Consider the following 57,671-nt stretch of genomic DNA (forward strand, 5'->3'; position numbering starts at 1 on the left):
AGATTCAAGCCAATAGGTGAAAGGAGAATTTGGTTTAAATTCTAACTTATAAAACAAAGAATCAGAAGAATTCGGCTTGGTATTGCGGTTATCGTTTTCAATCATTCGAAAATAAACCAGCTTTCCTCTGAGTCTTGTCTTATTGATAAAATTATTCACTTCCATATAGTGTTTATCTGGCACAAGTAGGCTTCTTCCAAAATTGTTTAGAAGTTTTTCGATAGCACCTTTCCAATCAGACTCCTTTGCTTTTACTTGCATGAGTTCACTGGCATATGGCAATTCGTCGATGGGAATATTTAAAGCTTCGCAGATTTCTCTACGCATTTCAATTTGAAGACCCGGAAGAGAATCTTTTCTTGTTTTCAAAGAATTCAATTCTAATTCAAGCTCTTGTTTATTTGTGTGTAAATTGTTTCGAATAATAACCCATTCATCTCTTTTCTTCTCGATTTCTTTTTGGTGATCAAGATTTTTTGTGATCTTAGATTCTGCTAACTTTTTATTTTCATAAAAACTTTCTTGCGAAATTTTAGTTTGCAAAAGTAAATTAACAGCCAGATTTCTATACTTATCAAATGCAGTCTGGCGGGTAACGAGAACTTTGCGTTCATCTATTAATTGCTTCTGGAGTTCAGTGATTCTTCTTCCAACAGAATCATTTTCTAGCGTCGCATAAAGACTTCTTTCTTCTTCTCTCTTGCGAGTTAATTCAGAGACCGACTCTCCTGTCATGTCTGTCATTTTAGAAAGATTAAACTTTGTAGTTTCTAGATTTTCTCGAAAGAGTGCAATTTTCTCTTTTGAAAAGAATGCGGGTAATACGAATATACTTCCCTGGATGTTTTGAATTTCTTGTAAAATTTCCTCATATTTTATAGCATCTTCTTCAATGGGAACAAGTTCTTGCATTTGCTTACGAGCTTGCAAAATCGCGTTATAACTATCGTTTAAATTTTTGTAATTCTTATCTAAATCTTCCACTAGTTGATTCATATCATGTTTTTCTAGCATATGCTCACGAATGAATTCTTTTAAATTGCCGATAGATTTGATGGCAACGATTTGATTAAATAAATCGAGTGCTTTTTCAGAACGAAGCCCTACATTTTTTATAAACTCGTGAACATATTCTTTAAAGGAGTCAAAGATCTTTACTCCTTCCTGTGAGCGTAGAGTTTTTTTGAATTGTTTTATATCACCCTTGTGGTTAAAATCTTCTTTTATGGTTAATTCTTTTTCGCCCACTAGATAAAATTTATCCAAAGCTCCATTGTTAAACCACATGACCTGTGCAATTGTCGCATAACGTTTAATTTCTTCACTGTAAAAGACTGCGAGTAAAATCGAAATATGCCCCTCGCCAGGCTCGCGCATTTTTAAGATTTTGCTTCCGAGCGCCTCGTCTGTGGTCTTACCGTAATTACCTTGAATATAAGTTTTTTCATCTCTGTCTCTTTTGCGCTCTGTTCCACTTGCCAGGTTATAATTTCTTTTTTGGGATGGGACAAGTAGTGTGAGCAGTGCATCGACTAATGTAGATTTACCAGAACCGTTTGCACCTGTGATTAATGCAGTTTTACCGCTTGTGTCTACTGAATATATTTTTCCATTGCTAAACGTTCCCCAATTTAAAAATTCTAAACGGAGGAGACGATAGCCCATTTCGGTATTGATTTCAGTCATCTTGAAGAGTCTTTCTGTCATTGTTTTCTAAAAGCCTTGCCTTAATGGAATTTAATTCTTCTGCGCGAATTCTAACCTTAATGATCTTTTCTATCTGGTAAAATTCTGTCTTTTCTTTCTCGATGCGACGAAGAAAACCAAGCTCTACCACTTTTGCGATTAATCTTTCGTATTCTCTATATTGAGCTGCTTCGTTTTGTGTCTTTGGATAAAAGGGATTTAAAAGTTCAAATAGATCTTCTTTTTTTAATAGATTCGCCATGTTTGTATCTTCAATGACTTGCTCTGCTAATTTCTCTCGAAGCAACACACATAAAAGGGTTATATCAAAGGGTAGGGGGACACGTCTTGTTATCCGTGGAAGACCTAGATCATCATCACCCGAAGGTTGATATAGATAAGCAAAGCCATCATCCGTATCAATAACTAAATGAAGTCCAATCTTATCGAAGTATTTTTTTAAATCTGTCTGATAGGTAGAGAGTTGATCCCATTCTTTTGGATCCAGATCGTAATTGACCGGTCCTTTTAGTAATTTTAAAACGGCACCTGCGTAGGGTAAAGTATGTTCCATTAGATATTATAAACCACCTTTGGAAATTTGATTGAAACGGTTTCGTCATCGTCTTCCGAAATTGTAAATTCTACTTTTTGCGAATTATCAACAGTATGATGTTCTCGATTGGAAGCAATCCAGAGATATGTAACGAGCTCTTCTACGCCTTTCTTTAGCGGATACTTCTCAATTACTTCTCTGAGCTCTACTTTCGGCTTGTATTTTAGAAGCGAATCAATATTAGCCAATAGCTCGTCGATATTAATAGAGCTATTTCGCATAAGTAGCTCCATAATCTCGGGACTCATTTCATTATTTGCATTTTCTAGCGCATAATCAATCTTAAGCCCTTTGTCTTTTTTCTCCCAGAGTGGTCGCTCGATTGGGAGATAAATTTCAGGAAAGCTTTCTACGGAATAAAAATCCTTTTTCGAACCAAGCGCCGCTTGATTTTTAAGGGCAAGACTTTTTATATCGTTGATTATATCTTTAATGCGTCGATTTTCTTGTAGACTCTTATCCGATAAAGCCTTTCGAATTTGATCTGCCATTTTATCCGTTGCCCGATTTACTTTTCGACCTGAATCAAGAAGTTGCTTTTTTAATTTTCGCAAAAACTGACTTTCATCGATGGCGCGAATATCTTCCCTTTTATAAAGAGTATTTATAATTCTCTCAAATTCGTCTTGCCTCGCAGGAGAAAGTATAAATTGCCAGAATGCTTTAAAGCTTTTGCCTTGCTCTGAATTCATAAGCTCTTCATCAGCATTTAGCACATACTCAAGAACCGCCCCTTTTGTAGAAATCTGGTTCATGTATTTGTTTTGCGTTTGCTTGGTTATATCAGAGAAGTTACGCTCGATTTGCCGGAAGTCTGCGACTAATTCTTTAGCTTCTTTTAAGGCTAATTTGAATTGTTCTACAATTTCTCTTTTGTCTAATTTTTTAATTTCCCCGCCGGACTTTAATCGTTCAATTTCTTGTTCGATGCTTTTCTTTTGAGCTTCTAGAATTCGAATCCGGTCTTGCGAAGTCGCAACGTTATCTTCTACAAGTTCTTTTAAAAGGTGAAATATATTTAAAAACCGAGAACGAGTCGATACAACTTCTCCCAGTTCAATTTTTTCAATTTCGGAAACCCATTTGAATACAGATTCTATTTCAGGAGTGATTTCAATGTAAAATTCTGATTTTGTTTCTTCATAAAATTTTCGCACAAAACCGTCATTAGCCCATTCATTGATATAATGATCAGAGGATAATAATAATTCGTTCTCTAATAAGTTTTCTTCCTTGAAGGATTCAATCGTATCCTTTAGAGTTCGAGCAAATGCTTCCGCTTCAATGGTTAATTGGTCGTAAACCTTAAACTCTGTATAAAGAAAGCTTATGATAAAAGCGGCGTAATCTTTTTTAAATAATCGAAAAGCTGCCGAATTCTTGACTAGATTTTTAATTCGTGGGTAATTCATTTTTTTAGGAAGGCATTATAAAAAGCAAGGGAAGCACCTAAACGTGAGAGCACATACTCTCGATTTGTCGCACTTACGCGACTCTGGTATTTCTCTTCAGAATAAATTCGAATTGCTTCTAAAAACTCCTTACTAGAATTTACTGTTCTTAAACTTTCTTTCTCCTTTAATGTCAATGCGTCAAAGGAATTAAAAATTCTGCTCCCCGTAATTAAGGGTAGTCCGAAATAGGCGGGCTCGAGGACATTGTGCACTTTATTGTGCGAAGCCCCACCTACATAGGCAATTTTTCCATAAAAATATGCAAAAGCCAGTATACCTAAAGCATCAAAAAGAATAATTCTATCTTTACAAGGATTTTTTACTTCACTATAAAGGGAAACAGTAAGTTTACGTTCTCGCAAATATGCCTGAATTTCTTGGATTCTCCCTACATCAACCTTATGCGGAAAAATCCAAATAGAATACCCCAAGTCTAAAACCTTCTCAATCTCGGCTAGAACGACTTCATCGCATTCTTTGTAGGTCGAGGCTAGAATTAGAACCGGATTTTTGAGGTAAGACTCCGCAAATTCCGTGAATTTAGAGTCTGGCTTCTTACTTTTAATCTTATCTACGACAGAGTCAAACCTTGAATCACCCAAAGACTTCACCGAAACCGAATTATCTGTCAATTCCTGAAAGGGTAAAATCATAGACTCGTTAACCGAACCAATCCCAGAAAACCTTGCGAAAATCGCTCTCGTGAGGCTACGCGCAAAAAACGATGTGCGCTTTGATTTTGGATCGAGGACAGCGGAGGCAAGGAAAACTTTGCAGTTGTGTCGCTTTGCAGCAAGAATCAAATTAGGCCAGGAGTCCCAAGCCATTAGAACAAGGGAATCCGGCTGAAATTTTTCAAAAATAAAATCATAGGCAAAATAAAAATCTAGAGGAAGGCGAAAGCTAAGATAGGTATTTTCCAAATCATAATTTTTTTCCTGAACGCTCTCTGAAAAAACCGACTGAATTATCAAACTATTCGGCTCGTTTTCTTTTATAGATTTTGCTAAGGCCTTGCACTGGTCTAATTCTCCTACCGACGCCGCATGAAGCCATAAAACGCGATTGATTCCTAATTCATAAGGAATCTTCCTTATTTTTTCTTTATCCGCCTTACGCTTGCCAAGAAAAACTTTTGCCTTTTCACTGAAAAGTGAAGCAATCAAAGTGATTGGATAGATTAGAAATGTAAATAGAATATAGAGACCGACCATTTTGTTCTAGTTTGTTTTTAGGTATAAGTTTGTCATCTTGTAATTTACCAACTTAAAGACTAACAATCAAGAATTGGTTTTGCTTTTCCATACAAAATATTTCTACTAGCCGACTTAGGTAAATCCATCAGCTAACATTGAATAAAAAGAACTTTATAGAAGAGGCTATCCTAAATTAATGGAAATAGAGATTAGAGTAAATGTAAAATGAATACAAAGTTGAGTCTCATGCTTAAAAAATTCTGGACAGCATTGTCTTTTGGAATGTTCTTTGGCTGGCTATTTCTTTGGGCATACAGTGCTTATACTCATATTGCGCCTAATTCCAATAAGCCGTCGATTAAATTATTAGAAACCAAAGAAGAGTGCAATTTACAAACAAGAGACTGTAACTTCAAACTTCCCTCAGGAAGTGAATTCAAAATTAATTTTTCCCAAAGACCGGTCTCTCCTAACAGGCAAACAGACATTATCCTTAATGGAGAAGATTCAGTCCTTCAACCATTCGCTATAGATTTTAACGGTGCTGAAATGGAAATGGGTTATAATCGATCCGATTTTTCAAAGGTAAAGCCAAATACGTATAAAGGAAAATTTATTTTACCAACTTGTTCGACTAAGACTTTTAAATGGAGAGCGATTCTTTTATTTAAAGACAGGGAAGAAAAAATAGTAGGTGTTCCTTTTTACTTTGATGTAAATCAGAATTAAAAGATTTGAAAAACAATTAAGTGAAAGAGTGAAAATAAAATACAAGGATATTAAAATGAGAAACCTATTTATACTAACATTGTTCGTAATTGCATTTCAGTTTAGCATAGCTGATTCTAAAAAAGAGATCACAGTAGAAAATGCAAGAATCAAAGCTGTTCCAGGTGCAAGCCAAAACACCGGCGGGTTTATGGTATTAAAAAATTCTTCCACAAAGGATGTCAGTTTGGTTAAAGCTGAATCCGATATTTCCAACTCCGTCGAATTACATACTATGATGATGGTAGATGGTGTAATGAAAATGCGTCCTGTCGAAAAAATTGAAATCAAAGCAAATAGCTCTGTAGAATTAAAGCCAGGCAGTTTTCATGTAATGTTTATCGGGCTAAAAGCACCATTGAAAGTAGAAGAAAAGAAAAATCTAACTTTGACTTTTAGCAACGGGCAGAAAGAAATTCTGTCTATTCCCGTAAAAGAAATAACTATGAAATAACGTCAACTAAAGGTATATTTCTAAATACCGAAATATACCTTATGAAATTAAAAAGAATATCTAAATTCATTGTTATCTTCTCTTTGTGTTTTCAGTTCGTTATACTCGATTCACAGGAATCGGAAGACTCGACTAAAAAAATCGAAAAGAAATGGGGCTGGGAAGAAGGCGAAGCAAAGTCAACGATCAAGAAAGAAATAAATCTTGAAAATCCGGTTCCTACTTTTTTAACTCAGTTTCAACCTGTAAAACAGGAATTCCCAATCAACCCCGCAATGGAAAATATAATCAAAGGAAAAGCGGGAACCAAAATCACGATACCGGCTAATTCCATTTCGCTCCCATCGGGTTATAAACGGGGAGATATTCTTACATTTGAATTGATCGAGATTTATAATGACCTTGATTTTATTACTTCTAGCATAGGCTTATTTTATTTTGACCCAAATCCGAATATATTTGAGTCTGCCGGAATGTTTAAGCTATCAGCGACTTATTACGATAGACCGCTTCATTTAAAAAGAGGAGTCAAGTTAAAAGTGGAGATTCCGCATATAATTCAAACAAATAGAAAAATGAAAATGTATAAATTCGATGAAAGAGAAGGCTGGACAGATAAAGGAAATCTCTCCTCTTTCGAAAGAACAAAGTCTATCGAAGAATCATCAGACGGACCAAAAAGTTTTCAAGACGAAGGTCGCTCTTTCTTATTTAACGCAATGGATGATTTTAAATGGTGGAATTCTGATTATCCCAATCCAGACACAACTTGCATTGAAGGTAAAGTTTTAATTACAGAGGCTAATCCTCCTTATTCGGTAACTTCTGTAGGAATAGATTATAAAAATGCTTCCACACGTTACGCAGACGGCACCAAATTTCAAATGAATGTCATTAAAGGCAAAAAAGTGAAATTAATCGCAATGGATGCAAGAGGAAATATTGGATTATTAAAAGAAATAAATACAGGTAGTCTAGCCACATTCCTAAAAGAAGGGGATAATGGCAAATGCACCGACGTAGGTGCAATCGAAATAAAAACTATATCTAGAGATATTCTACGTGATAGAAAAAAACTATTAAACCATTTGGGATTAGTTGATATAACCCAGCCTTAGCTTTTAAAATGAGAATACAGACTAGAAAACTTCTTACTCAAAAAATAAGCACAGAATCCGCCTGGCAGCTTACCGCCAGTATCCTCCTTTATGAATAACTCTTTTGAAAAATAAGATCCTTCTGATTTTATATACCCTTGTAAAATCCGTGTAAGTGTAAGCGGAGAAAATCCAGTAGAATGACAGGACAAAAGCACAAACTCTGGCTTATTCTCACAAAGCTTCATCATCTCCTCAATCAGTGGAATTAAGTCATCTTCGATCTTCCAAATTTCGCCCTTAGCTCCTCGACCATAAGTAGGCGGATCCAGGATAAATCCTTTGTAAGGATGATTTCGTTTTACTTCTCTTTTTAAAAATTTTAAAACATCATCTTCAATCCAGCGCACTTTTTTATCAGCAAGACCGGAAAGTTGTGCATTTTCTCTAGCCCAAGCAATCATTCCTTTTGAAGAATCCACATGACATACCGGATAATCTCCATTTAACGCGGCTAATGTGGACATGCCGGAGTAAGCAAAGAGATTTAGAACTTCAAAATTATTTTGAATCTCTCCCATTTTTTGGATTAATTCCCAGTTCGATTCCTGTTCGGGGAAAATGCCTATATGCCCGAAGGGAGTGAGTTTTATTTTAGCAGAAAGACTTCCGATTTCAATCGAAAAACTTTCAGGAATCTTGCGGTAAAACTTCCATTGTCCACTACCCGTATCATTTTTCGTGTAGTGTGCATCCGGCTTTTCCCAAAGTTTAGGATTGGTTTTTTTATAGGGAGAGCCTAGGGCTGGGCGTATCAATTTATATCCACCGATGATTTCTAATTTTTCATAATCACCAGAATCGATTAATTTGTAAGAACTACTCATGCTGTCATTTTTTGAATTCAAATCAGTCGTGCAATCCTAAAAAAGCGTATTGCCACAGAGTCACTGAGACACAGAGGACTATGGAATGGTGTCAGTTTTATTCATGTGCATCACTTGAAAGAGAACTAATAAAAAAGAAAATATAACCATGCAACTGAATTCTAGCATGAATTATGAAAATAAGCAATATTTTTTTAAGCAGACTCTCTCGAATTCCCTCCGTGTCTCTGTGCCTCTGTGGCAAAACTTTTTTCTTCTTTTCATTTTTTACATTTAAAAAATATTCGAATCATGAATTTATATGATTTATCTAAGTATTTAAACCAATCCATTTCTCTTTCCGGCTGGGTTCATGCCAAACGAGGAAACAATAAAATCCAATTTTTACAAATTCGAAACTCCGGCAAGATTATTCAAGTAGTTTGCGAAAAGGAAAAACTGGGCGAAGTCGCTTTTGAAAAAATCAAAGCCCTTCCTCAAGAGACATCTATTGACCTAAAAGGCACCTTAGTGGTCTCCGAAAAATCGGAATTAGGGTATGAAATTATATTAGGTTCTTATAATATAGTTGGGGATTCGCACGATTATCCAATCACACCCAAAGAGCATGGACCGGATTTTTTACACAACAACCGACATCTATGGCTTAGATCCAAGCGCCAACTATCAATTCTCCAGATACGAAATGAATTGTCTTTTCAAATCAGAAAATACTTTCACGAAAACCATTATGTATTAATCGATACTCCGATTCTGACTGGTTCTGTTGGCGAGAGTGCAGGCACACTTTTTGAAACCGAATACTTCGATGAAGGCAAAGCATACTTAGCTCAAACAGGTCAATTGTATTTGGAAACAGCAATTTTTGCGCATACGCAGGTCTATTGCTTTGGTCCGACTTTTCGTGCAGAAAAAAGTAAAACAAGAAGACACCTCACCGAGTTCTGGATGCTCGAAGCAGAGACGGCAAATTATCACAATGAGGAAAATATCAATCTACAAGAAGATTTTATTCGCAAAATTGTAACGGATACTGTCAATTCGTCGCTAGGACATTTAAAAATTCTAGAGCGTGAGCCAGAAACAATATTAGGATATGTGAATAGACCTTTCAAGAGAATTTTATATAACGAAGCAATAGAAATTCTAAAATCAAAAGGGGAAGGTATAGAATGGGGAGAAGACATCAATGCAGAGAGAGAATATATTTTAACGACTTATTTTGATGGTCCCGTATTCGTAATGAATTATCCAAGATCAATCAAAGCATTTTATATGAAGCAAAACCCACAAGATGAGCGAACTGTTTTATGTGCTGATTTAATTGCTCCGGAGGGAGTTGGAGAAATCATCGGCGGATCAGAGCGGGAAGAAAATTACGATAAAATTGTAGAGCGGCTAAGAGAAGAAAACCTCCCAGTAGAAAGCTATTCCTGGTATTTAGACTTGAGAAAATACGGCTCCGTTCCTCACGCGGGCTTTGGTTTAGGCTTAGAACGATTAGTCGCCTGGATCTGTGGACTTCCTCACGTTAGAGAATGCATTCCATTTCCAAGACTTATGGGTAGACTTTATCCTTAACTGATTTCTGTCGAGTATGGAATTGGTTTAGAGCCTTTCGTATCAAGATTAAAATCAATCTCTAAATCAATTTCATTCGAAAAAAGAGATTCAATTTCTTTTCGAAATTGTTTCTCTGCGGCAAAAGAAAATGGGTGTAGTCTGCGAATAGATAATTGAAGGCTTAAATCCTTTCTTTGCCTGTATTCATATTGGAGAATAGGGTAACGCTTCATTATCCGCGTAAGATCAACTGGATTGACTAACTGATTTTTCTTATTGTAAAATAAAACCTGTCTTCGCATTTCCATTTCATAGAGTCTGGGAGTAGGGTCACCGCAGGAACAGGTTTCAAATTTCAATTTGGCTCTATCTCCTGTTTTGTAGCGGAGTAGAGGTATAAAGGGATTACGCCCTCCTGTTATTGTGATTTCACCCAGCTTATGCTCTTCAAGAGAATCTCCCGATTCATCAGTAATCTCCAAAAAAATATCCGTTGGCAGAATATGAAATTCTTCTGGATGAAGAGGACAACTGTAAGCTAAAGGTCCTGTATCGTTGAGCGAATAATAATCAATTACCTTTGTATCAAAAGTATTTACTAATTTCTCTCTTAAAGCAAAACTCATTTCCATCGAAGTAGAAACAAGGGCAGCAGGTTTATATTTTAAATCTATTTGTAGCATTTTGGAAAAAGCAAATGGATCTCCGGTTAGAAATTCGGGCGTGAAATCATCTAGATAAATCTTTGGGCTTTCTTCTTTTCGCCACGAGCTTTTATCTAAATTAATCTTTGCAAAACCAGTTCCGTTTAACATTGGCACCACTGTAGAGTATACAGCAGTTTCTTTCTGAGCGCAGACCAGCATACATCCAACATTATCCTTTGTGAATTTTGGATTCACTTTATGTCTTTCCAATGCAAAGAGTAAGAGTGGAGTATAACAACCAATAGCCATTGGATGATTGGGAGTTATAATAGGATGTCCCGTTGTGCCAGAAGTGGAATTCACGATTAGCCGCTCTAGGGAAATAGTTAGAGGAACTATTTTTTCAAGAGAAACAGCCAGATCTTCTCTAGACATACATTTGATTTTTGAAAAATCTTTTCGAATGTCAATTCCTTTGGTATTTTCTTTAAATAGAATTACATTCTCTTTTAATCTTTCAATCCAGATTAAAAATTCTTCTGAAATTTTATTTCCTGACTTCCTATCGGTATGAAGTCTTTCTTTAAAATCATTGATTTGAATTACATCTTCTTCGTTTAATCTGTCTCCACAGGTGTAATTCCAAATAGGCGAATGCTCATGCTCTTTTAGTTTTTGGTAAAGCCCCATATATTCCTGTTTCATGAGCGGCAAACGGCTCTTAACTTCTTCTGGTATATTCATTCTCTGTTCCATTTTGAAGCAGCTTCTTCTGCTTCCTGTCTAGCAATCGCTTCTCTAAGTTCCTGTGCTCTTTTTTGAGCAGCCTTACTTTCTTCGATTAATTTTTGTCGCTCGATTGAATTAACCGTTGTTAGCCTGTCTTGCGCATGATTGTCAGTTTCGCCTTTTGGTTTTAAATTTAATTCTTTCAAGCAAAATCGAACTAGCTCTTCCCTTCGTTCTGAATCTAAGACAAACTCTTTTGCTTCCACAACGTTTGCTAAATCTTTTAACTTCACACCCAATAGTTCTTTTGTTTGATTCCCAAATTTATTTGCAGAAGTAAACCATGAATCACCAAGTAAATACGAACTGATTAGAACTAATTGGAGATAATTCTGATTTTGCGCTGAATGCTTCATTTGAAAGGATTCATAAATCTTACGCGGATCTTCAGAAGCACCTAAATCAAATAGTAAATCATTAACGACAGCTCCAACGAAAATTTCCCCCGCATAATTCTTAGGAGACGAAAGCAAAACAGGAGGTCTAAAAAATTGCTCAGGGCAGTTTTGTAGTCTTTGTAGTAAATAGAATAAATCAGGACCGTTATCCATTATACTTCCCCATATTTCTTTTTACTAAATTCTCTTGCAAATACAACAAGTGCCGCCCAATCGTTTACTCTGTGTATATCCCAACCTTGCTTACTGGCGGCTACTAAGTCTTTAGTTTTTTTCCAATCACTGTAAAGATTTAACACAAACGTTCCTCCTGCACCACAATTTTTCAAACTCATTTCGGAAATATTCCAACCGGAATTATTCTTCTCATCCTTGTCAAACATGGTCGTAACCCCCTCATCCGATACAACTAAGATATGGACTTTTCTTGCATTGGGCTTTCTATCTTTATAAGTATCTCGTAATATATGAATGGGAAATGCAGTAGAGCCTCCCAAATAACCAGTGATGATTTTTAGTATTTGTTTTTCATCTGAGATAAATCCATCGGTTGTAATAAATTCTCTCGTTCCACTCCAAAGAGTTGCCTGCACGCGTGCTCCTACACGAAGAGCGGATAATGTGATGATAGTCCCTGCAAGCGCTAGAAAAGAGATATTACTTTTTGGATTTGGCATAGAACCAGAACAGTCAATATATATATCTAAATCAATTGGTTCTTTTTCTGGCAAGGAACCTTCCGCATAACCGTAAGTTTGCTCTACCGTTGTAAATCCTGGAATTACTACAGGACTTCTCATCGCTGTCTGAAACCAATCTATGTTTTCAATCGGTGAGCTAATATCCCATATATCAACTCCTTCCATCAAAGGCTCTTTTGAAACCGGGTTTTCCTTAATAGGAAATGGAATCAAATAAGGAGCCGCTCTTTCTTTATAATATTGAATTGTAATTTCTTCTTCTGTCATTTTAAGACCGAGAGCTTTCAAAATTTGTCCATATTGGAATGGCTCTCTGTGCTGTCCGCTGCTTCCGCCAGTTACAGAGCTATCAGAAGGATTACTATGATTATCCTCATCGAAGGCAGGATGCTTACAGTCAGTTAGCTCTCCATCTTCAATTTCAGTTAGTCCACTTGGAAAATCAGCCCCGAGACCTGCTTCACTTGCATCAAGCCATACACTCATTATGCGCTTTATTTCCTTCCCGCCATCTTTGATTAAATAGGGAAGGCATAAAGCCGCAAATCTTCCCGCACCTCTTAGCCAGTCTTTCGAAAAGCTTCGTATGATTCGATTTCCAAATTGTGCATCTCCTTCCAAAGCAGAATCCATTTCTCCTTTAGCGAGACTACTATTAGTTAATCCCCAGAGAATTTCATAGATTCTCATGTAAAATGTCCACAATTTATCGTTCGAGTTGTCACCGATTTTTGCGTAGACTTCCTCCATTTTTAATCCATATTCTCTTTTTAGTTTGTCGTTTATTAGTAAATCCGAATATAGATTTGATACAAGCGGGGCTAAATGCTCATAGCCGGGTAATGCTCTTTGGATACGGGCAATTATGCGCGCATTATCTGTTAGATCAGCAGGGCAGTAAACATGATGTCCAATTTCGTGGCACATAATTTCTAACGGATAATTTTCTAACTTGTTTTCTATTACCATTCGAATACTGATTACGACTGCATGATCGTCTAAACGTATCATGGCAAAGCTTGACGATAAGTATTCCGTATTCTCTTCTTCCTTTGTAATGCAAAAATGAGGAGCGGATAATTTTAAATATTTGCTCCAAGTCTCAATTGCTTGGGGCCAGAGGGCAAGCCATTTCTCTTTTAAATCAATTGCTTCTTGCAGTTTTGCGTTTGAGTTTGGCATTTTTATCTAACCAAGTCCTAGAACAAATATGCAGTGAGAGTAGGGACTCGAAGCACAGCAAGTAAATTCATTGCTCGCTATGCTAGAATAATTAACAAGCGGAGAATAGTTAATAGCCTCTTTGCCATTTTGAATATTTCCAGTTTTTGTAATCTTAAAATTTGTCGTTTCACTAATACCCTGACTAGATGTAAGAGATAAATACATATCGTCTGAAATTTTCTGCAGATAGGAACCAAAAATATCAGCGTATATTACATATGAATTTAAACTATCGGAAACTACAAAATTTCCATTCAAATATTCTATCTCCGGTGGCTTATTAAAATGACCGCCAAATCCAGTGAAACCGCTAATGCGTCTTATTAGAATCTTTTTAGGTGGAGAGTTTTCCTTCATCGCATTCTCAGGACTAAGCCACGGATCTCCACTTAATCTTTCAATAAACCTTTCACGGTTAAGATTCTTTATATTAGAATTATCTAATATTATTTGTAGCAATTCCATGTCGAGAGTCTTCATTATTTCCAAACTAGTTTCTCTATATTGAGCCATGCCCGAAACCCAAGCAGCAACTATTCCTGCTTGAAAGAGTTCTTTATTATTCTTAGCTTCTATAATTAGCTTTTGAAATTTAGCCAGCCAGATTTCAAGTATTTTTAAATCAAAATTTCCAATATTAAAAATCGCATTGGCAATCGAGCTTATATATACTTCCGGATTTTCAAACAATCTATCATTAGAAGACTCTATGCACTGGATAAATTTGTTTTCGAAAAAAGGATAACGACCCGAATTCCCTAGGTAGTTTTTGCCAACCAGTTCCAGAATTTTTTCATAGAGAGTAAGCAATAGTAAGGATAATTCTTCTTTTCCTCTAGATTGATTTTTTTCAAACACAGGCTCAATTACAAATCCAATGTAAAAGAAAATGACTTCTTTTTCTATTACCGGAAAAGAGAATTTATAAAAACTAAAAAGAGAATTTAGTTTCTCCCGATTGTCTTTTAACAAGCTAATTAGGACTGGATTTTTTATTTGTTCTGTAGCCATCTTAGATAATTGGAATATCTTTGGTGAAGATACTTTAATTTTAACACATCATCAAATACATGTCCGTAGAGCTTTCGATTCTTACTCCAATCTTCCATGATTCTTGCAATCTTCGCCAACTCTTCGTTTACCTCTTTCTCGGTTACTCCCTCTAAGCCGTGATCAAATTTCTTTTCTAAAGCTTCGAGAGGATCTTGCTTGTCTAAGTCTAGTCGATCGTATTCTGCACAGGATAAATCAAATAACTTTCGAATCCAACTAACTCTATCTACTCGATACACTGTGTTGCCGGGTTGCTCAAAGAAAGGGGCATCTGAATTTTGTACTAATTTATCGTGGAAAACAAAGGGTAGTATATGTCTGACATCATCGAACTCAACCGTTTTTTTACCCCTAAAATAAGAAAGAGCTTTGATGAAAACAAGACAGGTCATGATAGAGCGAACCGATAGACCATTGCGAGTTTGATTTCCGAGATCTTTTAATTTGTCTTTTCCTGATTCCGCATTTGCAATGGAGCGAAATTCAATTCCAGAAATTTTTACATTGTCTTTTGTTTTGTATTCTAATTGCTCGCTGGCTGATTCATAAAGTTCAAAATGACTAGAAAAAAATTCAATTCGACGAAGTAGTGCTTCAGGGAGAATAATTTCAAGTATCTCCTTATTGATTTGATTAATTTCTTCTTCGGTAAAAATAATTTGCTTTGGAACAGATTCTTCTGGCTTAATTCCCTGCTCAATTCTTGAAAGCAAATCGCCAATAAATCTTGAATTAAAATGAAGAGCTTTCACAACAATGTCAATTCTATCTCGGAGTGCTTCGATGACTTGATACGTTCCACCACCGGCATCATCGTTAGCCGTTAGATACCAAGCAGCTTCGGGGCATTCATAAATCTGATCTAGAATCTCTGCATAATTATCACCCAATACTGTCAATAGCGCAGACTGAGTTCTTGTTGGAATCCGATTGTATTCATCAATAATTTTAATTCGCATACCTAGCCATTTTCGCCATGAAATTTTAATGTCATCCATATCTTTAGCTGTCATTAAATCGGACGGAATCGGATTACCGAGTAGATCTGAAATCGTCATTTGCGGTTGTCCATGTTGAATGGCTCTCTTTATATCTTTAAGAGGATAACCAGCAATTACCCCCATTAGAATTGCACTTGCAGTCTTGCCCCGACCAGGCCCACCAATAATCAAACATCTTCTTCGTGTAACCAAATTCAGAAGTGGAAGCAAAACAAAACTAGAATAACTCTGGTCCGATGGAAAGGTTACTCTACTCTTGCTATCACCAATCGCATACGTTTGATTAGCCCCTTTGTTGTATTCTATATCATAATAGGGACTTATGATTGCATTGTTTACAATCCAGAGATATGCTTTTCTGAGTTTTTCGTCTAATCCTGATTCGCCGCTACTTTCTGACTGAGTTTCATTACCGCTAACAGGACCGGTGTATAAATCGGCAATATCAAATTTACTCTTCGATTTATTTGCTCCGGGTAGAGTAGGAGATTCAGAAACTTTTTGTGTCTTATTAAATATTGCCATATTATAATCCTAATTTTGTATCTACCAATAACTTCGTAGCAGATTGAATTTCTCCTGTTTCCGTATTGATGAATTTAATATAGATTTCATAATTCGCATCTTTTTTGTAAAGCTTACTATTTACTAGTAAATTTGCACCCAGGAGCTTACCAACTTTAACCGCATTTGCTTCGTCTACTGCCTGTAGGTTGAGTTTCCATTCTGCTAATACTTTTTGCAAATCTTTTCTTTCTACTACTTTAAAAGTCTTGTTTCGAATAAATCCCAAAAGCAACTGCTCTGCAAAGTATTCTCCATTTTTTGCAGATGTTTTGCCTTCTATAGCAAAAGGTAGAACGCTCACTGTGGTCAATGGCTTAATCGAAAAAGTTGAATAGTCAACTAGTTGAGCAATGGCTTTGTCGAATAGTTTGTTTAATGTTTCTTCTTTATTTTCTGTAGAAATTTTACTTGCACTAAAATACTCGTCGCCAGAAGGAAGAGGTTTGCCTTTAGCCGCTTGAATTTCTTCTTTCGCGAATCGAATGACAATGCTTTCTAATTTATCCGTTGGAAAATTTTCTCCCGTATGGTGACTAACGCTTCCTGCTGCCCCACCTTCACTTTCTCCTTTTTCACCATAAGTTAGAAAAATATATTTTGCGGAAGTATACTGAGAAATCTGCCGTAACACATATTCTCCGTTTATATTTAAACCACCTGTTCCAATCGTAAAAAGTTTTATTCCTCTTTCGCTTGCCTCTTTCATCGCAGATACATAGGTATAATCTTGCTTATAGTCTAAATGAGGAGGTGCATCGGTAATGATAAAGCTGAGTCTAATCGCATTTTTGCGCCATTCAATTTCTTTCAAGGAATCTTTTAAAGCAGATTGTAAATCTTCTGGATAATCGCCTCCACCGGCAGCATCTACTTTGTTTAATTCTTTTTTGAATTTTTCCAGATCACTTGTAAGTGGAATTACCTTGGTAACATAGGCTTCTTTCTTATCCCGATAGAGAACCATTCCGAATTGAACCTGGTTTTTCGATTCGCCTGCTAAGTTTAGATTAATGATTTCAATTGTATTTTTTAATCTTTGGATTTCTTCTCCCATGCTTCCGGTTGTGTCCATGATAAAGACTACGTCAAGAGGAATTTCGTTTTCTTTTGATTGGGTTATATCTAAAATAATTTCTTTATTCCGAGAACCCTGTCTATCCAGCGTCAAATCATTCTTAGCCGTATCCTTAGAAGCAATGGCTTTAAAAGTAAACACCTCTGGATAGAGTGAAGGAAAGAAAAGAAAAGTTCCATCTGCATATGTTTTTCCCTTGGCTATTTCTTTATTATCCGCTAGTATGACAATATCTGCATTGGGAATCGATCTTCCATTTTTATCTTTCACGGTCAGTGTAATTCTTTCCTTGATGTTTAGATCAATATGAGCAGCTGTCGTTTTGAATTTTTCTAGAAAGTTTACAAACAAATTAAATTGTTTATTATCATCTGCAAAGCCTGCCTTTAACCCTGACTCTGATTTTTCAACCTGCTTATTGGAAGTGGGTTTTGAATCATCTTCTGATAAAGCTTCTCCGTCTGTAACTCCAGAAGCACCCTTTGCTTCCTCCGATTTATCCTTTTTCTTATCTATCGAAGGTCTCACTGGAGATTTAGAAGGGTCTTTTCTTTTTTCGTCCAATTTTGTAGTTTCTGAATGAGGTGAAGAGGGCGAAACTTCTTTTCTATCCGAACTCGCACAATAAAGAGTTTGCAAAAGGAAAAAAAGTAAGAATATAAAACGTAAAAATGGAATTCGTTTATTCATTTTCATTGAAATAAAGTTTTTCTGTATAGTCATAAATTATCCGATAGCTATGTTAGTGATTAATACAATGAATATATTAAATATCAACAGTTTTTCAAATGAAAAAGTAAAATATGTCATAAAATTAAAAGAGAAGCGCTTTCGAGACAGGGAAAGAAAATTCGTAATCGAAGGTTACCGTGAACTCGCAAAGGCAAATCTCTCAGGTAAAATAAAATTTGACACTCTCTATATTTCTCCTGAATGTTTTTTGGGGGTAAATGAAGATGATTTGATTCGAAAAATCAATGTCAAGACGATTGAACTTCCTAGAAAAATTTTTGAAAAAATATCTTATCGAGACAGACCCGATGGGCTTCTCGCAGTAGCGGATACTCCTGATTTCGGATTCGATTATGAAGGAGATAAAAAGGGAAGTCTTTTTTTAATCATTGAAGGAGTTGAAAAACCGGGAAACCTTGGAACGATTCTTAGGACAGCGGATGGAGCAGGAGTCTCGGCTGTGTTTGTAACCGATGCAAGGATTGATTTGTTTAATCCAAATGTTATTCGTGCAAGCACTGGAACTCTATTTACCTTACCAACTTACATTGCAGAAATCGAGAAATTAATCGAATACTTTAAAAAGTATAAAGTGCAGGTAATCGCCCTTAGCCCTGAAGGGGTTCAAAATTATCTAGAGCCGAACTATAAAACGAGAACGGCTTTGCTTTTTGGAAACGAGCAATACGGATTATCTCCTTATGCAAAAGAAAATTCTGATTCACTCGTATCGATTCCTATGCAAGGTGAGTCTGATTCTTTAAACCTTGCCATGTCTTGCGGAATTATGGTCTACGAAGTTTTACGCCAGAAAATGCAAAGGAAATAGCCTGTGAATGTAGCTTATTATATCAGTGGGCATGGATTCGGTCATATTAGCCGTTCCTATGAAGTAGTTAAATATCTACAAGAGAATGCACCGATTGAGAAACTTTTTATCAACACTACAAGAAAAGATTTTGTAAAGGACAAGACTGATAATTTAATCTTTCGTGAAGTGACAGTTGATGTTGGGATGGTGCAGCTTAGTTCCATTAGCCTCAACGTGGAAAAAACACTTGAATCTATTCTTGAGTTTGAGAAAAACAAAAGCTCATTGATTGAGTCGGAATTAGCATTTCTAGAAACGGAGAAAATTGGTTGTATTATTTCAGACAGTTCTTCTCTTCCTTTTTTACTTGCAGATAAATTAAGTTTACCTTCTTTCTTTATTGGAAATTTTACCTGGGATTTTATTTACGATAACTACACCAAAGACAATTCCTATTTTGGAAGTTACGCCAATATTCTTAAAAAAGAATACTCTCTTTGTCATTTCGGACTAATTCTACCATTTCATTGTCCAATGAACTCAATCCCTAGAAAAAAAGAAATTGGAATCATTGGAAGACGAAGTCTAGAAGATCGTCAAACAGTAAGGGATAGAATTGGTTTTACGGATAAGAATCGTTATTTTCTTTTTTCTTTTGGTGCCTACGGAATTTCTGATAGTTTAGGATTTGAAAACTTAAAAGACAATGAATGGATTGTTGTTTCTGGATACGAAGGACTAATTGGCGAGAAAGTCATTGATGTCAAAAATATCTATTATCCCGATTTATTGAAGGCATGTGATTTTGTTTTAACGAAACCTGGATACGGAATTCTTTCTGAAAGCTATTTGGCAAATACTCCTGTGATTTATACAGATAGAGGAGATTTCGCAGAATATCCGTATCTTGTAGATGCTTTAGACAAATTTCATTTTGCAGCTTTCCTGCCTCAGTCGGATTTATTGAGTTTTCAGTTAGAAAAGGCAGTCTTAGAGATTGAAAAACAAAAGATTCATAAGAAAATTCCTACCTTACTCGACGGACGGAAAGAGATTTTAGAGCAAATTTTTTAGCGCGGGTTGTGTATTTCACTTTTCATCGAGGTGTATATGGTAAATTATGGCGTTGTAAGAACTTTTAAACTAAGATTCTTTACTTAAATATATTTATGGAGACAAGTATGTTAAAAAAATTAGGGATACTTATTCTTATCACTTCATTTTTAGCTGTAGCTAATGTTTTTGCTCAAGAAGAGGAAAGCGATACAACTGAACCAAAAGAAGAAATGACTGAAGATAAAAAAGATGCAAAGGACGCTAAAGAAGTGAAACCTGCTAAAACCGAAAAAAGCGACAAAAAAGCCGCTAAGAAAGGTGGAAAAAAAGGTGGAAAGAAAAGCGGCAAGAAAGGTGGAAAAAAAGGTGGAAAGAAGGGCGGCAAAAAAGATGCTCCTAAAGCTGAAACCAAAACAGAAACACCTGATGCAGAAGAAACAAAGTAAGAGTCGTAATTAGATAAGATTCTTTCCCAAAGGGATAGTGGTTCCACTATCCCTTTTTTATTAGTTAACCTCTAGCGCCTTAATTTTTTTTAAAGACTTCAGGCTTTTTCTCAAATCCTTTCTATTTCCTATAATGATTATATGTGTTTGATCTGGCGTTATATGCTTATTAGCCGCTTGAAGCACATCTTCTTCTGTTACAGATTGAATTCCCTCTAAATATTTTTCGTAGTAATCAGAAGGCAAATTATAAAGAGCCGTTTTAATTCCGAATAGTGCAATTGTCGAAGGATTTTCGAGAGAAAGAGAGAACTGCCCTGTAAGATAATTCTTCACTAATTGTAATTCTTCTTTTTTTACTTTTTCTTTTCTAATTCGATTCATTTCAAAAAGAATTTGCTCGATGGACTTGCCCGTTAAAGAGCTTTCTGTGCTTAGATCAATAGAAAAATTTCCAATCCATTTATCAGGGCGCAGCGAAGAATACACTCCGTAAGTTAATCCGTGTTTTTCTCTTAAATTTTGATAGAGTCGAAATGTTCCCCCACCTAATAATGTATTCATTACAACCGCACTATAAATTTCTTTTTGCCCAGGTTTTAAATCAATATTATGACTTACTTTAATCACAGATTGCACAGAGTCATTTCTGTTTTTAAGGTAAATCTTTGTTTGTCGCGACTTCAAAAGTTTTGGTGCTTTAAATTTTGGAACTTCGCCCGACTGCCAATTTCCAAAATGTGTTTCCGCTAAAATCTTTGCATCTTCGAAACCAACATCACCGGATATTGCTAGATGAGCAATGTTTGGTTTAAAATATCGATTGTGGTAATTCTTGCAGTCTTTCATTGTTATCTGCTTTATTGATTTCTCCGTGGGAACTTCACTATAAGGATGGGTAGCCGGATAGAGTAGGGTTTTCGCGACATTATTCACCTGCGCATTTGGATCTTGTATATCAGATTGAATTTCGGAGAACATTTCGTCTTTTAGCTTTACAAACTCAGATTTGTCAAATTTAGGATTTTTTACTACATCACTCACAATCGCTAGGCTCTGACCCGAATACTTTAAAAGCGAACTTGCAAAGATTAAATTCTCATTTATACTAAAATCAACTCCCATAAAATCGAGTTCTTCATCAATTTGTGATTTATTTCGATTACCCGCTCCTCGTTTCATCAGTCTTGTGGTAAATTCTCCTAGTCCAGCTTTCTTATTCTCTAAATTCGGAAAATAATCCAAATATAGAAAATAAGAAATAGTAGGTAGTTTGTGATCCTCAATGACATAAACCTTTAAACCATTTTTTAAGGAAAAAGTTTTATACGCAGGTAAATGAATTCTTTTAAGTGTAGTTGACTTTGGGGGTAAATCCAAATTGTCTTCTTCGGCATTTAGTGAAGAAAACAAAGTGCAAAGGAAAAAAACGGAAAAAGCTATTATTAGAATTTTTCTTACTTGAATTGGGGTTTTATTATACATACTATTTCTTCTTAGGTGGTAGATAATTTAGAATTACTTTTTTATCTAAGGTAAAATACTTTTTGGCAACTCTTTGAATATCTTCCTTTGTAATAACTAGAATTTTTTCATACTCGGTGTTTATTACCCCTGCATTTCCATAAAAGGTTTCATATTCAGCAAGATTTTGCGCAATTCCTGCAAGATTTGCATTGGAATCAAATATGATTCTTTGCACACGGTTCTTTACTTTTTCTAATTCTCTTTCTGTGACAAATTCAGTTTGAAGACGAAGCAATTCATCATTTAAATTCCTTGGGACTTTTTTGTATGCATCGTCGTTTTTTGCGTAGCAAGTAATCGAATAAAGCCCGTTATCCTCCATAGCATTATAGTAAGATTCTAAATTTACTACTAGGTCATTTTTATTTTTTAAATTTTGATTTAACCTAGAACTCTCTCCGTTTGATAAAATTAAATCTATAAAAATGAACGGATAATAGTCATCTGTCCCTAGAGCAGGAGCATGAAATGAATACGAGAGAGCAGGAAATTCAACATTATAATAAACCGTTTTTGAAATTTCTTTCGCAAAAGGATTTTCAAAAATCTTCTCGCGCTGGATATTCTTTCCTGATTTTGGAATTCGTTCGAAATATTTTTTAATAAGTTTCTTTGTATCTTTGATTTTAATATCGCCTGCTATTACTAAGACTGCGTTTTCTGGCACATAAAATTTCTGATGAAAATCCACAAATTCTTGCAAGGTTGCTTTATCTATATACTGAGTAGAGCCAATTGGTAGCCAGCGATAGGGATGTTTTTTATAAGACATTTCATGTAAAATTTCTGTGAGATTACCATAAGGTTGATTATCTAGTCTTTCTCTTCTTTCTTCTTTAACTACTTTTCGTTGTGTTTCTAGACCGCTTGTATCTATTTCTAATTGTAGTAGCCTTTCTGATTCCATCCACAAAATAAGAGGAAGCTCGTTTGCAGGAAGAGAAGCATTATAATAAGTATAATCGAACGTAGTATGCGCGTTAGACTCACCACCTGCATTTAAAATCAATTTATCAAACTCCCCGCGTTTAATATTTTTCGTTCCTTCAAACATTAAATGCTCAAAGAAATGAGCAAAGCCTGTTCGGTTAGGAGCTTCATTTTTCGAGCCTACGTGATACATTACTCCTAACGACACAATTGGACTTGTATTGTCTTTATGTAAAAGTATTGTTAGACCGTTTTCTAATTTATATCTTACAAATTTGATTTTTTTACTTTCTACTGAATCGATTTGAGTAAATGCAATTAGAACCAAAAAGGAAACTGAAGACAGAATTTTTTTTTTAATCATTTTTATTTAATGTGTTTGGTTGGATTTTAATATATTATATATATCCGGAAAATTTTTCTCTAGAGAAGAAATCATCTTATCACGATTTGTCTTATCTGTCGAGTTTAAGATTTTTACAATGGAATCAAATCCTGGAACATTTGCATACGAATCTTGAACTAAAGAAGAAACTTTTTTTTCTAATATCTTTGCAACTTCTCTTGCTATTTCAGTGTTCGCCTTTTGCCCAATCGCAATCTTGGCAACTACATCAGTTTGACTGGTATCATTTAATAGCGGCAAAATAGATGCCGATTTTTCAGAGTTTAAAAAAGATAATATCATAGCAATCATTTGAGACTCTTCGTTTTGAATCAGTCCTGCAATTATGCTAGATTCGATTTTCTCTAAGAACTCAAAAGGATTTGAATTGGTAGAGCTAATCACAGTATTCTCCTGACGAGTATCAGATTCTTTGTCTAAATCAATTAAATCAGTAGTTTGCCTTTGCGCATAACTCATATTATTCACAAAGCGAACTCCAAATTTTCCAGTTTCAAGTGCGATAATTTCTCCAGGAAATGTCAGATCATATCCAACCACAATCTGCACTGGTTCAAAAATAGATTTATCTAATTCAATGATAGAGCCTTTGCTCATGTTGAGTAAATCTTTTATGGTAAGTTTTAACTTACTTAGAATTACTCGTATATCTGCCATCGGAATTTTTGTATGGCTTTGAATTTCTTCATTGTGTAAGATTTCCAAATTTCGATTGCCTGACTCATTTGGACTAGCTATGTCTTCAATCCAAATACCAAACTTTTCATTTGTTACCACCACTGTAGTCTTCGCAAAAATTATATTCTCAATAACCAGATACACTGGTTCATTCATGTCTTTATTTAATTCAATTACATTTCCGGGTTTAATATTGATTAGCTGATCAAGGGGTAATTTTGATTTGCCTATCTCAATATCTGCTTCTATTTCTAAATTCATTAACTCTAAATTTGCAAGATGAAGTTCATATTTAGATGGAATTACATTGTCTGTTAGATCAAATAAGAGAAGTTTTTCATTTTCCTTTTTAAGTGTAATTTCTTGCAGAGATTTATTAGAAAAAATTAAGGAGCCACGCTTACCTAAAAATTTTTCTATACTTGTATTTTTATAAGTTCTATCTTTAAAAGTTTTATAATCAAATATTTCATCTTCAAAGCGGACGTTCACTGGAAACGGAATAGAAGAAATAAGAGCATAGAGTTTTTCTTTCCTCTCCTTTTCTGCTTCATTTAACTTATAGCGCCTATCGATTATTTCATTGGAAAGGGAAACGAATATTTTAATCAAATTCGTTTCAATGTCCGATTTATCTGTTCTCTCTTTTATCGGTGTCAGCAAAAAAACTTTTTCTTCCTTGGAAAGATTATTTTGAATAAAGGAAGAAATTTCCTCCGATTCATTCTCGCTTAAATAGGTTTCCCTATTTTTCATAAATCGATTTAACTTAGATTCGATTGAGCGAATAATCCGATGATGGCTTTTAAGATTGCGCTTAACGTTCGGATTTAACTGAACTATGTAGTTTAGAATATTCTTCGCGTTATAAACGGAGAAAAGGAAATGAAAACGAAATACTTCATTGGCAGCAATGATTTCTAATTCTATTCTAAAATAATTTGAGCCTTCTGGTAAAATTAACTGGTCTGATTTTGTAACGAGGGCTTGGTACATCTCAGATGTCTTTACTTCACCAATCTTAAGAGTAAGGGCATCTGTAAAAGAACCTATAACAGAATAGAGCCAATCATTGATATTTTTTAAATGGTTCATTTTAGGAGACTCTATTTTATCAAGAGCCTTCACAATCTTTACTGTGGTATCATTGGTGAGCAGAATAGAGTATATCCCTTGAATTCGTCCAAGAAAATTTCCATAAAAACATTGCATGCCAGGTTTAAATTGCTTTCGAATTTTCTTTGCAGGAATACAAATTTTTAAAGTTTTCCATTTTTAAATTTTCGAGTATTTCAATAGAAGCTTCTCGCATCCAATAATCATTGTTTAAAACAGAAAAAGGATCTGCATGAATTTTATCAAAAAGAGGTTTCTCTTCCTTTCTAGAAGTTGCTTCTATCAGAGCCTCAATATCTTTAGCTGATAAGGAATCTTCTGACATTACTGAGCCTCAGCTGATCGCACAAAATTCTTAAAAATGGTTTTAAAGAAATGATTCGATCTAGTGTCCGAGGTTAAATGGATATTAACCTCATGGAAAATATCTTCATTCTCACCATTAGGTTGGATAAATACAGTGCCCGCTTGGAATTCTGAATAAGTTCTAATCAGGCAGGAATCTAATATTTTCCTTCTTCTTTCTTGTTGAGATATATCTTTATTAGCCTCATCTAGAAATTCTATATTTTTATTAGAGAACTTATGAATCACAGGCTCAAGGCTAGAGTAGGGAATGCAAATATTCATAGAATGCTCAACTTCCTTTAGTTTCACAAATATGCATACCTGTAAAATGATTTCACTAGAATAAAGCTTTTGTTGAAAAAAAGAATTTTTTTCGATTTTTTCTAAATTCGGTTTTATTAGAATAATAGATTGGAATGCATCTTTTAGAAAAGTCACGAGACTTTGCATTATATTTTGAACGATAGGTAATTCCAATTCTGTCAGTTCTCTTGACTGGTTTTGAAATTCTCCTTTTCCGCCAAGAAGCAAGTCTATCATAGAAAAAGTAAGAGCAGGCTCAAATTCAAAAATAGTAAATCCTAATAGTGGTTTCAAACTTACTATACCAAGTGTAGAATTTTCAGGGATTAGTTTCGAAAACTCTTCATAACTTAACTGATCTAAGGAGGCTATGTGACAGGAAATTGGTGACTCAAATTTTAAAGAAAGAGAAGGGGATGCAATTCGTGTAAATGTTTCAAATATATGTTGAAAAGATTTTAAGTGTTCCTTGGAAAATTTGTCCGGTTTTTTAAAATCATATGTGCGAATTTTTTTAGGAGCATTATTCGTATCCTCCTCCGACTTATCGGTAGTGGAATTCGAAATTGCTGTTAATAAGGCATCTAGCTCATCATTCGTGAGTATCTCATCCATAAAATCCTCTAAAAGTAGAAGTTTATGAAGCAGTGAATTTTCATACAGTAAAAAAAATGAAATTTTTAAAAAAAGAAAAACGATTTCTAAAGTTTAAAGAAATCAATTTTTCCTTTTAAGGAATCCGCAACTTTAGAAAGTTCGGAAGATTTCGTTGCAATTACCTGAGAACTTTCTGTGTTGGAATGTGAAATCTCATTAATATAAGTAATAGCTTTCACAATTTCATCAAATGCGATCTTTTGTTCTTTCGTAATCTGTTGAATTTCAGAAGCTCGGCTTTTTACAATCTCTGTTTCTTTTTCAACTAAGAATTTAGTTGTAATTTGTCTTTGCATAAATTCGAAAATGGAATTCATCTTTTCCACAATGGCATCTACACCAGAATTAATGCTATTTGTTTTTTTCATCATTACATTGACTGTATCAATTCCGCCTAGTATTTCTTTGTTGTTCTTTTTAATCAGAGAATCTATGTCTTTTACGCTAGACGCTGTCTGATCTGCGAGTCTAGAAATTTCTAAGGCTACTACCGCGAAACCTTTTCCTGCATGTCCGGCACGAGCTGCCTCAATCGATGCGTTAAGCGCAAGAAGATTGATTTTTTCCGATATAGTATTTATAATTTCAATAATATTTTTCATGTCCTTTGAGCTTTCTACAATTTGATTCATACTTACACTCATGGAGCGTAATGCTTCTTCGCCAGACATTGCTTCGATTGAAATGGCTTTCGTGTTGCCTAACGTTTTTTGAATCACAAGATTCATTTCTTCTATGATTGCTGAGAGTTCTTTGAGTTTATTGGATAAGGCATTCAAATTATCGAATTGTATGTCAGTGTGATTTGCAACTTCATCTACTCGCTCTGAAATTTGTTCGATAGAGGCAGTGATTTCTTCAATAGTAGAAGCTTGGTTTTGTGCATTAGCAGAATAGGTTTTCGTAGTTTTAGACATCTCGTTTGATGAAGATGCTATAACGATTGAATTTTCTTTCACCGATTTCAAAATTGTTACAAGTCTTTCTATGAGTAAATTGAAATTATCCGCAAGGTTTCCGATTTCATCCTTTGTCGAAACAGTTATTTTCTGATTAATATCACCTGAAGAAATTGAATTGAGCGCAGAAACTAAAACTTTAATTGGATCTGTAATTGAATAAGTTCCGTAATAAAATATAACAAATACAAAAAGAATTGATAAAATACAAACTCCAAACGTTCCAAAAGCAATTGTAGTGAGCGCACCTGTCATCTTAGATCGAGGAACTTCATATACGACACCCCAATCATTTACCTCAAGCGGTACGTGAACAATATCAATTAGCCCCCGATCACTCTCGTATTCCAATACAGAAATTTTTGAAGGGTCAGCCAAAATTGATTTTTCAATTTCCGAACTTGTATATTTTCCAATTGGTTGATTGATACCTTCTATATCAGCGGCAATTTTTACTTTGCCTGCATGATCGATTAGCCAAATTCTAGCATCGTAATTTGGATCTGTTGCAGTGAATTCTTTAGCGACTTGATTAAATCGAATTGAAACACCTGCAACACCAACAGGATTTTTTATATCACCCATCAGGACATTGATAAAAACATAGGTATCATTCTTTGAATCCGAATTAATATTAATTTGAGTTTTCTTTTCTATCTTAATAGTCTTATAAAACCAAGCATTATTTGGATCACCTGAATCTAAATAAATACTCTTACTAGAATTATTCTTCCAGTAATTTAATGTAAGTCTATCTGCTGCAAAGGCATAAGTATATTCAGAAGAAGTAATCGAACTATCTAGTTTCTGTCTTACTAATTCGCCAAGGAGATAATTTGATTCTGCCTCACGAAACCAACGGAGAATGGTTGGATCATTTGCAATTAGATTGGAGGTTTCAATAGCACGAGAAATGCGTGAGTCTACACGGTCAGCTTTCAAAGTGGCGATTTGAATTAAATCAGTCGATTTTAATTTCTTTATAATCGAAGATCTGGCCGTGAAATAGCTAATTCCTCCTGTCAGGGTAATGGCAACAGTCAGAGCAACTACAGCAAGTGTAATAAACTTTGTGCTAATTTTTTTAAACTGAATCATAATTAACCGCTACTTGCTTTTAAAAATTTCTATACTAATATGGCAATCAGAATTATTTTTTCTAAACCTTGAATTCTAAAATCACAAGACTAAGAATAATAATTTTACATACTGCAAAAGTCTTATACTCAATATCGGGTAAAAAGATATTTTTGGCAGAAAATAAAAGTTTTATGCCAAAATGGTATGGATATTAGATATGCTTAGGTCAGATTGGATTTTTGATTCATAATCCTGTAAATCTTGGTAATCGTGTCTAGAAAAATCTTTCTCCAAAAACCAATCAAGCTTGCAATACAATAAATGAATCTGCAAAAGCAAATAAAACATCGATTACTCAGTTTACAGAGTGCTTGGCTAAATTTCTTTTAAAAAGACAAAAACAGTTTCGTTCAAAATATATTCTTATGAACGAAACATGTAAAAATTTGAAGAAGAATTGAGAGTTTCATGCAAAGATACAAAGGGTTTAATTTGGTTTTAGGATTATTCATCCTGCAAATCTTGTTAATCCTGTCTAAAAAATCTTTCTCTGGAAACCAATCTAGCTTGAAAAAAAATAACATTCTGGAAATCCTTTACCGTTTTGCGCGAACCCTTATAGAAATAATGATTGAAACGGAATCATAATAAGCCGAATCTTATAACAATGAAACGTTTACTAATACTAGCTCTTGTTTATATACTAAGCTCACAAACCTTTGCCAATGACAAATCGCAACTTATAATGAAAGATTTTTTTGACACAGTTGTCAATTGGAGCACGCTGCAAATTTCGCTCAATGTCTCGCAAAAATTACCACGTGTTATTATCGATAGTGAGGATTCTGAATACGGAAAGGAAAATACCGCTTACAATATTTCAGAAGCACGAAATAAGAGTCTGTTAAAAGCAAAGGAAAAAATCAAAATTCACTTTGTTAGATCCATTGAATCTCTGAGGCTAAATGAAGAATTTACAATTTTGGAGAAGGTAAATAAAGAAGAAAAATTTAGAGAAAGATTCAATGAATTTTTCTTAAACGAATCAAGTGAAATAAAAGTGAAATACATTCAAGATGAAGTTCATGTAGAATCCCTTACAAAATTGATTGGTGCAAAAGGACTTTTAAACTATTTGGATGTGGAATATGATAAAGAAAATTTCCCCGAATTTCCAGAGATTGCAGTCTCCGAAGAATATTCAGGACTTATCATAGATGCAAGACATCTTGAGGCTAATCCATCTTTATTTCCTAAAATCTTAACTGACAAGGGTTTAGAAATATATTCTGCTCAACTTACAAACAAAAATTTTGCAATAGACAATGGATTTGTGATTTATATGAGTGATCCTATAAAAGCTATGAAACATCCTAGAATTGGGGCTAATCCTTATTTAGTTGTCGCAACTAACGCAACAGGAAAATTTAAAACACAATTAAGCATTCCTACAAAGGAAGCTGCTAAGATTCTTGCTTCGAAAGAAACTAGAAAGAATCTTAAAAAATGCAAAGTAATTATTTTATTGCGTAGGCAACTCTCTTAAATACTTCTTCTGCTTTCTTGAATTCAGAGTTAAATAGATAGGCAAATCCCAAATCTTTTAATTCTGAATCAGATAACACATCCTTTTTCTCAAACTCCGCGATTCGATTGATGATTGGTTTAAATTCTTGTTTCTTCTCATCATAGCTCGGCAATTCTTTTTTGCCTGGAATTTTACCAAAAAGGAATTGAGCCTCTTGGTATTTTCCAAGTGCATTGAGAGATAAACCAGCCTTGAGGTAGATATCGTAATTGGCATCTAGTAATTTATAAACTGATTTAAAATACTGAATTAATTCTAAATGCTTCTTTAATTGAAAGTAGCATTCAATTCTTTCTTTGATAAATTCATTTGGATTGCTTCCCTGACGCTTCAGGGATAAATCCATAAAGCTTAGGCAATCTTCATAAGCTTCCAATTCAAAAGAGACTTTTACTGAGAAGTTAATGATAATTAAACACAAAGGCGGGTTGTTTTTCTCAAGGTATTCTTTTACCTTTTGCAAAGCTAAAGATTTATTTCCCGAATAATAGGCGATATAAGCATTGACCAAAGGAGTAAATACTGATAAACCGCTATTGGAAAGCCCAACAAAATCCTGACTGGATCTAAATCCAAGCTCATACTTTGCCAGGATTGCTAAATGGTTTAAAAGCGCGCTAGAGGGATTTTCTTTCACCGCGTCCACCACATCCTCAAAAGATCCAACTTCAAAACTTTCCCATGTTTCTCTTTCCAAATTATTTGTTGAATATTTAGCTGATTGTATCATTATTAACCTACCTATCTATATATGAATCGGGATGTTTATTAATTTTGGTTATACTTTTTTTTAAGAAAGGAAGATACTTATAATATGGAAAAGCAAAACCATGTAAATGGAATTGTGCTCGGTAAATTTTACCCTTTACACAAAGGGCATATTTATCTAATTGAATCTGCATGTAAGCTAGTCGATTCACTGGAAATAATTGTTGGAACTCTTGAAAGAGAAGCGATTGCCGGAGATGTGCGATTCGATTGGGCAAAGAAAACATTTCCAAGTCTAAAAGTTCATCATCTAACAGATGAAAACCCACAATACCCTGAAGAGCATCCCGATTTTTGGAATATTTGGAAAACGAGTATTCGCAAGCTTATTCCTGGAAAAATTGATTTTGTATTTAGCTCCGAAACATATGGGGATGAATTAGCAAAACATCTAGGCGCGAAACATATCTGTATTGACTTAGATAGAAAAGCATTTCCAATTTCCGGAACCAAAATCAGAGAAAATCCTTTAAAATACTGGGAATTTTTATCACCTGCGGCAAAACCCCATTTTGTGCGACGAGTTGTTCTATATGGCCCTGAATCAACTGGCAAAACAACATTAGCCCGAAAACTGGCAGAGTATTTTAATACAAATTGGATTCCTGAATTTGCAAGAGAATACTTAGAAGAAAAAGATACTCCGGTGGAACTTTCTGATATCCCAATCATAGCAGAAGGTCAAATTCGAATCGAAGAAGAAGCCGCAAAAAGCGCAAATAAAATTCTATTTTGCGATACAGATGTGCTGATCACAAAAGTGTATAGCGAGCATTACTACAATACCTGTCCGGAGTGGATCACGGAAGCTGCGTATAATCGTAACTATGCGCTTCATCTATTGACGTATATTGATATCCCCTGGGTGGAAGATAAATTAAGAGATAGGGGAGATAGAAAAGAAGAAATGTTTGAACTTTTTAAATCAGAACTAGAAAAAGCAAAGCGTCCTTATAGATTAATTACCGGAAATTTTGAAGAGAGATTTCAAAAAGCAGTGGAAATCATAAAACAAGAAATTCTCATGGAAGAACCATGAAAGAGAAAATTAAAATCACCGAAGTCGGTCCGCGCGATGGACTCCAAAATGAAACAAAGGTCATTTCAACAGAAGACAAATCTCATTTTATAAACCTATTAATTGATGCAGGTCTAAAAAATATAGAAGTAACTTCTTTCGTCAAGGCTGATAAGATTCCTCAACTCTCCGACGCAACCGAGCTTTCTAAACAAATTAATTTTCAAAATGCAGAAATCGCATACTCAGCATTAACTCCTAATCTAAAAGGATACGAGGTAGCTATACAATCCGGTTTCAAAGAAGTCGCAATCTTTGGAGCAGCCTCTGAAAGCTTTACAAAAAAAAATATCAATCGAACGATTGAAGAGTCCTTGAGCGGTTTCAAAGAATTAACCGATAGGGCGCAAAAAGATGGAATCAAAGTCAGAGGATATATATCTACAGTAGTTGCCTGTCCCTATGAAGGTAAAATTTCACCCGACGTTGTAAATTCAGTTGTGTTAAGAATGCAAGACTTAGGAGTCTATGAAATTTCTCTTGGTGAAACAATTGGAGTTGCCGTTCCATCGGAAGTAGAATTACTTCTAAATGCTTTATTAAAAAAGAATAATGCGTCTTTTTTTGCAGGGCATTTTCATGATACTTATGTAATGGCAATTGCAAATGTATCTAAAAGTCTAGAGATGGGATTACGCTCATTTGACTCTAGTGCGGGTGGACTCGGCGGATGTCCCTATGCAAAAGGAGCAAGTGGAAATTTGGCTACCGAAGATTTAGTTTATTTTCTAGAATGTTCTAATTTTGAATCAGGGGCTAATCTTGATATACTCGTAAAGGCTTCGCAGTTTATGGAATTAAAATTAAATAAACCTTTACTCTCAAAAACCTATTTAGCTAGAAAGAAAATTCTAGAATTATGAAATCGGAAAGAGATTTTCTACAAAATCTGGCAAATAAATATTCTGATGCATCTTACCTAGCAAGTGATCCAATCGAATTTTGTTATCGTTATAAAACAAAGAAAGACATTGAGATTGTCGGTTTTATAGCGGCATTGTTTTCTTATGGAAATGTGCTTTCTATCAAACAACATCTAGAAAAGCTCTTTACCTTATTAGGCAAATCGCCATTTGCTTTTATAAAAGAAGGAGACTTTTCAAAAATCGAAAAAGAAATTCCTAAGTATAGATTTCAAACACATAAGGATAATCTAATATTCCTACAAACACTTTCTTCTATCTTAAAAGATAGGAACAGTTTGGAATCTTTGTTTCATTTAGAGAATAAAGAAGCTGTTTTAAATGAAAGAATTGTGAATTTCCAAAATCATTTTATCACAACAGTAAAAGAGATTACCAGCAAATTCAAATTAAGCTACGGACTTCAATTCTTGATTGGTTCTGGTATATTAGGATCTTCTAATAAACGGTATTGCATGTTTTTAAGGTGGATGGTAAGAGATTCATTTCCTGATTTTGGAATTTATAAATCAATTCCAAAATCGTCCCTACTCTATCCAACAGATGTTCATATCGTTCGACTTTCTAGAATATTAGGATTTTCGCATAGACGAACCGTTGACTTTCAATTGGCAAAGAGTATTTCCGATCATTTTAAAATTATAAATCCGAAAGACCCACTTGCCTATGATTTTGCTTTAAGTAGACTTGGAATTCTAAAGATTTGTAAGAGTAAATATGTTCCAGAAATTTGTGAATCCTGTGAATTAAAAAAGATTTGTAATATTTACAATTCCAAATAAAAAGCCTACATGGAAATACTTTTTTCGAAGTCTGAAATTCTCTGGCAAGAAACCCTATTCCCTCTATCTACCATTTTTTTATCTGTTGGATTATTGGTATTTGCCTTTGCAGCTTACCTTTTTTACACCTATAAATTTCGTTTTTCTTTTATTGGGTCCATCGTTTCGGTATTCATTACAGGGTTTGTAATTTGGAGTGGTAGCGGCACAAAGTCTGGCTTAAACCTAAAAATGAATACATTTACTAAGACGGCTATAGTAGCGGATAATCTTAGTAATTCGGAGTATAAAATCAACTTCGATGAGCTTGCCTCTTACTCCAAGCAAGAATACAAAAAGAGTGATAAAAATAAAACCGTGACCTATCATCAGTTTTTTCTTCATTTAAAGAATGGGGCTTATTTCAAATTAAAAGAATCAAACGATTTTTCAGAAATAAAGCTTCTAATGAATCAAATGCAAAAGGAATTGGATCTACCTGTAGCTTTTAATCATAAAGAAATTCAAAAGAATGCAAACGAGAAAAAGGAATTTGATAGTCGTGAAATCTGTGATTTTAAATTCGAAAAAATTCAAAAAGAAAAAACAGAAAGCACATGCTCTCTTAGCTGGAAAGCCAAAATGCCTAACTATCTCTACCCTATTCTTTGTATTTTTTTTCTAGCACTTCTGATTTGGATGGATTCAATTTTCATAGAAGGATTTTCAAAATCCCATTTCTACTGGCTAATCGGAATTAGTCTATTTGTAGTTCCTTTTGGTTTTCTGGGAATTCAAAGATTCAATGCAACGATACATTTAAAATTTGACAAAGATAAAATTTCTAGCTCTATTCAAAATTCAATTCTAAACAAAAACGCTGAAGCTAATATTAGTTATTCACAAATTAAATTTATTGATGCACAAATGGAAACAATGCAGGATTCTTTTGTGATTTCTCCCTTCAGTCCCGAGACTCAAATTTCCATTTCAGAGATCACTGATACAGAAAATTTATCACATTATCTTTCCTTCTCTGTTTATAGTCTACCTGTTGTTGACAAATTACGATTATGCGACTTAATCAAACTTGCTTTACATTAAATCAAAATTTTGGTTATACAACTTGTGAAGGATTTACAGTCATTTCGAACATCGCTCAATGCTGTCAAGTTAAGTGAAACCAAGAAGAAATTAACCGCGAAGGGCACGAAGAGCGCGAAGAAAAGATAAGTTTTAATAAACTCCTTCGTGAACTTCGTGTCCTTCGTGGTGAAAAAAATCCTTAACTTAATGACATTGTAAGCTGTTCGAGGTGACTTATTACTTACTAACTCTCTTTCTTAAAGTTCCGTCTAGGACTTTTTTGCGAAGTCTTAGAGATGCGGGGGTAACTTCGAGTAGCTCATCGTCATCTAAGAATTCGATGGATTGCTCAAGAGTTAATTTGCGCGGAGGAACTAAACGAATTGCTTCATCGGTTCCACTTGCACGAACGTTTGTTAGTTTCTTTCCTTTGCATGGATTTACTTCTAGATCGTTTTCTCTTTGATGTTCTCCGATGATCATTCCCGGATAAACAGAAACGACTGGATCAACAAAAAGTGCACCGCGCTCTTGAATCTTCCAGAGCGAATAAGCAGTAGTATCCCCTGAGTCCATAGAAATAAGGGCACCATTCTTACGACCTGGAATTTCTCCTTTAAAAGGACCATAATTTAAAAAGCGAGAGGTAGATACGCCTTCGCCTCTTGTTTCAGAAATAAAATATCCTCTAAATCCAATCATTCCACGAGTAGGAATTATGTATTCAATACGAGTGATTCCGGATTCGTGCGCATCCATATGAGTCATTTCGCCTTTACGACGATTGAGTTCGGAAATAATTTGACCGGTAAATCTTTCCGGCATATCCATAACTAATGTTTCATAAGGCTCAAGCTTTGATCCGTCTTCAGCGGTTCTATAAATAACTTCCGGTTTAGAAACTTGTAATTCATACCCTTCTCGGCGCATATTTTCAATTAAAATGGAAAGGTGTAATTCCCCTCTTCCTAAAATTTTAAAACGGTCTTTGTCATCTGTTTCTTCCAAGCGCATAGCAACGTTTACCTGCAATTCTCTATCTAGACGTTCGCGGATATTGCGGGTAGTCACGAGTTTGCCCTCTTTTCCAACGAAAGGAGAATTGTTTACCATAAAGAACATAGAAACAGTTGGCTCATCGACTGATATCGGAGGAAGTGGAAATGGTTGATTCAAATCACAAACAGTATCCCCGATAAATAAATCTGTTATACCGGCTAACGCAATTATATCTCCTGCTTCCGCAGAATCAATTTCATGTCGTTTTAAGCCTTCAAATCCATAGAGTTTAGAAATTTTATAATTTGCTTGTTTTGCGTCTTTCATAGTTACAAGAGTAATATCTTGTCCCTTACGAATCGTTCCCTGGTAAATCTTTCCAATCGCAATACGACCAACGTATTCGCTATAGTCTAGACTTGTTACTTGGAATTGAAGAGGAGCTTTTACGTCTCCAGTAGAAAGTGGAACATGCTTTATAACCATGTCTAAGAGTGGCTCTAGATTTTTTCCAGGAGCTTCTTCGATATGATTTACAGCCCAACCTAGCTTTGCAGAAGCAAATATAATTGGAAAATCCATTTGTTCATCTGTAGCACCTAAATCATGGAATAAATCAAATACCATATCTACAACTTTGCTTGGTCTTGCACCATCACGGTCAACTTTGTTCACAACTAAAATTGGTTTATGACCTAATTGGAGGGCTTTGTTTAGAACAAAACGAGTTTGTGGCATCGGTCCGTCAAATGCATCTACTAAAAGCAAGGAGCAATTTGCCATATTCAATACGCGCTCTACTTCACCACCGAAATCAGAGTGACCTGGAGTGTCTACGATATTGATTCTTGTGCCTTTGTATTGAACTGCTGTATTTTTCGCTAAAATTGTGATTCCACGCTCTTGCTCTAAATCATTAGAGTCCATCATACGTTCGCGATTTTCTTTTGATGTGATAGCACCTGTCTCTTTTAAAATCCCATCTAGTAAAGTAGTCTTACCATGGTCGACGTGTGCGATGATACAAATATTTCTTATTTCCATGACTACCATAAATTTCGAGAAAGGTTTGCTGTCGATACATTTCGTCTTGACTCCTAGCTAGGATGTTAAAATGTGGAATTTACTACTAATTAAATGGATAAATTTATGTACGCAGTTATTTCACTCAGTAACCAACAATACAAAGTTCAAAAAGACCAGATTTTTTTAGCTCAAAAATCTGACAAACCTGTGGGATCAGAATTTGACGCTCAAATCCTACTCACAGCTCAAGAAAATAAAGTTAACATAGGCTCGCCAACTGTTAGCGGAGCAAAAGTAACTCTCAAGGTTTTAGAAGACGTTCGTGGCGAAAAAATCGACGGATTCAAATACAAGAGAAGAAAGAACTACCACAGACAGTGGGGTCACAGACAGGATTTACAAAAGTTTCAGGTTACCAATCTTAGCTTTTGATTATCCTAGAAGTTAAAAAAGACAAAAAGGGAAATTATATAGGACTAATCAGTGAGGGGCACGCTCCAGACTCGTTTGGCAAAAAAGGAAGCAATATCCTTTGTGCGGCAGTCTCCACCTTAGTTCAAACATTATACTTACACTTGAAGATTATGTCTAACGTTTCTCATGAAACAATCCGAAAAGGATTTCTCGAATTAGAAGTTTCTAAAACGAGTAAAGATACGAATCTAGCATTTAAAGTGATAATGACAGGAATACACAATTTATTGAAGCAGTACCCTGAAGAAATTCAGTTAGTAGAAAGTAATACTTAGGAGTTTAAAATGGCACATAAAAAAGGTGGCGGTTCATCTAAAAACGGAAGAGATTCACACGCACAACGACTTGGATTGAAAAAATCTGGTGGTCAGTGGGTAAAAGCTGGTAATATCCTTATGAGACAAAGAGGAACCACTTTTAGAGCAGGCGTAAATGTAGGTGTTGGTCGTGACCATACCCTATTTGCACTTGTAGATGGAATTGTAACATTTGGATACTTTGACAAGAAAAGAAAGAAGATTTCCATTGTTCCAAAAGCAGCAGCAACAGTAGCGGCTTAGTTTTAGAACACAGTTTGACTCCGCTCACTGAGCGGATTTGTTTTCTTTCAAAGTTTATAGCGTTCCCTGAGCATTCAGTTTCGAAGGGAACGAACTTAGCCGATTCAAATATTTAGATTTTTGAGCTTCTTTTTCCATTTTTTTGGTAAAATTCTGAAGTTTTTCATTCTATTTGCATTTTGATTCAAATATTTAGATTTTAATCTTTCTTTTTCCATTCAAATTCAACTATTTATGATTTTTGAGCTTCTTTTTTCATTTTTCTGGAAAAAGTAAGAACTTAGAGCAAAATTTTCAATTTTTGAGTTAGTTTTTACTTTTTTTTCCAAATTAAGACTTTAAAATCTCTTAATAACTCACCTTACGCAAGGTGAGTGACCAGCGTGCCCGTCGCTGGATATGGGGTTACACCTAACGGTGGGTTCGCTGCCGCGGGCTATTGATTTTATTAATTCATTAGATTCATCTAATATTCTTAATTTTATTACTTTGCGTAAGGTGAGTTAATAAATTGAATTAGCAAGATTTAGCTTAGTGAGACTAGACAGAATATAGAGGTTAAATAAGATAGTTCTTGTTATGATAAATCCAATCATCCTCGACGGAAAAAAACTTTCTGAAAAAATTAAATCCCAAATCCAAGCTGAAATCCAAGTTTTAAAAGAAAAACATTCTTTTACCCCTACTCTGGCTACCATTTTAGTAGGAAGTGATCCATCCTCGCAAGTATATGTAAAAATGAAAATCAACTCCTGTGAAAAGCTTGGAATGAAGTCCAAACTAGTTGAGCTTCCCGATACAACTTCAACACTAGAACTCTTAAAAGTAATCGATGAATTAAATGAAGACAAAAGCATAACAGGAATTTTACTCCAACACCCTGTTCCAAAGCAAATCGACGAACGGCTTGCATTTGACAGAATCGCAGAAAAAAAAGATGTAGATGGAGTAAATTCCCTCTCCTTTGGGAAATTGTCCATGGGAGAAAAGAGTTTTAATCCATGCACCCCTTATGGAATCATGCTTTTATTAGAAGAATATGGAATTAATCCAAGTGGCAAACAAGCCGTAGTCGTTGGACGCTCTCCTATTCTTGGAAAGCCAATGGCGATGATGCTACTCGAAAAAGATGCAACTGTTACAATTTGTCATTCTAAAACTAAAAATCTTCCTGAAATTTTAAAACAAGCAGACATTGTTGTAGGTGCTGTTGGTAAACCTGAATTCATAAAAGCGGAATGGCTTAAAGATGGGGTCGTTCTTTTAGATGCAGGTTACAATCCAGGAAATGTGGGAGATATTGATTTAAAAAATGCAGCATCCAAGTCTTCTTATTACACTCCCGTTCCAGGTGGAGTTGGTCCGATGACCATTGCAGTTTTACTTCTACAAACTATGCAAGCGGCAAAAGATAGCTTTACGTAGAAATAGTTCCTATAAAACTGTAACTGACGTAAGCTCGATGAAAGAGTTAATCTTATTGTCTCCTCTTTTGGATCTCAGAAGTAGAGTCCCGACTTTCGGATGACACCATAAATGGTTTTCAATTTGCATCGAACCAATCTTTATACTAATGTTAGAAGTAAAATTTTATAATTCATACACAAATAAAAAAGAAGTTTTTAAACCTGAGAACCCAAACGCAGTGAAGATTTATTCCTGCGGTCCGACAGTTTATAACTACAACCATATCGGAAATTTTCGCTCTTATATTTTCACAGATGTTTTGCGTAGATCACTGAAGTTACTCGGATATATGCCCGATCAAACGATGAACATAACGGACATCGAAGATAAAATCATAACAGAATCCATAAAGCAAAAAGTAACTGTCGAAGAATTTACAAAGAAATGGATTCAAATATTCTTTGAAGATTTACAAACTCTTAACATCGAAAAATTAGAGCACTATCCAAGAGCAACAGAATCTGTTCCTGAAATGATGGATTTAATTGATAAATTAAAAGAGCAAAATTTAATTTATGAAAAAGATGGTAGCGTTTACTATTCAATAGCCAACTTCAAGGATTATGGAAGGCTAAGCAAACTCGATGTAGACGGAATGAAATCGGGCGCACGCTACGAAGCAGATGAATATACAAAAGAAGATGTCAGGGATTTTGTTTTGTGGAAATCTCCCAAACAAGAAGGAGAAAAATTCTGGGAAACAAAATACGGAAAAGGAAGACCTGGCTGGCATTTAGAATGCTCTGCGATGATTCGAAAAATCTATTCTTCTGGAATTGATATTCACACAGGCGGCATAGACCTATTATTCCCACATCATGAAAATGAAATTGCTCAAACCTGTGGAGCTTTCCCGCATGAGCACTTTGTAAATCTCTGGATGCATTGTGAACACCTATTAGTTGAAAATCAGAAAATGTCTAAGAGTTTGGGTAATTATTATACTCTCAGAGATTTATTAGAGAAAGGTTACAATCCTAAAGCAATCAGATACTTATTATTATCCGCTCATTATAGAACGAAAATGAATTTTTCTTTGAAATCTATCGAAGAAGCAGATAAAGCAATTTTTAAAATTCAAAATACATTGAATCGAATCTTAGAAGCGTTAAATTATGATTTAACTCTCGCTAGAGAAAATGGATATTCTAAAACTTTTTATGATGAATTTCTAGAAAGTATAGCGGATGATTTGAATACATCAAAAGCAGTTGGAACTTTATTTGAATTTCTAAAGAAAATCAATTCTTCTCTAGATGCAAACTCTTTAACGAAAGAAGACCTATCTGACCTACTCTATTATTTTTCAAAGGTCAATGAACTCTTAGGGATTTTAGAATTTTCTATACCAAAAGAAGAGACTTTAGATTCAGAAATCCAGGATTTAATAGATAAAAGACAAGCTGCAAAAAAAAATAAGGACTTTGCTCTGGCAGATTTAATTCGTAATGATTTGTCTGCAAAAGGAATTATTCTAGAAGACAGTCCAACCGGTGTAAAATGGAAAAGAAAGTAATCAAAGGTGCCATCTACGGCAAACGCAACGTAGCCGAACTAGTTCAAAAGAATCATGAAGAAGGACTTCCAACTAACAAATGGGGATTTAGAGAAGTTCTTGTTAAAAAGAATCCTTCCCGTGATTTGATTGAGGATATCATAAGCGTAATTCCAAAAGGAATTAAAATTACTTATCTGACAAATGGTGAACTAGATTCGATGTTTCACGGAGTTAATCACCAGGGTGTTATATTACTTAGAGAAGAAAGTAAAAAATCCAATTATTCAGGAGACTTTACAGGCTTACAAGAATTAGTCGCTGAAGAAAAATTACCGATTCTTATACTAGATAGAATTCAAGATACTGGAAATTTAGGAAACATTTTACGAACAGCAGAATGCTTTGGGTTTACAACGATTGTTCTCTCTGAAAGGGAAAGTGCTCCGATTAATGATACAGTAGAGCGTATGTCCTCCGGTGCTATTCATCATTTAAAAATATTTAGAGTTACGAATCTAAGACAGGCAATTGATTTTCTAAAAGAAAACGGTTACTGGGTAGTAGCCACAAGTGATAGAGGTATGGATAGCTGGGACAAATTGCCTGAAATCCACGAAACTGCTGTTATCATGGGAAACGAAGAAGCGGGTGTAAAAAGGATTCTTTTAGAAAATGCGGACTTTGTATTTCAAATTCCAATGCACGGAAAAGTTTCTTCCCTAAATGTGGTTGTTGCAACTGGAATTGTTCTAGATAGAATTGTAAATCGAAGGCTGGATTAATTATGAATTTTGGATTCCCATCACTCTTACATTCATAATTCAAAATTCTTAATTAAAAACTCAAATAATATCTATCACAATAAAAGTAACGTCATCACTAAATCGTCCCGGCGTTGCGGAGTATTCATTCAATGAATTCACAAGAGAATTGCAGAACTGCTCTGCGTTCATATCTTCGTTCATCACGGCAAATTTATATAAGGCTTTTTCTCCGAATGCTTCTCCATTGGTATTCTCGCATTCGATAAGACCATCTGTATAAAACAGTATCCTATCGCCTATTTCCAATTTCATTATTGTATCATGTAAAACAATATCACGGGAAATACCGATTAGCCGTCCTCGCGGTTTTAATTCGATAAACTCTTTCTCTTCCTTTCTCCATATTAAGAGAGGAGGATGTCCACAGCTTGCATAGGTCAGCCTTCTTTTTTGTAAGTCTAAATAGAAATAGCCCGCTGACAAAAGATTATTTCCAATTCTTTCAAATAAGGATGCGTTTATATTGGCTAAAAGTTTAGAAGGCTCTTTAATCAATTCTGTTTCTCTTGAAAAAGAAAACTTAACAGTTGATGCAAATAAAGCAGCTGGCACGCCATGCCCTGTTACATCTGCAATGAATACTCCTAAATGATTCTCTTCTGAATGGAAAATATCATAAAAATCTCCACCTATTTCGCCTGACGGTAGATACTTTGCATACATTCTAGCGTTCTTTAATTTTGGAAGACTTGCAGGAAGAAGCGATTCGTGAATCTTTTTGGAAATCTCTAATTCGTTTTGAATCCTACTCAGTCGAGAGTTAATCTGTATAGATTTTGTTTCAATTTCTACATTTTGCTTTTTTAGAATATAATATCGATTTGCCAGACCAATCGACAAAAGAGAAATTGCGATTCCGGAAGCAATTTGCATTAGATCAGGAGAAGCATAGCCCGATAGAATGCCTAGATTATTCATCATGATAAACACCGAGCAAACAATGAAACCGGAAAATCCTAAAAGAAAAAATTTTGCCATAGGATTATTTCTAAATAGACTTATGACCGTTCCGACTAATATTGTTATACCTACAGGAGCTATTAGGATGTAGATATAATAAAAAGTAAATTTATAAGGAATTAAAAACAGCAGGAAAAGATTTAATAAAACCAAAACAGATTCTACATCTAAAATGTCTTTTATTCTTACAGAGTATTCTTGAATTTTTAAAAAATGAATCGAAGTTCGAATGGAAGTTAAAAGCGAAAGAGTCATGAAAAATGGATTTGCAATATCATTCCAGTAAATCGAATTAGGCCAGAAATAGGCGTAAGCAAACCCATTGAATACAAAAAAATACATTCCCAACGAAAAAGCAAACAACACATAGTAGATATATAATTTCTCTTTTAAAGATAAATAGAGATAGATATTTTTTAAAACCAATAAAATAAGAATTCCATAAAACATTCCAAAGAAAAATTGTTCAATGACAGTCTTTTCATAAAACGCATCTAAATCAAATAGCGTCATACGAAATACCATAACGCTTTTTGTTTTCAATTTTATATAATAAGTTTTCGATTCTCCTGTTGGAATGGAAATTGGAAAGACATGGTTTCTATGGTTTACAATTCTTGCGCCAAATGGAATGTTATCTCCTAGAACATTGGTTTGAATTTTTCCATTCTCAATAGAATACATCTCCAGAAAATCCATTGGTGGAAACGCTTCTTCTAAATAGAAATCATTTCGAGTTAGGGATAGATTTTGAAATTCTATTCTAACCCAATAGACAGAATCCTGAAATCCAAAACTGGGGTTGTCTTGGTGGCTCGGTAAAAATGATTTGGAAAATTCAGGGCTGGCAATTTGCTCAAATTTGAGTTGATTCGTTTTGTCTTCGAGGTAGCTAAGATTTTTTCCTAATGGATATTTCGAAATACCGTCTTCAATTACAACACTGTTCGAGAAAACTGGAATGGAAATCGTAAGCAAAATTAGGTACAGAAGTGCTTTTAAAAATCCCATGGTTCTATTGACTTTTTCTTTTTTTATATGACACATCAACTCTTGCTTGCATTTACAATGTTTTTAAAAACCATTGAAAGTGTAAAGTAGTTTGGCTTGCAATTCAAATAAAGATTTTTTTCGGTTGAAAGAATTAGGATTATCTTTTTCAATGCGTATATACCAAACGTCTAACTATTGATTTATGTGCGCTAGGTATGAAACTTTATTTAGCGAATCTGGCTTTAAAAGCCTATCTTCATAAGCAAAAAAAGAAACTCAATGATAAACTGGAGAAAATACAAAAATGGGTAATTACAAAACTCTGAACGAGATGTTCTTTTCTATTAACGCAAATGCGGGAAACGTTCCAACGTTCTTTACAAAAGATACAAATAAAAAATTCCACGGTGTTACTTTTAGAGATGCCTACACGCAAGGAGAAAATCTCGGACTTTATTTAATGTCACTCGGAATCAACCCCGGCGACAAAGTTGGACTGATGTCTGATAACCGTGTTGAATGGGCAATTGCTGATATGAGCGTTCTTCTCAATGGAGCAGCTAACGTTCCGAGAGGATCTGATTCTACACCGCAAGAAATTCAATATATTTTAGAGCACAGTGAAAGTAAAGTATGCTTTGTAGAGCACGGAAAGCTTTTAGAGAGCGTATTGCCTATTATCCCTCAAACTAGTGTAACTAAGTTAATTGTCATGGATAGAGAATATGTATCCAGACACGAAAGTGTAATTAATATTTATGATGCTATAGAAAAAGGTAAAGCGATAAGAGAATCAAAATTATCTGAGCTTTTGAAAAGAGCAAGAGAAACAAAAGAAGATGATTTATTTACAATTATTTATACATCAGGAACAACAGGTCTTCCGAAAGGAGTTATGCTAACTCATAAAAATATGATCTATAATGTAGTTTCCATTCCTCCTTTAGTAGGTATAAAAAAAGGAGATAGAGTTCTCTCCATTCTACCAGTATGGCACGTTTTCGAAAGAGCAAACGACTACTCTATGGTAGCCGCTGGATCTGCAATTTATTACACAAATATCCGCGACCTGCGAGATGACTTCATCAAAGTAAAGCCTACCTTTATGGCTTCTGCTCCAAGACTCTGGGAAAATCTCTATGCTGGTATAAAATCAAAAGTAGAAAAATCAGAGCCAATTAGACAGTTGTTATTTAACACAGCTTTTGAAGTTGGGAAAACTTACAAGAAGGGACTTGACTACATTCAAGGGAATGAACTACAATCCAAGCAAGAAGACGGAGTCGAAAAAATCAGTAGAACAGTTCAGTCGATTGTAACAACGGCTAACCTTGCTATACCGTCCACTGCTTTAGATAAAATAGTATTTGAAAAAATTAGAGAAGCGTTAGGCGGTCAATTACGTGGAACTATCTCCGGTGGTGGCGCTCTTCCTGCTCACGTAGATGAATTCTTCAATGTAATTGGAATTCCAGTTTATGAAGGTTATGGTATGACAGAATGTGCTCCAGTAATTTCCGTTCGTTCTGTAGGCAGAGTCATTCAAGGAAGCGTTGGTTTTACGCCAGCAGGAACAGAAGTAAAAGTTCTAAATGACAAAGGACAAGAAGTAAGAACGGGGGAACTCGGTATTATCCACGTTAAAGGTCCACAAGTCATGAAAGGATATTATAAAAATCCAGAAGCAACTGCAAAGACAATTGTAAATGGTTGGTTGAACACAGGCGATTTAGGATTTAAAAGCTTTAACGGAACTCTTTCTGTAAGAGGTCGTGTTAAGGATACTATCGTATTACTCGGTGGGGAAAACGTTGAGCCGGTCCCAATCGAAAATCTTCTTTTAGAGCATCCACATATCAACCAAGTTATGGTTGTTGGACAGGATCAAAAATCTCTTGCTTGTTTGATTTGGCCTGATGTGGACAAATTAAAAGAAGCTAGCTAGAACATTAACTATGGTGACGATTTAAATAAAAATGAAAAGCTTCGTGCTCATTACATGACTGCTATCAAAGACATTATCTCTGGTCAAAATGGATTTAAGAGCTTTGAAAGAATTTCCGATTTCCGTTTTCTACCAAAGGTAATGGAAGTAGGAGATGAACTAACAAATCTTTACAAAATGAAACGAAATGTGATCTCTGATAAATATGCAAAACTCATCAAGAGTATGTATGAGTAAAATCTCCCCTCGATAGCCTCAGGGTGACATTTTTTAAACAACTATAATTACTAAGCCGAGCTAATCACTCGGCTTTTTTTATTTTCCACTTGCAAAATACATTTCGCATAAGAAAGCTAAGTTTATGAAAAAAATATTTTCAAAACTTATCTATACTTTTTTAATCTACTTTATTTTTTTAAATCAAATTCATGCAGAAGAAAGCAAGCAGGTCATCAAAAGAATTGGCTTTGGTTCCTGTCTCGAACAATGGAACCCACAGGAAATTTGGAAGCCAATGATTTCCTCGAAGCCAGAATTATTCTTGTGGTTAGGGGATAATATCTATTATGACTCCTATATTGCAGATGAAAAAAAATACTATTACAATCTTCTCACCAGTAGAAAAGAATTCCAAAACTTAAAAAAAATTTCTAAAATGCTCTATACATGGGATGACCATGACTATGGAATCAACGACTCAGGGGCGGAATATGAAGACAAAGTAAATTCACAGAGAATCTTTCTAGAAGCATTTGAGGAAAATCCGTCTTCGCCGCGATGGAAACGTAAGGGAATCTACGACTCCTATTATTTCGGAACGAAGGGAAAGCGGTTACAGGTAATTATGCTCGACACACGTTACTTTCGTTCTGAACTAAAAAGAGATTGGAGAAAATACTTTGGCATTAAAAGAAATATCCCGAACACGGACGAAGGTGCTACTGTTTTGGGAGAGGCTCAATGGAAATGGTTATCAGATGAATTAGAAAAAGAAGCAGATCTTAGAGTTATTGTTTCTAGTATCCAGCTTGTAAATACATTTCATCCTTTTGAAAAATGGGGAAATTTCCCTTCGGATAGAAAAAAGTTTTTTGATTTAATCAAAGAAAAGAAAGCGAGGCGAGTAATTGTTCTAAGCGGTGATAGACATATGTCTGAACTGAATGTAGAAAAGGAAAATCTCGCCTACCCGATTTATGATTTTACTTCTAGCTCTTTTAACAAACCATTCAAATTCATAGCGCCGGAAGAAAGTGCAAAGCGTGTTGGCAAAGCAATTGTCGAAGAAAACTTTGGGACGATAGACATTTATTGGGAAGACAAATATCCATACTTGGAGTTAAGAATCATTAGTCTCGGTGGGAAAGAAGAATTCTATCACAAAGTCAAATTTAAAGAAATTGAATAGATTAACGTGAGTTCAATGTAAGAGGTTTATATGATTTGACAATGCGTTAAGGTGTCATTCCCGAATTCTTCTGTCGGGAATCTCTACTTCTTGAGACCCCCGACAGAAAACGAAACTCAATAGCAAGCGTTGCTTCCTAGGGTCGCAACATAATGGGGGTGACATAACAGAATAATTCTTATGTCGAACTCACATTAAATAATAATTGCAAAATATAAGTTAAGACCTACTATGAATATAATTAAAATTTAAAGAGGTTCTATGAAACAAATATTTTTAATCGTAAGCATTTCTCTTTTTTCTATCAGCTTATACGCTGATAAATTAGAATGTGTCAAAAAAGCAGAAGAGTCTTTTAAGACCGAGCGCGAAGCTTGTAAAGACAAAGGTGCAGACAAAGAAAAATGCATAACCGATAGCAAAGAAAAGAAAAAAACAACGATAGAAGAATGTCGCAAAACTGCTAAGGCTTGCATTGAAAAAGCAAAGGAAGAAAAGAAAACAGCAATGGGTCAGTGTAAAGAGAAAAAAGGACCTGAGCACAAAGAATGTAAAGAAGGTGTAAACGCAAAATTCAAAGAAGCACAGGAATCTTGCAAGAAAGGTTAATACTTTCTTAGAAGTAAAGAGCGCAATATAAACATTTAACGCTCTTTATTTTTAAATTCAAATCTGTTTTTTTATTTTGCAGTGTCATCAGCGGAAAAAGCAATCTCAGCTTGTTCTTTTAATGTATTTGCAAATGCCGCGTAAGTTTCTTTTAGTTCATGGGTATTTTCCATTAGGCTAGAAAGAGAATTGGGAACGGCATCTCTAGTTGATTTTAACACTTCCAAAAAATATTTCTTTGCAGAAGTTGGATCATGCAAAACATTTAAATAGAAGTAGGCTAATTCTAGTTTTGCGTCATTGCTAGAGGGGCTCAATTCGACTGCTCTGCGCAACGAAAACTCTGCGTCTTCTTTGTTGAAATTTTCTGGATCGGATACCTGAACACAAATTCCACGAAGTAGAAAATACTCCGCATTCCTTTCTCCTTCAGGAACTTTGTCCATCAAAGGAAGAACTGCATTGTAATTCTTGTTACGAATTTCTAATTTTATTTGTTCAATAAACATACGACTTCCTAAGTTTTTGCAATCTTGCATTCTTTTTCAAATAAAGCAAGCATAATTCATCTGCAACTACTCGTTCTTAGGAGCTTTCGCTGGCTTTACATTCACTTGATCTAATAGCTTGAACGGCTCCTGCGCTGGTTCTCCTTTCCGAACAATACTGGCATAGCCTGCAGGAATAATAACCGTTTGACCCTGAGCGGTTACTTTAATTATACCACGGCTACAAATAAGCTTGTCTACGCCTTCCTTGTCTGTGGATATACTAATTTCTGTTCCCTTTACAGTGGATAGGGATGTTCCTGTTGAAACTTGAAACGGTGTGTCTTTGTCATCTTGCGAAGTCTTAAGAAAACTTAGAAAAATTTCACCCGTAGTCAATTCAATGCTACGGGTTTTATCTTTCTTTATTTTTAAAATTGTATTCTCTCGAATTTGAACTAAGACTTCGGGCTCATCTAGAAAATAAATTTCTCCACTTGCATTTCCGAATACTTTTATTGTATCCCCGGACTCTAAGAGTTCCCCCACGCTTGCAACTAACGCAGTGTTTTTTTTCTCTCGAAAGTATTCTATTCGTCCAAGGCTAGTAGATATTTTAGCTATTGGACTTGCTTGTATTGATTCTTTTTTCTTTTTAGCAACGACCGATTTCTTTCCTTTTTCTTGGGAATAAATTGGAGCGGCTAAAGTTAAAAAGCAAACTGAAAGTAAGAACATTTTTTTCATATTAATTCTATCCAAAATATTCTTTCCATTTTTTGTCTGCTTCACTTCCGAATAAAATCTTACATGCTTCTTTAAGACCAGTTGATTTTTTTAAATCGTCTTTCTTTACAACTAAGGAGATCTTAGAACGACGACGTAAAAAGTCTTCTAGCTTTGTAATCATCTCTCTGCGGGAAGCTTCTTCCAATTCTGCGCGAATGTATTCAGTTCCTTCGATTAATACTTTTACCCGTTCTGGGTTCTCGCGGATATCGTCGAGTATCCCCAAAGCCTGTGAGCCATATCTTCTCCAAAGTCTTTTAGATAAAGGCTCACTTGATTCAGAATGAGTCATTTCATCTAGGTTCATTAATTTTGCTTGGTGCAGGAATTCTGTCTTCACGGCATCCGAAGGTTCTCCATACCATTTCTGATCAAAGTAAGGTAATTTAATTCCTAGTTGCTGTGTGTATTCTGCTACTTCATCACCGACATTGATACAATCAGTTAGCTTTCCACCGAAAATACTGATATGCTTATCTTCTTTGTTGACTTCGACTTCATGTTTACGAGATAGTTTTACCCAGTCAGCGGTTTGATCTCCCGTATTGGTTACGACTAAGGGACGCACTCCACATCTTTCGGCAATGATATCTTTTGTTGTTAAAGGATGCGTTAGTTTCACACGCTTATTGATATTTTCTAAAACAAATTCTCTATCTTCCTGTGTGACTTCCGCATAAGTAGAAGTAACCTGTGTATCGGTTGTTCCAATACAAGTTCTATTTCCCATTGGAATTACAAAAAATAAACGCCCGTCATCCGCAAAGAAAGTAAGAATGTGTTTAACTTCTGTTAGCCTCTCTACAATTAAATGAATTCCTTTGCTGAATACATGTCTGTGATTCGTTTTTTGATTTGTTATACCATTGTGCTCATCTACAAAAGGTCCACATGCATTGATTAATACTGTTCCTCTGATTGTAAATGTTTTTCCACTGATTGTATCTTTTGCTTTTACGTTCCATACGTCTCCCGTTTTAGTTGCTCCTTGCGACTCAACGTAATTAGCCGCAATACAACCATAGTTTAAAGCAGCGCGTATAAATAAGAATACAAATCGTGCATCATTATCATGCAAATAGGCATCGGAATATTCAAATCCACCTACTGCATTGTCTAATTTGATGATATCCTCTTCCTGGTTCATCATCGCTTTCGTTAAATATTTTGGAGGCTTTGTAAAGAAATTTCCCATTAGCCAATAGAATAAGGTTCCAGCGTATAACTTCAACACACCATGTCTAAATCCTTTTGTGATTGTGGTAAAGAATCGAATTTCTTCTACTGTCGAGGGGTAATTACGCATTAGCTTGTTGCGAGACATACAGAGTTTACGAACGAGTCCAAACTCGAATGTTTCCATGTATTTGATTCCACCCCAGGCGAGGTTAGAAGAACTCTGGCTCGTAAAGCCTGCAAAATCTCCTTTATCAATAAGAGCAACTTTTGCACCCTTAGCCGACAAAGCGGATGCGGCTACAGCGCCGTTAATCCCTCCTCCTAAAATAATCACATCAAAATTTTCTTTTTGTAACTTTGTAAGGTTACTTTCTCTTAGTTTCATATATCCTCTTTATCCTTAAAATTAGTCCACCAATCCATGGCGGATACCGCATCTACTATGATTCCATATTTTTTCTTAGCAAGTGAAAGCTGTGCAAGCTCGGGCTTAGAAATATAGGCTTTGATTTCGTCCATATCTAGAAATATTTCGTCGACTAGATTTAGTTTGAAAGCCTGCTTTACTTCTTTTAGAAAAGATTTTTTATATAATAAAATAGAACACTGGCATAAAACAGACCAGGGGAAAATGGGCGTTTGCTCCAATGTCTTAAATAATTCATTGAAGTATTGATACAAATCTTCCCTTGGATACTCACCAATTTCTACCATCGTGACGAGTGCTTCCATGCAGGCTGCTCTACAGTATTCATTTAATTCTTTGTTTTCGATAACTTTTTTTAAAGGAGCATCATTTCCATTGGCAATGGAGGCAAGTATAGAGCCTAGATTTTGAAGAACTATATCACCAGTTAAAGGAGTTAAAAAATTTCCCTTTCTAGAGAAAAGTTTTAGTGTAGGGGCAAATGCATTTTTATCTCTAAACTCTGCAAGTAGATAAAGAGAATACAACCAATCATTGTATTCTACTCGCTCTGTGGGATTCTGAGGCTTAGCCGCTTCTCGTTTTAGAATCTTAAGTAAGTCCTGACGGTATAGCTTTGGATTGTGTTGAATTTCCGTTAGCTCCTCGCGTGTCATCTGACGACCGGCAAGGTTTAATTTTTCTAAGACCGTTTCTTTTTTCATTTTATAAACTTCAATGTATTCTCTGTATCTAGATATTTTTTAATTTTTTCATATGGAACTTTTACTTCCACTGCTTGCATTGCATGAATATCAAATAGGTTAATCAAGACTAAAGAATCTGCCGTAAGATAATAATCGTATTGATTTTTTTTGAGTGCGATAAACTCTTCTTTGTCGCTGATGCTTTTGTCTTTTAGCATTACCTCTGTCATAAATTTATGAAGAGGAACTATAAACTTTTTGTCTTTTTTAAAAAGAGAATCAAAAGGAATTTGTTTTCCAGTTGTTAAATCGAAATTGTATGTTTTAAAAGTATTATTTGGATAGGCATTGCCTTCTTGAAAGCTAGAAAAATCAGAGTGAATACTCAAAATTGTATCGGTCTTTAGTTTTACACTAAAATTTCCAGTGACAGAAAAAGGATGAGCATTCTTATCTTTCTTATTGCATTCGAATTCATTGTCATAGGATTCTAGTTTTGTAAAATCATCTACAAAAATCTTGCCGATTGCGCGAATGATATTGCCATCGTATTTAGAGTCTTTGCCTAATTTGAAAATTGGATATTGAATTTTATAAGTGCAGTTGCTTTCTTTTTTGTCTAAGGTCTTTTTTTCAATAGATAAAGGCTCTTTTGATTGGGAACATACATTGAGAGAAGAATATAAAAAAAGACTTAGAAACAGAAGCATTTTCTTTTGAGGCATTATCATATAATATATACAATTTAAATGTTTTTAAAATTGTAAATCACAATCCTTGTCCGTTTTTTTGACATAGACAATGGAAAAATGTTGTATGAAAATACAAGACCTACACATATGCTTGAGAAATGAAGCAATTCGGTTTAATTTTACTTTTTTTAGGAATCCTTAATTGTGCGAGTAGCGTCGATTTTATACCGGATCCAGATTTTACAGAGGAAAATCCCCATTACACCAAGACAAAAGCTGAGGAAGTCGAAATTCTTGCTGAAAGACCAATTCGTGATTTTAAAATGGTAGGCACTGTAATCTTTCGTAACTTCGTAAGTCCGATGGATATGCAATCAGAGCTTCACGCTTTGCAAAGAGAAATGTTTCGATTAAAGATTGACGGAGTTTGGATTTACAAAAAGACTTTAGAAACTGTTCCCCCTTTACTTATAAATACACAAAATCAGGAAGGTATGACTGTCGCCTACACGGAATCACATAAAGAAATGGGAAAGCTAACAGGGTATCCATACAGATATAGGAAGATCAATGACAACAACCCCAAGAAAGTTCGATAGCGAAATCAGAATCACGGAAAGCGGCAAATGGCTATTTCGCGGTGGAGAGATTACGCAGGATAATGTGCTCGGTTTCTTTAAGAAAAATATACGGGAAGATGATCTGGGAATTTATATTACAAATACCTATGCTGAGTTTACAGAGCATGGTTATTTAGATACGAAAGTAATTTTTCTAAAGATCATCGACTCAGTTCAAGAGGATAACAATATATATCTGATAGGAGAAGAGGAAAGTAAAACTAACATTCTTGATTTTTACTTTTATTCTGACTTAGAGGAAAAAATCTTTTGTATGCGTAAGTCAGATCAATTTATCAAATTTACCTTTAACCGCCAAATGCATTCTTTTATTTCCAGTCTAATGATAGAGGAAAACGGGAATTATTTCCTTCAAACAAACGAAGAAAAAATCCCTGTTATACCTTTTACAAAACCAATCGAAGTAAATATACCTGAAAAATTTAAAGTCTAGCTAAAATGTATCATTCCCAAAATTTTCTATTGGGAATCTCTACTTCATGAGATCCCCGATAGAAAATTTCGGGGATGACAACTTACCGTATAAATTTTTCAAGTTTACTATTCTGTCCAGTTGTATTTTTCGGCTTTGAAGATTAGATCCAAGAGAGGGACAATGGGAGTTGTGAGAAATAAAGCCCAGATTAGATTGTTGGTTTTATAAAACTGAAACGCCCACGCATAAGCAATCGTAGCCACAAGAAGTGCATGAAGAATACGCGCGACTCGATGATCGGGAACAGTCTTGGGATCTGTAATCATAAAAAAAGTAAATAGAATCAAGGCTCCATTTTGCAATTGATGAAACAAAACATCCCATCTATAATCAAATCTTAAAATACGATAACTAAGAAAAGAAAAGTAGAAAAACAAAAAAGCATAACTGATCTCGGAAATTCTAGCACGACCCGATACAATAAATCCAAATACAAGAAGCCAAATTCCAATGGTCAATTCAAATCCCCACTGACCCGGAGAAATCCATGTTCCCGGAAAGAGATTAATCCCAAGAATGACTCCAAGCATGGCGGGGTTAAATAAATGTTTGCCGCGAATTCGAATCGTATACTTAGAAGAGATAACAAGAAACGCAATCAGTGGATGAACCCAAAAAGAGTCGCTTCTGATTAGAAGCGACATTCCAAAGCAACTAATGACTGTGCTAAGAAAAGCAATATCAATCTTTAAAATCCGCATCCAAATCAACTGTGTGAGAATTCCGGAAAGAAAGGTCAGAGCGATTTGGAAGGGATGAATGGAAAAATCTCGAAAGAATACACCGATTCCTAAAAGAGTTCCCATGAGGAAAATTTGGAGTAACCGGACATCCGAGCGCAGTAGAATATAAAAATCATTTGCTCTCGAATGTAAGTTAAGCATAGAGCCCTCGTCCCTATTTTGAATCTTCCTTTTTATCTTCTAGCTTTTCTTCACCTGTGTCTAGAACAATCTCGTCAAATACACTGACAGGAAGAAGAACAGATTGGTCTAGAATATAGACATTTCTAAATTTCTCTTCTGTTGTTTTGATCTTTTGTAAGTCTTTGGCTTTGTCGTCTGGATTTACTTTTTTTGAGTTCAACGATATAAGTAGCCACCCCTTCCCCTTTTGTATCTTCTTTATTCTTCACACCGGTTCCGAGTTTTACATCAGGCCAGCGGGGCTCATTGTTTTTTCCTTTTAACGTTTCTTCTCGGAGTGGAGTATAGACATTAGCCGTATAGAAGACTTTTGTTCCAAAGACAGGAAACTTCTGATAGACAGGAACAGTTCTGTGCTTGGTGACATTTCGACTTGAATAGGTTGGAACATTATCGCAACTAGTTATTTTCTTTGAGGCGCCGGAGCCTGTGGATTCATATTTGGTATTGCATTCTTTCTTGGTTCCTGTTTGGTAACGCTCGCTTTCGGTGTAGGTTTCGTTCTTTGTGCCAACTTGACGGTCTTCATAGGAGCGAATTTCTTGAGAAGATTTTAGTTTTACAATATCTTCTCCCTTTAGTTCCCCTTCCCAATCAGACTGTTGGACTGTTGTATAGCGCATAATAGGAATTGTGCGTTGCCAGGAAACATCGACGACTTGAAAGCTAACATTATGAGTCTTGCCAAGAAAATACAAAGAAGTGATGCAAGCTCCAAGTAAAGAAAGTCCCCAGATACTAAACTTCTTCCAATTAAATCCTTTCTTGGGATTTTCAACGGGAGTTGTTTTTTCTACTTTTTTTGCAGCCTTTAGTTCTTTTTCCTTTTGAACTTCAAAGTAATTCTTTTTGCTCGACTCCTGAGAGGCACCGCAGGATAAACAGTTGTTATCCGTGACAGAGTTTAAAGTTTCACAAAAAGAACAAAGCCAATCTGCGCCTGCTTTGAATTTGTCCGCTAGGGCTTTGTCTTCTACTTTTTCTTCTTTGCCTTCCTTTAAGTAGAATTTTATATTTTCATTTCTCGCATTTCCACAAGACGGACAGGTTCTAACATCACCACGAATCGCCTTCTGACCGCATTTATCGCAGTCCCAATATTCATACACTAATTCTTCTGTAACTGTAGCCATAAACCGAGACAGTATTCAGACTTAGTTTTTTTTCAAGGATTTAATTTTGTGAATTGTCTTAGATAGAATTCATTGGATTGTGTCTAACGAAGGAATTTTTATGAAGCAAGCACTGATTAAATTTGGCAGCAGATGGTTATTATCCCTACTCCTAATATTCACAGAAATGGGATGCTTACCTAGAGTCGAGTTTTGGATTGCAAATGAATCCAATGCAGAATATAAAATCGAGATTCTATTTAAGAAAAAATATACAATAGAAGGATTTAATGCTCTCTTTGGATATAAAATTGATAGACCGATTGCAGTTGCCAGAACACCGGCACCCTCCTACGATGATATGTTTTTTCAATCGGATATGAGTAAAAAAGATCCAAATCGACTGACAGAAACTGATTTTCAATACAATCCAGTTACGGCTACTTTTTATTATACGCTAAGATCGAAAAATGCATTCCTACTCGAACAAGCCACAAGCCCCAATGACTCGCGAGGAATTGAACTAATTCAAGAATTAAAATTTATCTCGAAAGATGGAGAGATCATCTATCGAGGGAAAGAAATTCGCAAACTATTTCTGGCAAACAAGAATTTGACGATTGTATTAAAATAGGATTTCTAATTCTAAAAATAGTTCTGTCAGTTTCAAAACAATCATGACTTTGTTTCCGCTAGCGGCAAAGTAAAAGTAAACGTGCTTCCCTTTCCAACTTCACTGATTGCCCAAATCGTTCCACCTTGTTTTTCTACAAATTCCTTACATAAAATAAGTCCGAGTCCTGTTCCTTCTTCGTTATCTGTTCCATGGCTAGTAACCTTAGAATCAATCCTGAAAAGTTTGTCTATATTCATAGGTTCAATTCCAACGCCTGTATCGGTTATCGAAACTTCCAAAAAAATATCCTTTCTCTGTGTGGATACTGTTATTTTGCCGTTAGCATGCGTAAACTTAATTGCATTAGTTAATAGGTTTCTAAGAATTGTAGCGGTTAAGGAATTGTCAGCATAAACTATGTCTTCTGTAGAAATATTACTTTCGATTGTAATATTCTTTTTAAGGGCACTTCCATTTATTATTGGAATCGTAATGGAAAGCAATTCATTCATTGAACTATTTCGGGGGATAATTTTGATTTTCTCTGTCTGCGATTTTGCCCATTGCATTAAATTTTCTAGCAATGCATACGACTGCTTTGCTGTATGATTCATTATTTGGGCATATTGTTGAATCTGATCAGTCGTATAGTTGGGTGCATTTTCAAAGAGTAATTTACTGAATCCAAGTAAAGTGTTGAAAGGATTTTTTAGATCATGCGCAATGATGGAGAAGAATTTATCCTTAGTTGCATTTAGTTCTTTTAGCTGTTCATTTGTTTTTCTTATTTTTTCGCGAGACTGTTTTATTTCAATATGAGTTGCCACTCTCATTGTCAACTCTGCCGTGTGAAAGGGCTTAGTGATATAATCCACAGCTCCGATTTCAAATCCCTTTACTATTTTTTCTGAATCAATAACAGCCGTTAGAAATATAACTGGAATTTCTTTCGTGTCTGGATTTGCTTGCAGAATTTTGCACACTTCAAATCCATCCATTTCCGGCATTTGTATATCTAGCAAAATTAAATCAGGACTTTCTTTTTTAACTGAGTCGAGGGCTTGACTACCCGAAGTTGCAATGGAGACATTGTATCCAATTTCGTGTAGAGTTTTCCCTAATACTTGAATATTTTTAGGAGTATCATCTACGATTAGAATTAGAGGTTTCTTTCTATCAAACATCTTTGGCACTTACCTCCAAAATTTCTAAAAGGAGCATCGTTGTATCATCTTTAAACTTTCTATTGCAATAGTTACCAATTATTTCATACAACTCATCTAAGCATTCATTGCCTGATTTATTTTTTAGTTTAATGGTTGTTTCATTAAATCGCTCTAAGCCATACAACTTTTCTTTCGAATCAAATACTTCGAACATCCCATCTGAATAAATCAGAAGTTTGTTTCCTTTTCTAAGTTTAAAAATATAATCATCAAACTCTACATCAGGTATCAATACAAGAGGCACACCTCTTCCTTCTAAAGTTTCAACTTTTTTTCCTTCAATCAAAGAAATCGGATGATGCCCTGCATAGGAATAATGAAGTTCGCCTCGATGGACATAATACTTTATATATACTCCCACAAAAAAATGTTCCTTAATGAGTGGAATTATATGTTGGTTAATGATAGTTAAACTCTCGGCAGGACTTACATTCTTAGAAGAAGCAATTTTAAAAGCAAGTAATATCATTCCTGACATGAGAGCAGAGGAAACTCCATGTCCGGAGATATCTCCAAATAGTAAATCAATCCTCTGGTCTGTATCGGACGGATAATCTTCGTAAGCTATTAGATCTCCTCCAATTTTAAAGTATGGTTTATAAAAACTACTAAATTGAAAATATTTTGATTTGGGAAACTCTGTCGCAATCAGTGAGGCTTGGGTTTGAATGGCAACATTTAGATAACCATCCATCTTGTCATAGAGTTCCTGCAACTTTTCACGAGACTGTTTTATCTCTATATGCGTTGCTACACGTGCAGATAACTCGGCAGTATTAAAAGGTTTTGTAATATAATCAACAGCTCCCAATTCAAATCCATTTAGAATTCTTTCTGGCTCAATGACCGCAGTTAGAAATATAACAGGAATACCTTTTGTATCTGGATCTAATTTGAGAATCTTGCAAACCTCAAATCCATCCATTTCCGGCATTTGAATATCAAGCAAAATTAAATCAGGCTTTTCCTTTTTCACCGATTCGAGTGCTTGCATTCCTGAAGTAGCAATTGAAACATTGTATCCTATGTCATGAAGAGTCTTACCTAATACTTGAATATTTTTGGGTGTATCATCTACAATGAGAATTAACGGTTTATGTGTATTATCCACATTACTTCCTTATAAGTATAATTTTTATTCGTATCTAGTCTAAAAATTTTTCTTTGATTTCAAGAATTACCGATAGCTGGTTAATAAACAGGTCAACTAATCTCGGATCAA

53 protein-coding genes and 1 pseudogene (2 of these 54 running past the window's edge) are annotated in these 57,671 nt (G+C 35.1%); 24 read left to right on the forward strand and 30 right to left on the reverse strand.

What is annotated here, in order from left to right:
- The 4 genes in view from IPH52_24890 to IPH52_24905 are tightly spaced (each overlapping or abutting the next) and all read right to left on the reverse strand, a layout consistent with a single transcriptional unit that may run on beyond the window.
- Positions 1–1,707: the 5' portion of an AAA family ATPase gene (locus tag IPH52_24890; GenBank protein MBK7058224.1), read on the reverse strand. It extends 1,623 nt beyond the left edge of the window; only the first 1,707 of its 3,330 coding nucleotides appear in the window; the start codon lies at positions 1,705–1,707; its stop codon lies beyond the left edge, outside the window.
- Positions 1,679–2,260 carry a DUF4194 domain-containing protein gene (locus IPH52_24895; protein ID MBK7058225.1) on the reverse strand — a complete coding sequence of 194 codons (582 nt, stop codon included), beginning with the start codon at positions 2,258–2,260 and terminating at the stop codon, positions 1,679–1,681. The genes IPH52_24890 and IPH52_24895 overlap by 29 nt, the downstream gene beginning before the upstream one ends.
- Positions 2,260–3,714, reverse strand: coding sequence for a DUF3375 domain-containing protein (locus IPH52_24900; protein MBK7058226.1), 1,455 nt, complete (start codon positions 3,712–3,714; stop codon positions 2,260–2,262). The genes IPH52_24895 and IPH52_24900 overlap by 1 nt, the downstream gene beginning before the upstream one ends.
- Positions 3,711–4,970, reverse strand: coding sequence for a 3-deoxy-D-manno-octulosonic acid transferase (locus IPH52_24905; protein MBK7058227.1), 1,260 nt, complete (start codon positions 4,968–4,970; stop codon positions 3,711–3,713). Before IPH52_24905 ends, IPH52_24900 begins: the two co-directional genes overlap by 4 nt.
- 207 nt (positions 4,971–5,177) lie before the next feature.
- On the opposite strand from IPH52_24905, the gene IPH52_24910 reads away from it, so the two are divergent.
- Genes IPH52_24910 through IPH52_24920 form a run of 3 tightly spaced genes read left to right on the forward strand, consistent with a single transcriptional unit; the run spans position 5,178 to position 7,292 of the window.
- Complete coding sequence (locus IPH52_24910; GenBank protein ID MBK7058228.1) at positions 5,178–5,681, forward strand: hypothetical protein; 504 nt, start codon at positions 5,178–5,180, stop codon at positions 5,679–5,681.
- A 55-nt stretch (positions 5,682–5,736) separates the two neighbouring features.
- On the forward strand, positions 5,737–6,174 hold the full coding sequence (locus IPH52_24915; GenBank protein MBK7058229.1) for a copper chaperone PCu(A)C: 438 nt from the start codon (positions 5,737–5,739) through the stop codon (positions 6,172–6,174).
- Positions 6,175–6,215: 41 nt separating this feature from the next.
- The gene (locus tag IPH52_24920; GenBank protein MBK7058230.1) at positions 6,216–7,292 is read left to right on the forward strand and encodes a hypothetical protein; all 1,077 of its coding nucleotides are present in this window, start codon (positions 6,216–6,218) and stop codon (positions 7,290–7,292) included.
- On the opposite strand, the gene IPH52_24925 is transcribed toward IPH52_24920, so the two are convergent.
- Entirely contained in the window at positions 7,289–8,158 is an 870-nt protein-coding gene (locus tag IPH52_24925; GenBank protein MBK7058231.1) for a class I SAM-dependent methyltransferase, read from the reverse strand. The genes IPH52_24920 and IPH52_24925 overlap by 4 nt on opposite strands.
- A 291-nt stretch (positions 8,159–8,449) precedes the next feature.
- Here IPH52_24925 and asnS point away from each other — a divergent pair, with 291 nt between their 5' ends.
- Complete coding sequence (gene asnS / locus IPH52_24930; GenBank protein ID MBK7058232.1) at positions 8,450–9,739, forward strand: asparagine--tRNA ligase; 1,290 nt, start codon at positions 8,450–8,452, stop codon at positions 9,737–9,739.
- Here the strand turns inward: asnS and IPH52_24935 are convergent.
- The 6 genes from IPH52_24935 to IPH52_24960 are packed head-to-tail and all read right to left on the reverse strand — an operon-like array spanning position 9,736 to position 17,899.
- On the reverse strand, positions 9,736–11,112 hold the full coding sequence (locus IPH52_24935) for a hypothetical protein (GenBank protein ID MBK7058233.1): 1,377 nt from the start codon (positions 11,110–11,112) through the stop codon (positions 9,736–9,738). The two genes, asnS and IPH52_24935, sit on opposite strands and share 4 nt — an antisense overlap.
- Positions 11,109–11,708 (reverse strand): hypothetical protein, encoded by a 600-nt coding sequence (locus IPH52_24940; GenBank protein MBK7058234.1) that lies wholly within the window; start codon positions 11,706–11,708, stop codon positions 11,109–11,111. The genes IPH52_24935 and IPH52_24940 overlap by 4 nt, the downstream gene beginning before the upstream one ends.
- Positions 11,708–13,438, reverse strand: coding sequence for a VWA domain-containing protein (locus tag IPH52_24945; GenBank protein MBK7058235.1), 1,731 nt, complete (start codon positions 13,436–13,438; stop codon positions 11,708–11,710). Before IPH52_24945 ends, IPH52_24940 begins: the two co-directional genes overlap by 1 nt.
- 6 nt (positions 13,439–13,444) lie before the next feature.
- A complete protein-coding gene (locus IPH52_24950; protein ID MBK7058236.1) occupies positions 13,445–14,491 on the reverse strand; it encodes a hypothetical protein in 1,047 nt (348 codons plus the stop codon).
- Positions 14,473–16,059 carry an AAA family ATPase gene (locus tag IPH52_24955; GenBank protein ID MBK7058237.1) on the reverse strand — a complete coding sequence of 529 codons (1,587 nt, stop codon included), beginning with the start codon at positions 16,057–16,059 and terminating at the stop codon, positions 14,473–14,475. Before IPH52_24955 ends, IPH52_24950 begins: the two co-directional genes overlap by 19 nt.
- A 1-nt stretch (position 16,060) precedes the next feature.
- Positions 16,061–17,899, reverse strand: a complete 1,839-nt coding sequence (locus IPH52_24960) for a VWA domain-containing protein (protein MBK7058238.1) — start codon at positions 17,897–17,899, stop codon at positions 16,061–16,063.
- Between the two features lie 16 nt (positions 17,900–17,915).
- Between IPH52_24960 and IPH52_24965 the strand changes: the two genes are divergently transcribed.
- The 3 genes from IPH52_24965 (at position 17,916) to IPH52_24975 (ending at position 20,221) form a co-directional block, all read left to right on the forward strand.
- Entirely contained in the window at positions 17,916–18,737 is an 822-nt protein-coding gene (locus tag IPH52_24965) for an RNA methyltransferase (GenBank protein MBK7058239.1), read from the forward strand.
- Between the two features lie 3 nt (positions 18,738–18,740).
- Positions 18,741–19,793: a glycosyl transferase gene (locus tag IPH52_24970; protein MBK7058240.1), complete on the forward strand. Its 1,053-nt coding sequence runs from the start codon at positions 18,741–18,743 to the stop codon at positions 19,791–19,793.
- A 107-nt stretch (positions 19,794–19,900) separates the two neighbouring features.
- A complete protein-coding gene (locus IPH52_24975; GenBank protein ID MBK7058241.1) occupies positions 19,901–20,221 on the forward strand; it encodes a hypothetical protein in 321 nt (106 codons plus the stop codon).
- 60 nt (positions 20,222–20,281) lie between these two features.
- Here the strand turns inward: IPH52_24975 and IPH52_24980 are convergent, their stop codons facing one another.
- From IPH52_24980 to IPH52_25005, 6 genes are all read right to left on the reverse strand, one after another.
- Positions 20,282–21,706, reverse strand: a complete 1,425-nt coding sequence (locus tag IPH52_24980; GenBank protein MBK7058242.1) for an insulinase family protein — start codon at positions 21,704–21,706, stop codon at positions 20,282–20,284.
- A gap of 1 nt (position 21,707) precedes the next feature.
- Positions 21,708–23,042 carry an insulinase family protein gene (locus IPH52_24985; GenBank protein ID MBK7058243.1) on the reverse strand — a complete coding sequence of 445 codons (1,335 nt, stop codon included), beginning with the start codon at positions 23,040–23,042 and terminating at the stop codon, positions 21,708–21,710.
- A gap of 6 nt (positions 23,043–23,048) precedes the next feature.
- Complete coding sequence (locus IPH52_24990) at positions 23,049–24,974, reverse strand: FliM/FliN family flagellar motor switch protein (protein ID MBK7058244.1); 1,926 nt, start codon at positions 24,972–24,974, stop codon at positions 23,049–23,051.
- 7 nt (positions 24,975–24,981) lie between these two features.
- On the reverse strand, positions 24,982–25,203 hold the full coding sequence (locus IPH52_24995) for a hypothetical protein (protein MBK7058245.1): 222 nt from the start codon (positions 25,201–25,203) through the stop codon (positions 24,982–24,984).
- Entirely contained in the window at positions 25,203–26,144 is a 942-nt protein-coding gene (locus tag IPH52_25000) for a hypothetical protein (protein ID MBK7058246.1), read from the reverse strand. The genes IPH52_24995 and IPH52_25000 overlap by 1 nt, the downstream gene beginning before the upstream one ends.
- Positions 26,145–26,230: 86 nt before the next feature.
- Positions 26,231–28,243, reverse strand: coding sequence for a methyl-accepting chemotaxis protein (locus IPH52_25005; GenBank protein ID MBK7058247.1), 2,013 nt, complete (start codon positions 28,241–28,243; stop codon positions 26,231–26,233).
- Between the two features lie 649 nt (positions 28,244–28,892).
- On the opposite strand from IPH52_25005, the gene IPH52_25010 reads away from it, so the two are divergent.
- A complete protein-coding gene (locus tag IPH52_25010) occupies positions 28,893–29,771 on the forward strand; it encodes a hypothetical protein (protein MBK7058248.1) in 879 nt (292 codons plus the stop codon).
- Here IPH52_25010 and IPH52_25015 read toward each other — a convergent pair.
- On the reverse strand, positions 29,743–30,543 hold the full coding sequence (locus tag IPH52_25015; protein ID MBK7058249.1) for a hypothetical protein: 801 nt from the start codon (positions 30,541–30,543) through the stop codon (positions 29,743–29,745). The genes IPH52_25010 and IPH52_25015 overlap by 29 nt on opposite strands.
- A gap of 84 nt (positions 30,544–30,627) precedes the next feature.
- Between IPH52_25015 and IPH52_25020 the strand changes: the two genes are divergently transcribed.
- Genes IPH52_25020 through IPH52_25035 form a run of 4 tightly spaced genes read left to right on the forward strand, consistent with a single transcriptional unit; the run spans position 30,628 to position 34,447 of the window.
- On the forward strand, positions 30,628–31,620 hold the full coding sequence (locus IPH52_25020; protein ID MBK7058250.1) for an AAA family ATPase: 993 nt from the start codon (positions 30,628–30,630) through the stop codon (positions 31,618–31,620).
- Positions 31,617–32,522, forward strand: a complete 906-nt coding sequence (locus tag IPH52_25025; protein ID MBK7058251.1) for a hydroxymethylglutaryl-CoA lyase — start codon at positions 31,617–31,619, stop codon at positions 32,520–32,522. Before IPH52_25020 ends, IPH52_25025 begins: the two co-directional genes overlap by 4 nt.
- Entirely contained in the window at positions 32,519–33,364 is an 846-nt protein-coding gene (locus IPH52_25030; protein ID MBK7058252.1) for a TIGR02757 family protein, read from the forward strand. The genes IPH52_25025 and IPH52_25030 overlap by 4 nt, the downstream gene beginning before the upstream one ends.
- A gap of 9 nt (positions 33,365–33,373) precedes the next feature.
- Complete coding sequence (locus tag IPH52_25035; GenBank protein ID MBK7058253.1) at positions 33,374–34,447, forward strand: hypothetical protein; 1,074 nt, start codon at positions 33,374–33,376, stop codon at positions 34,445–34,447.
- A gap of 219 nt (positions 34,448–34,666) precedes the next feature.
- Here the strand turns inward: IPH52_25035 and typA are convergent, their stop codons facing one another.
- Positions 34,667–36,472, reverse strand: a complete 1,806-nt coding sequence (typA, locus tag IPH52_25040; protein MBK7058254.1) for a translational GTPase TypA — start codon at positions 36,470–36,472, stop codon at positions 34,667–34,669.
- A gap of 105 nt (positions 36,473–36,577) precedes the next feature.
- Between typA and rplU the strand changes: the two genes are divergently transcribed.
- The 6 genes from rplU (at position 36,578) to rlmB (ending at position 41,235) form a co-directional block, all read left to right on the forward strand.
- Positions 36,578–36,886, forward strand: a complete 309-nt coding sequence (gene rplU / locus IPH52_25045) for a 50S ribosomal protein L21 (GenBank protein MBK7058255.1) — start codon at positions 36,578–36,580, stop codon at positions 36,884–36,886.
- Entirely contained in the window at positions 36,886–37,203 is a 318-nt protein-coding gene (locus IPH52_25050; GenBank protein ID MBK7058256.1) for a ribosomal-processing cysteine protease Prp, read from the forward strand. Before rplU ends, IPH52_25050 begins: the two co-directional genes overlap by 1 nt.
- A 9-nt stretch (positions 37,204–37,212) precedes the next feature.
- Complete coding sequence (gene rpmA, locus IPH52_25055; protein ID MBK7058257.1) at positions 37,213–37,488, forward strand: 50S ribosomal protein L27; 276 nt, start codon at positions 37,213–37,215, stop codon at positions 37,486–37,488.
- A gap of 582 nt (positions 37,489–38,070) precedes the next feature.
- Entirely contained in the window at positions 38,071–38,913 is an 843-nt protein-coding gene (locus IPH52_25060) for a bifunctional methylenetetrahydrofolate dehydrogenase/methenyltetrahydrofolate cyclohydrolase (protein MBK7058258.1), read from the forward strand.
- Positions 38,914–39,061: 148 nt separating this feature from the next.
- Positions 39,062–40,471, forward strand: coding sequence for a cysteine--tRNA ligase (locus tag IPH52_25065; protein MBK7058259.1), 1,410 nt, complete (start codon positions 39,062–39,064; stop codon positions 40,469–40,471).
- The gene (gene rlmB / locus IPH52_25070; protein ID MBK7058260.1) at positions 40,456–41,235 is read left to right on the forward strand and encodes a 23S rRNA (guanosine(2251)-2'-O)-methyltransferase RlmB; all 780 of its coding nucleotides are present in this window, start codon (positions 40,456–40,458) and stop codon (positions 41,233–41,235) included. The genes IPH52_25065 and rlmB overlap by 16 nt, the downstream gene beginning before the upstream one ends.
- Positions 41,236–41,295: 60 nt before the next feature.
- On the opposite strand, the gene IPH52_25075 is transcribed toward rlmB, so the two are convergent.
- Positions 41,296–43,248 carry a SpoIIE family protein phosphatase gene (locus IPH52_25075; protein MBK7058261.1) on the reverse strand — a complete coding sequence of 651 codons (1,953 nt, stop codon included), beginning with the start codon at positions 43,246–43,248 and terminating at the stop codon, positions 41,296–41,298.
- Between the two features lie 286 nt (positions 43,249–43,534).
- Between IPH52_25075 and IPH52_25080 the strand changes: the two are divergent.
- The 3 genes and pseudogenes from IPH52_25080 to IPH52_25090 all read left to right on the forward strand — a co-directional run bounded on the left by IPH52_25080 (position 43,535) and on the right by IPH52_25090 (position 47,192).
- Positions 43,535–45,412 (forward strand): annotated as a pseudogene (locus tag IPH52_25080) (long-chain fatty acid--CoA ligase).
- 124 nt (positions 45,413–45,536) lie between these two features.
- Positions 45,537–46,583 carry an alkaline phosphatase family protein gene (locus IPH52_25085; protein ID MBK7058262.1) on the forward strand — a complete coding sequence of 349 codons (1,047 nt, stop codon included), beginning with the start codon at positions 45,537–45,539 and terminating at the stop codon, positions 46,581–46,583.
- A 261-nt stretch (positions 46,584–46,844) separates the two neighbouring features.
- On the forward strand, positions 46,845–47,192 hold the full coding sequence (locus tag IPH52_25090) for a hypothetical protein (protein ID MBK7058263.1): 348 nt from the start codon (positions 46,845–46,847) through the stop codon (positions 47,190–47,192).
- 71 nt (positions 47,193–47,263) lie between these two features.
- Here IPH52_25090 and IPH52_25095 read toward each other — a convergent pair whose 3' ends face one another.
- The 5 genes from IPH52_25095 to IPH52_25115 all read right to left on the reverse strand — a co-directional run bounded on the left by IPH52_25095 (position 47,264) and on the right by IPH52_25115 (position 51,486).
- On the reverse strand, positions 47,264–47,701 hold the full coding sequence (locus tag IPH52_25095) for a hypothetical protein (GenBank protein MBK7058264.1): 438 nt from the start codon (positions 47,699–47,701) through the stop codon (positions 47,264–47,266).
- A gap of 66 nt (positions 47,702–47,767) precedes the next feature.
- Positions 47,768–48,427, reverse strand: coding sequence for a FecR domain-containing protein (locus tag IPH52_25100; GenBank protein ID MBK7058265.1), 660 nt, complete (start codon positions 48,425–48,427; stop codon positions 47,768–47,770).
- Positions 48,428–48,434: 7 nt separating this feature from the next.
- Positions 48,435–50,033 carry a glycerol-3-phosphate dehydrogenase/oxidase gene (locus IPH52_25105; protein MBK7058266.1) on the reverse strand — a complete coding sequence of 533 codons (1,599 nt, stop codon included), beginning with the start codon at positions 50,031–50,033 and terminating at the stop codon, positions 48,435–48,437.
- Positions 50,030–50,779, reverse strand: a complete 750-nt coding sequence (locus tag IPH52_25110; GenBank protein ID MBK7058267.1) for a DUF1186 domain-containing protein — start codon at positions 50,777–50,779, stop codon at positions 50,030–50,032. Before IPH52_25110 ends, IPH52_25105 begins: the two co-directional genes overlap by 4 nt.
- Complete coding sequence (locus tag IPH52_25115; GenBank protein ID MBK7058268.1) at positions 50,776–51,486, reverse strand: DUF4163 domain-containing protein; 711 nt, start codon at positions 51,484–51,486, stop codon at positions 50,776–50,778. The genes IPH52_25110 and IPH52_25115 overlap by 4 nt, the downstream gene beginning before the upstream one ends.
- A 125-nt stretch (positions 51,487–51,611) precedes the next feature.
- On the opposite strand from IPH52_25115, the gene IPH52_25120 reads away from it, so the two are divergent.
- Positions 51,612–52,052 carry a hypothetical protein gene (locus IPH52_25120; protein ID MBK7058269.1) on the forward strand — a complete coding sequence of 147 codons (441 nt, stop codon included), beginning with the start codon at positions 51,612–51,614 and terminating at the stop codon, positions 52,050–52,052.
- Complete coding sequence (locus IPH52_25125) at positions 52,024–52,527, forward strand: hypothetical protein (GenBank protein MBK7058270.1); 504 nt, start codon at positions 52,024–52,026, stop codon at positions 52,525–52,527. Before IPH52_25120 ends, IPH52_25125 begins: the two co-directional genes overlap by 29 nt.
- Positions 52,528–52,634: 107 nt before the next feature.
- Here IPH52_25125 and IPH52_25130 read toward each other — a convergent pair whose 3' ends face one another.
- Together IPH52_25130 and IPH52_25135 are read right to left on the reverse strand one after the other, a co-directional pair.
- Positions 52,635–53,453: an RnfABCDGE type electron transport complex subunit D gene (locus tag IPH52_25130; protein MBK7058271.1), complete on the reverse strand. Its 819-nt coding sequence runs from the start codon at positions 53,451–53,453 to the stop codon at positions 52,635–52,637.
- Between the two features lie 125 nt (positions 53,454–53,578).
- Positions 53,579–54,628: a hypothetical protein gene (locus tag IPH52_25135; protein MBK7058272.1), complete on the reverse strand. Its 1,050-nt coding sequence runs from the start codon at positions 54,626–54,628 to the stop codon at positions 53,579–53,581.
- 100 nt (positions 54,629–54,728) lie between these two features.
- On the opposite strand from IPH52_25135, the gene IPH52_25140 reads away from it, so the two are divergent.
- Positions 54,729–55,241: a hypothetical protein gene (locus tag IPH52_25140; GenBank protein MBK7058273.1), complete on the forward strand. Its 513-nt coding sequence runs from the start codon at positions 54,729–54,731 to the stop codon at positions 55,239–55,241.
- Positions 55,242–55,282: 41 nt separating this feature from the next.
- On the opposite strand, the gene IPH52_25145 is transcribed toward IPH52_25140, so the two are convergent.
- The 3 genes in view from IPH52_25145 to IPH52_25155 are tightly spaced (at most 34 nt apart) and all read right to left on the reverse strand, a layout consistent with a single transcriptional unit that may run on beyond the window.
- On the reverse strand, positions 55,283–56,407 hold the full coding sequence (locus IPH52_25145; protein ID MBK7058274.1) for a hybrid sensor histidine kinase/response regulator: 1,125 nt from the start codon (positions 56,405–56,407) through the stop codon (positions 55,283–55,285).
- Positions 56,400–57,560 (reverse strand): SpoIIE family protein phosphatase, encoded by a 1,161-nt coding sequence (locus tag IPH52_25150; protein ID MBK7058275.1) that lies wholly within the window; start codon positions 57,558–57,560, stop codon positions 56,400–56,402. The genes IPH52_25145 and IPH52_25150 overlap by 8 nt, the downstream gene beginning before the upstream one ends.
- Before the next feature lie 34 nt (positions 57,561–57,594).
- Positions 57,595–57,671 carry the final stretch of a response regulator gene (locus IPH52_25155; protein ID MBK7058276.1) on the reverse strand. It continues 970 nt past the right edge of the window, so 77 of the gene's 1,047 nt are visible here — the last part of the coding sequence; the start codon falls outside the window, past its right edge; it ends in the stop codon at positions 57,595–57,597.

Source organism: Leptospiraceae bacterium (assembly GCA_016708435.1).
Classification (GTDB): Bacteria; Spirochaetota; Leptospiria; order Leptospirales; family Leptospiraceae; genus UBA2033.

Bases quoted from the DNA above. Each gene is read 5' to 3' on its own strand.
- IPH52_24895 (MBK7058225.1), bottom strand. From the start codon at position 2,260: ATGGAACATACTTTACCCTACGCAGGTGCCGTTTTAAAATTACTAAAA.
- IPH52_24900 (MBK7058226.1), bottom strand. From the start codon at position 3,714: ATGAATTACCCACGAATTAAAAATCTAGTCAAGAATTCGGCAGCTTTT.
- IPH52_24905 (MBK7058227.1), bottom strand. From the start codon at position 4,970: ATGGTCGGTCTCTATATTCTATTTACATTTCTAATCTATCCAATCACT.
- IPH52_24910 (MBK7058228.1), top strand. From the start codon at position 5,178: ATGAATACAAAGTTGAGTCTCATGCTTAAAAAATTCTGGACAGCATTG.
- IPH52_24915 (MBK7058229.1), top strand. From the start codon at position 5,737: ATGAGAAACCTATTTATACTAACATTGTTCGTAATTGCATTTCAGTTT.
- IPH52_24920 (MBK7058230.1), top strand. From the start codon at position 6,216: ATGAAATTAAAAAGAATATCTAAATTCATTGTTATCTTCTCTTTGTGT.
- IPH52_24925 (MBK7058231.1), bottom strand. From the start codon at position 8,158: ATGAGTAGTTCTTACAAATTAATCGATTCTGGTGATTATGAAAAATTA.
- asnS (MBK7058232.1), top strand. From the start codon at position 8,450: ATGAATTTATATGATTTATCTAAGTATTTAAACCAATCCATTTCTCTT.
- IPH52_24935 (MBK7058233.1), bottom strand. From the start codon at position 11,112: ATGAATATACCAGAAGAAGTTAAGAGCCGTTTGCCGCTCATGAAACAG.
- IPH52_24940 (MBK7058234.1), bottom strand. From the start codon at position 11,708: ATGGATAACGGTCCTGATTTATTCTATTTACTACAAAGACTACAAAAC.
- IPH52_24945 (MBK7058235.1), bottom strand. From the start codon at position 13,438: ATGCCAAACTCAAACGCAAAACTGCAAGAAGCAATTGATTTAAAAGAG.
- IPH52_24950 (MBK7058236.1), bottom strand. From the start codon at position 14,491: ATGGCTACAGAACAAATAAAAAATCCAGTCCTAATTAGCTTGTTAAAA.
- IPH52_24955 (MBK7058237.1), bottom strand. From the start codon at position 16,059: ATGGCAATATTTAATAAGACACAAAAAGTTTCTGAATCTCCTACTCTA.
- IPH52_24960 (MBK7058238.1), bottom strand. From the start codon at position 17,899: ATGACTATACAGAAAAACTTTATTTCAATGAAAATGAATAAACGAATT.
- IPH52_24965 (MBK7058239.1), top strand. From the start codon at position 17,916: ATGTTAGTGATTAATACAATGAATATATTAAATATCAACAGTTTTTCA.
- IPH52_24975 (MBK7058241.1), top strand. From the start codon at position 19,901: ATGTTAAAAAAATTAGGGATACTTATTCTTATCACTTCATTTTTAGCT.
- IPH52_24980 (MBK7058242.1), bottom strand. From the start codon at position 21,706: ATGTATAATAAAACCCCAATTCAAGTAAGAAAAATTCTAATAATAGCT.
- IPH52_24985 (MBK7058243.1), bottom strand. From the start codon at position 23,042: ATGATTAAAAAAAAAATTCTGTCTTCAGTTTCCTTTTTGGTTCTAATT.
- IPH52_24990 (MBK7058244.1), bottom strand. From the start codon at position 24,974: ATGCAATGTTTTTATGGAAATTTTCTTGGACGAATTCAAGGGATATAC.
- IPH52_24995 (MBK7058245.1), bottom strand. From the start codon at position 25,203: ATGTCAGAAGATTCCTTATCAGCTAAAGATATTGAGGCTCTGATAGAA.
- IPH52_25000 (MBK7058246.1), bottom strand. From the start codon at position 26,144: ATGGATGAGATACTCACGAATGATGAGCTAGATGCCTTATTAACAGCA.
- IPH52_25005 (MBK7058247.1), bottom strand. From the start codon at position 28,243: ATGATTCAGTTTAAAAAAATTAGCACAAAGTTTATTACACTTGCTGTA.
- IPH52_25010 (MBK7058248.1), top strand. From the start codon at position 28,893: ATGAAACGTTTACTAATACTAGCTCTTGTTTATATACTAAGCTCACAA.
- IPH52_25015 (MBK7058249.1), bottom strand. From the start codon at position 30,543: ATGATACAATCAGCTAAATATTCAACAAATAATTTGGAAAGAGAAACA.
- IPH52_25020 (MBK7058250.1), top strand. From the start codon at position 30,628: ATGGAAAAGCAAAACCATGTAAATGGAATTGTGCTCGGTAAATTTTAC.
- IPH52_25025 (MBK7058251.1), top strand. From the start codon at position 31,617: ATGAAAGAGAAAATTAAAATCACCGAAGTCGGTCCGCGCGATGGACTC.
- IPH52_25030 (MBK7058252.1), top strand. From the start codon at position 32,519: ATGAAATCGGAAAGAGATTTTCTACAAAATCTGGCAAATAAATATTCT.
- IPH52_25035 (MBK7058253.1), top strand. From the start codon at position 33,374: ATGGAAATACTTTTTTCGAAGTCTGAAATTCTCTGGCAAGAAACCCTA.
- typA (MBK7058254.1), bottom strand. From the start codon at position 36,472: ATGGAAATAAGAAATATTTGTATCATCGCACACGTCGACCATGGTAAG.
- rplU (MBK7058255.1), top strand. From the start codon at position 36,578: ATGTACGCAGTTATTTCACTCAGTAACCAACAATACAAAGTTCAAAAA.
- rpmA (MBK7058257.1), top strand. From the start codon at position 37,213: ATGGCACATAAAAAAGGTGGCGGTTCATCTAAAAACGGAAGAGATTCA.
- IPH52_25065 (MBK7058259.1), top strand. From the start codon at position 39,062: ATGTTAGAAGTAAAATTTTATAATTCATACACAAATAAAAAAGAAGTT.
- rlmB (MBK7058260.1), top strand. From the start codon at position 40,456: ATGGAAAAGAAAGTAATCAAAGGTGCCATCTACGGCAAACGCAACGTA.
- IPH52_25075 (MBK7058261.1), bottom strand. From the start codon at position 43,248: ATGGGATTTTTAAAAGCACTTCTGTACCTAATTTTGCTTACGATTTCC.
- IPH52_25085 (MBK7058262.1), top strand. From the start codon at position 45,537: ATGAAAAAAATATTTTCAAAACTTATCTATACTTTTTTAATCTACTTT.
- IPH52_25090 (MBK7058263.1), top strand. From the start codon at position 46,845: ATGAAACAAATATTTTTAATCGTAAGCATTTCTCTTTTTTCTATCAGC.
- IPH52_25095 (MBK7058264.1), bottom strand. From the start codon at position 47,701: ATGTTTATTGAACAAATAAAATTAGAAATTCGTAACAAGAATTACAAT.
- IPH52_25100 (MBK7058265.1), bottom strand. From the start codon at position 48,427: ATGAAAAAAATGTTCTTACTTTCAGTTTGCTTTTTAACTTTAGCCGCT.
- IPH52_25105 (MBK7058266.1), bottom strand. From the start codon at position 50,033: ATGAAACTAAGAGAAAGTAACCTTACAAAGTTACAAAAAGAAAATTTT.
- IPH52_25110 (MBK7058267.1), bottom strand. From the start codon at position 50,779: ATGAAAAAAGAAACGGTCTTAGAAAAATTAAACCTTGCCGGTCGTCAG.
- IPH52_25115 (MBK7058268.1), bottom strand. From the start codon at position 51,486: ATGCCTCAAAAGAAAATGCTTCTGTTTCTAAGTCTTTTTTTATATTCT.
- IPH52_25120 (MBK7058269.1), top strand. From the start codon at position 51,612: ATGAAGCAATTCGGTTTAATTTTACTTTTTTTAGGAATCCTTAATTGT.
- IPH52_25125 (MBK7058270.1), top strand. From the start codon at position 52,024: ATGACAACAACCCCAAGAAAGTTCGATAGCGAAATCAGAATCACGGAA.
- IPH52_25130 (MBK7058271.1), bottom strand. From the start codon at position 53,453: ATGCTTAACTTACATTCGAGAGCAAATGATTTTTATATTCTACTGCGC.
- IPH52_25135 (MBK7058272.1), bottom strand. From the start codon at position 54,628: ATGGCTACAGTTACAGAAGAATTAGTGTATGAATATTGGGACTGCGAT.
- IPH52_25140 (MBK7058273.1), top strand. From the start codon at position 54,729: ATGAAGCAAGCACTGATTAAATTTGGCAGCAGATGGTTATTATCCCTA.
- IPH52_25145 (MBK7058274.1), bottom strand. From the start codon at position 56,407: ATGTTTGATAGAAAGAAACCTCTAATTCTAATCGTAGATGATACTCCT.